Source organism: Weissella sagaensis (assembly GCF_005405285.1).
In the GTDB taxonomy this organism is placed as follows: domain Bacteria; phylum Bacillota; class Bacilli; order Lactobacillales; family Lactobacillaceae; genus Weissella; species Weissella sagaensis.
This window is the reverse complement of the sequence record NZ_BJDT01000009.1, coordinates 1-57,671: the sequence shown is the minus strand read 5'-3', so window position 1 is coordinate 57,671 and position 57,671 is coordinate 1. Positions and strand designations below refer to the sequence as shown.

The 57,671-nt window shown below is 35.6% G+C and carries 48 protein-coding genes (1 of these 48 running past the window's edge); 47 read left to right on the top strand and 1 reads right to left on the bottom strand.

The window, feature by feature from the left end; translation table 11 throughout:
- The 25 genes from FFM55_RS08325 to FFM55_RS08205 form a co-directional block, all read left to right on the top strand.
- Positions 1–1,243 carry the 3' portion of a transglycosylase domain-containing protein gene (locus FFM55_RS08325; protein WP_137600899.1) on the top strand. Its footprint begins 953 nt before the window's first position, so only the last 1,243 of its 2,196 coding nucleotides appear in the window; the start codon falls outside the window, past its left edge; the stop codon is at positions 1,241–1,243.
- A gap of 56 nt (positions 1,244–1,299) precedes the next feature.
- Positions 1,300–1,644 (top strand): YlbF family regulator, encoded by a 345-nt coding sequence (locus FFM55_RS08320; protein ID WP_042494292.1) that lies wholly within the window; start codon positions 1,300–1,302, stop codon positions 1,642–1,644.
- Positions 1,645–1,754: 110 nt separating this feature from the next.
- Complete coding sequence (locus FFM55_RS08315; RefSeq protein ID WP_137600898.1) at positions 1,755–2,948, top strand: metallophosphoesterase family protein; 1,194 nt, start codon at positions 1,755–1,757, stop codon at positions 2,946–2,948.
- Complete coding sequence (locus FFM55_RS08310) at positions 2,938–5,268, top strand: ATP-binding protein (RefSeq protein ID WP_170999684.1); 2,331 nt, start codon at positions 2,938–2,940, stop codon at positions 5,266–5,268. Before FFM55_RS08315 ends, FFM55_RS08310 begins: the two co-directional genes overlap by 11 nt.
- A gap of 13 nt (positions 5,269–5,281) precedes the next feature.
- Complete coding sequence (locus tag FFM55_RS08305) at positions 5,282–6,253, top strand: 3'-5' exoribonuclease YhaM family protein (protein ID WP_137600896.1); 972 nt, start codon at positions 5,282–5,284, stop codon at positions 6,251–6,253.
- Positions 6,254–6,350: 97 nt separating this feature from the next.
- The gene (gntK, locus tag FFM55_RS08300; protein WP_137600895.1) at positions 6,351–7,883 is read left to right on the top strand and encodes a gluconokinase; all 1,533 of its coding nucleotides are present in this window, start codon (positions 6,351–6,353) and stop codon (positions 7,881–7,883) included.
- A 163-nt stretch (positions 7,884–8,046) separates the two neighbouring features.
- On the top strand, positions 8,047–8,514 hold the full coding sequence (locus tag FFM55_RS08295; protein WP_042494301.1) for a PH domain-containing protein: 468 nt from the start codon (positions 8,047–8,049) through the stop codon (positions 8,512–8,514).
- Positions 8,504–9,940 (top strand): PH domain-containing protein, encoded by a 1,437-nt coding sequence (locus tag FFM55_RS08290; protein WP_170999683.1) that lies wholly within the window; start codon positions 8,504–8,506, stop codon positions 9,938–9,940. The genes FFM55_RS08295 and FFM55_RS08290 overlap by 11 nt, the downstream gene beginning before the upstream one ends.
- Before the next feature lie 123 nt (positions 9,941–10,063).
- Positions 10,064–10,618 carry a LemA family protein gene (locus FFM55_RS08285; protein ID WP_042494305.1) on the top strand — a complete coding sequence of 185 codons (555 nt, stop codon included), beginning with the start codon at positions 10,064–10,066 and terminating at the stop codon, positions 10,616–10,618.
- Positions 10,600–12,351: a DUF2207 family protein gene (locus tag FFM55_RS08280; RefSeq protein ID WP_137600893.1), complete on the top strand. Its 1,752-nt coding sequence runs from the start codon at positions 10,600–10,602 to the stop codon at positions 12,349–12,351. The genes FFM55_RS08285 and FFM55_RS08280 overlap by 19 nt, the downstream gene beginning before the upstream one ends.
- Positions 12,352–12,513: 162 nt before the next feature.
- Positions 12,514–14,016: a gluconate:H+ symporter gene (locus tag FFM55_RS08275; protein WP_042494311.1), complete on the top strand. Its 1,503-nt coding sequence runs from the start codon at positions 12,514–12,516 to the stop codon at positions 14,014–14,016.
- 224 nt (positions 14,017–14,240) lie between these two features.
- Positions 14,241–15,503, top strand: a complete 1,263-nt coding sequence (gene yfmF / locus FFM55_RS08270) for an EF-P 5-aminopentanol modification-associated protein YfmF (RefSeq protein ID WP_137600892.1) — start codon at positions 14,241–14,243, stop codon at positions 15,501–15,503.
- Positions 15,496–16,785, top strand: a complete 1,290-nt coding sequence (gene yfmH / locus FFM55_RS08265; RefSeq protein WP_228179758.1) for an EF-P 5-aminopentanol modification-associated protein YfmH — start codon at positions 15,496–15,498, stop codon at positions 16,783–16,785. The genes yfmF and yfmH overlap by 8 nt, the downstream gene beginning before the upstream one ends.
- A 61-nt stretch (positions 16,786–16,846) precedes the next feature.
- Entirely contained in the window at positions 16,847–17,782 is a 936-nt protein-coding gene (locus FFM55_RS08260) for a helix-turn-helix domain-containing protein (protein WP_137600890.1), read from the top strand.
- Positions 17,783–17,803: 21 nt separating this feature from the next.
- Positions 17,804–18,388, top strand: a complete 585-nt coding sequence (gene pgsA, locus FFM55_RS08255; RefSeq protein WP_042494317.1) for a CDP-diacylglycerol--glycerol-3-phosphate 3-phosphatidyltransferase — start codon at positions 17,804–17,806, stop codon at positions 18,386–18,388.
- A 122-nt stretch (positions 18,389–18,510) separates the two neighbouring features.
- A complete protein-coding gene (locus FFM55_RS08250; protein ID WP_052348456.1) occupies positions 18,511–18,996 on the top strand; it encodes a nicotinamide-nucleotide amidohydrolase family protein in 486 nt (161 codons plus the stop codon).
- Between the two features lie 75 nt (positions 18,997–19,071).
- Positions 19,072–20,214 carry a recombinase RecA gene (recA, locus tag FFM55_RS08245; RefSeq protein ID WP_042494319.1) on the top strand — a complete coding sequence of 381 codons (1,143 nt, stop codon included), beginning with the start codon at positions 19,072–19,074 and terminating at the stop codon, positions 20,212–20,214.
- Positions 20,215–20,423: 209 nt separating this feature from the next.
- Complete coding sequence (helD, locus tag FFM55_RS08240; RefSeq protein ID WP_137600889.1) at positions 20,424–22,706, top strand: RNA polymerase recycling motor HelD; 2,283 nt, start codon at positions 20,424–20,426, stop codon at positions 22,704–22,706.
- Between the two features lie 5 nt (positions 22,707–22,711).
- Complete coding sequence (coaA, locus tag FFM55_RS08235) at positions 22,712–23,656, top strand: type I pantothenate kinase (RefSeq protein WP_137600888.1); 945 nt, start codon at positions 22,712–22,714, stop codon at positions 23,654–23,656.
- A 385-nt stretch (positions 23,657–24,041) separates the two neighbouring features.
- Positions 24,042–24,797 carry a LysM peptidoglycan-binding domain-containing protein gene (locus tag FFM55_RS08230; protein ID WP_137600887.1) on the top strand — a complete coding sequence of 252 codons (756 nt, stop codon included), beginning with the start codon at positions 24,042–24,044 and terminating at the stop codon, positions 24,795–24,797.
- A 331-nt stretch (positions 24,798–25,128) separates the two neighbouring features.
- A complete protein-coding gene (locus FFM55_RS08225; protein WP_137600886.1) occupies positions 25,129–26,676 on the top strand; it encodes an MDR family MFS transporter in 1,548 nt (515 codons plus the stop codon).
- A gap of 6 nt (positions 26,677–26,682) precedes the next feature.
- Positions 26,683–27,435 (top strand): DUF4811 domain-containing protein, encoded by a 753-nt coding sequence (locus FFM55_RS08220; RefSeq protein WP_137600885.1) that lies wholly within the window; start codon positions 26,683–26,685, stop codon positions 27,433–27,435.
- A 262-nt stretch (positions 27,436–27,697) separates the two neighbouring features.
- Entirely contained in the window at positions 27,698–27,898 is a 201-nt protein-coding gene (locus FFM55_RS08215; protein WP_040760279.1) for a cold-shock protein, read from the top strand.
- A gap of 74 nt (positions 27,899–27,972) precedes the next feature.
- Positions 27,973–28,872, top strand: a complete 900-nt coding sequence (locus FFM55_RS08210; RefSeq protein WP_228179760.1) for an RluA family pseudouridine synthase — start codon at positions 27,973–27,975, stop codon at positions 28,870–28,872.
- A 146-nt stretch (positions 28,873–29,018) separates the two neighbouring features.
- Positions 29,019–30,122: a LysM peptidoglycan-binding domain-containing protein gene (locus tag FFM55_RS08205; protein WP_170999682.1), complete on the top strand. Its 1,104-nt coding sequence runs from the start codon at positions 29,019–29,021 to the stop codon at positions 30,120–30,122.
- Positions 30,123–30,238: 116 nt separating this feature from the next.
- Here FFM55_RS08205 and FFM55_RS08200 read toward each other — a convergent pair whose 3' ends face one another.
- Positions 30,239–31,477, bottom strand: a complete 1,239-nt coding sequence (locus FFM55_RS08200) for an aminopeptidase (RefSeq protein ID WP_137600883.1) — start codon at positions 31,475–31,477, stop codon at positions 30,239–30,241.
- Between the two features lie 163 nt (positions 31,478–31,640).
- Here FFM55_RS08200 and FFM55_RS08195 point away from each other — a divergent pair, with 163 nt between their 5' ends.
- The 22 genes from FFM55_RS08195 to FFM55_RS08090 form a co-directional block, all read left to right on the top strand.
- Positions 31,641–32,294 (top strand): hypothetical protein, encoded by a 654-nt coding sequence (locus tag FFM55_RS08195; RefSeq protein ID WP_137600882.1) that lies wholly within the window; start codon positions 31,641–31,643, stop codon positions 32,292–32,294.
- Positions 32,295–32,338: 44 nt separating this feature from the next.
- On the top strand, positions 32,339–32,869 hold the full coding sequence (msrA, locus tag FFM55_RS08190; protein ID WP_137600881.1) for a peptide-methionine (S)-S-oxide reductase MsrA: 531 nt from the start codon (positions 32,339–32,341) through the stop codon (positions 32,867–32,869).
- A 1-nt stretch (position 32,870) separates the two neighbouring features.
- Entirely contained in the window at positions 32,871–33,314 is a 444-nt protein-coding gene (gene msrB / locus FFM55_RS08185) for a peptide-methionine (R)-S-oxide reductase MsrB (protein WP_137600880.1), read from the top strand.
- 172 nt (positions 33,315–33,486) lie between these two features.
- Complete coding sequence (locus FFM55_RS08180; protein ID WP_137600879.1) at positions 33,487–34,980, top strand: helix-turn-helix domain-containing protein; 1,494 nt, start codon at positions 33,487–33,489, stop codon at positions 34,978–34,980.
- A gap of 77 nt (positions 34,981–35,057) precedes the next feature.
- Positions 35,058–35,393 (top strand): heavy metal-binding domain-containing protein, encoded by a 336-nt coding sequence (locus FFM55_RS08175; protein ID WP_137600878.1) that lies wholly within the window; start codon positions 35,058–35,060, stop codon positions 35,391–35,393.
- A gap of 245 nt (positions 35,394–35,638) precedes the next feature.
- Positions 35,639–36,472, top strand: coding sequence for a LicD family protein (locus FFM55_RS08170; protein ID WP_137600877.1), 834 nt, complete (start codon positions 35,639–35,641; stop codon positions 36,470–36,472).
- Positions 36,465–37,334, top strand: coding sequence for a hypothetical protein (locus FFM55_RS08165; protein WP_137600876.1), 870 nt, complete (start codon positions 36,465–36,467; stop codon positions 37,332–37,334). The genes FFM55_RS08170 and FFM55_RS08165 overlap by 8 nt, the downstream gene beginning before the upstream one ends.
- A 15-nt stretch (positions 37,335–37,349) precedes the next feature.
- The gene (locus tag FFM55_RS08160) at positions 37,350–38,627 is read left to right on the top strand and encodes an ATP-binding cassette domain-containing protein (protein ID WP_137600875.1); all 1,278 of its coding nucleotides are present in this window, start codon (positions 37,350–37,352) and stop codon (positions 38,625–38,627) included.
- A gap of 5 nt (positions 38,628–38,632) precedes the next feature.
- Entirely contained in the window at positions 38,633–39,457 is an 825-nt protein-coding gene (locus FFM55_RS08155) for an ABC transporter permease (RefSeq protein WP_170999681.1), read from the top strand.
- Positions 39,458–39,476: 19 nt separating this feature from the next.
- Positions 39,477–39,866, top strand: coding sequence for a hypothetical protein (locus FFM55_RS08150; protein WP_137600873.1), 390 nt, complete (start codon positions 39,477–39,479; stop codon positions 39,864–39,866).
- Between the two features lie 61 nt (positions 39,867–39,927).
- On the top strand, positions 39,928–40,665 hold the full coding sequence (locus FFM55_RS08145; RefSeq protein WP_137600872.1) for a hypothetical protein: 738 nt from the start codon (positions 39,928–39,930) through the stop codon (positions 40,663–40,665).
- A gap of 19 nt (positions 40,666–40,684) precedes the next feature.
- Positions 40,685–44,674, top strand: a complete 3,990-nt coding sequence (locus FFM55_RS08140; protein ID WP_137600871.1) for a glycosyltransferase — start codon at positions 40,685–40,687, stop codon at positions 44,672–44,674.
- A 25-nt stretch (positions 44,675–44,699) separates the two neighbouring features.
- Positions 44,700–45,146, top strand: a complete 447-nt coding sequence (tagD, locus tag FFM55_RS08135; protein WP_137600870.1) for a glycerol-3-phosphate cytidylyltransferase — start codon at positions 44,700–44,702, stop codon at positions 45,144–45,146.
- Between the two features lie 37 nt (positions 45,147–45,183).
- Positions 45,184–46,407, top strand: coding sequence for an SGNH/GDSL hydrolase family protein (locus FFM55_RS08130; protein ID WP_170999680.1), 1,224 nt, complete (start codon positions 45,184–45,186; stop codon positions 46,405–46,407).
- A 27-nt stretch (positions 46,408–46,434) separates the two neighbouring features.
- On the top strand, positions 46,435–46,872 hold the full coding sequence (locus FFM55_RS08125; protein ID WP_137600868.1) for a hypothetical protein: 438 nt from the start codon (positions 46,435–46,437) through the stop codon (positions 46,870–46,872).
- A gap of 24 nt (positions 46,873–46,896) precedes the next feature.
- The gene (locus FFM55_RS08120) at positions 46,897–48,393 is read left to right on the top strand and encodes a glycosyltransferase (protein ID WP_137600867.1); all 1,497 of its coding nucleotides are present in this window, start codon (positions 46,897–46,899) and stop codon (positions 48,391–48,393) included.
- Positions 48,386–48,868 carry a hypothetical protein gene (locus FFM55_RS08115; protein ID WP_137600866.1) on the top strand — a complete coding sequence of 161 codons (483 nt, stop codon included), beginning with the start codon at positions 48,386–48,388 and terminating at the stop codon, positions 48,866–48,868. Before FFM55_RS08120 ends, FFM55_RS08115 begins: the two co-directional genes overlap by 8 nt.
- Before the next feature lie 6 nt (positions 48,869–48,874).
- Positions 48,875–51,925 carry a CDP-glycerol glycerophosphotransferase family protein gene (locus tag FFM55_RS08110; RefSeq protein ID WP_137600865.1) on the top strand — a complete coding sequence of 1,017 codons (3,051 nt, stop codon included), beginning with the start codon at positions 48,875–48,877 and terminating at the stop codon, positions 51,923–51,925.
- Positions 51,926–51,939: 14 nt separating this feature from the next.
- On the top strand, positions 51,940–54,000 hold the full coding sequence (locus FFM55_RS08105) for a glycosyltransferase family 2 protein (RefSeq protein WP_137600864.1): 2,061 nt from the start codon (positions 51,940–51,942) through the stop codon (positions 53,998–54,000).
- 71 nt (positions 54,001–54,071) lie between these two features.
- The gene (locus tag FFM55_RS08100) at positions 54,072–55,634 is read left to right on the top strand and encodes a CDP-glycerol glycerophosphotransferase family protein (RefSeq protein WP_137600863.1); all 1,563 of its coding nucleotides are present in this window, start codon (positions 54,072–54,074) and stop codon (positions 55,632–55,634) included.
- Positions 55,635–55,637: 3 nt separating this feature from the next.
- Positions 55,638–57,461: an XcbB/CpsF family capsular polysaccharide biosynthesis protein gene (locus FFM55_RS08095; RefSeq protein WP_137600862.1), complete on the top strand. Its 1,824-nt coding sequence runs from the start codon at positions 55,638–55,640 to the stop codon at positions 57,459–57,461.
- Between the two features lie 103 nt (positions 57,462–57,564).
- A partial coding sequence (locus FFM55_RS08090) for a transposase (protein WP_168388718.1) occupies positions 57,565–57,671 on the top strand: 107 nt, incomplete at its 3' end.

The following is a 57,671-nucleotide window of genomic DNA, read 5'->3' as shown; positions in this document are numbered from 1 at the left end:
CTTTGATTCAGTTATTAATGAAGCAATCAATACTTATCATTTAAAAGAACAAGATATTTTAAATAATGGTTATAAGATTTATACGACACTAAATCAAGATGATCAAGCAAACCTACAAGCTGATTATGAAAATCCTAATTTAAATCCAATTGGGGATGGTTCCCAAGCAGCATCGATTGTAATGGATGCTAAAACAGGTGGTGTTCGCGCAATTATTGGTGGTCGGGGTGAACATGTCTTTAGAGGATTTAACCGTGCAACACAATCACGCCGTTCACCAGGATCAACAATTAAACCAATTGTTGACTATGGACCATCGTTATCACGTGGTTTTTCATATGATTCTGATTTAAAGAATAGTACGATGAGTTTTGGTACAAATGGTTATTCACCATCTAACTATGGTGATTATACTAGTGATAAAATTCCAATGTACCAAGCCTTAGAAAATTCATACAATATACCAGCAGTTTGGTTACTAGATCAAATGGGTGTATCAGTAGGTTATGATGCTGCTAAAAAAGCCGGATTGCCGTTGACAAAATCTGATAAAAACTTAGCTTTGGCAATTGGTGGTTTGAAGAAGGGTGTGACGCCACTTGAGATGACGCAGGCCTACACTAGTTTTGCAAACGATGGTCAAATGAGTAAGAGTCATTTTATTACTAAAATTGTTGATGCTTCCGGCAAAACGATTGTGCAAGCAAAGCAAAAGCATACGCGTCTATGGTCAAGAAAAGTTGCTAATGAAATGACGTCGATGATGTTAGGGGTTTATACCCATGGTACTGGTGCTAGTGCTGATCCAGCTGGTTATGATGTGGCTGGTAAGACAGGAACGACTGAAGTTTCAGGAACAGATTCAACCAGTGACAATGCGACTGATTCATGGGCAATTGCTTATACACCAGATGTCGTCGTAACAACTTGGTCAGGGTATGATGAGACAGATGCCAGTCATACGATTTCCGCATATTTGTCACAAACCTCAGGGCCGTTAATGAAAACAACACTTGAGCAAGTAATTCCTAATACAGAACAAACAAAGTTTAAAACAAAAAGTGTGCGCAGCAAAATGGCTGCAACTAAAGATAATGAGTCTACTTCTCAAAATGGTTTTAAAGATAACATTAATGGTATTGGTGATGAAATTAAACAAGGTGCCTCATCAACTTGGAATAACGTTAAAGATGGTGCTCAAAAGGCTTGGTCAGGTATTCAATCATTATTACCAGAGTTTTAAAAAAATAGTAATTATGAGATAATGAATATATTACAAAAGATGGGAAAAGGATACTTATGATAAATATTTACGATAATGTCAATGCCGTTGCTGATGATTTACGAGAAACAGCACAATACAAGACGCTTCGTGACGCAATTGCTGCAGTTGATGGCGAACCTGAAGCAAAAGAAGTCTTTTCACGTTTCCAACATGCACAAGGACAAATTAACCAAGCAGTTCAAGCTGGTACAGAACCTGATGAAAGTCAAGTTACAGAATGGCAAGAAATTGCAAATGAAATGGAAAAATTTGATTCATTAAAGCAGATGCTTGCGGCTGAAAAAGGATTGAACCAATTGTTGATGGAAATTAACAATATTATTACAAAGCCAATTGCAGAATTGTATGGTCAAAACTAAGTATAAAATTCTTAGTTTTACTAATGAGTGGGACAATGTTGTCTCACTCTTTTTTTTGTAGCGAATCTCAAATATAATAAGGATAAAAGCAAATAAAGGAGATCAATGACATGAAGTTTATTCATGCTGGTGACTTACACCTTGGTAATCCATTCGGTGGTTTATCAATTACGCCAAGCTGGTTAAAAGAAAAATTACAATCCGCCAAGCAAGTTGCAGTTCATCGTTTAGTGGATGACGCAATTGTAGCAGCTGTAGACTTTGTGGTCTTAGCAGGTGATTCCTTTAATACAACAACCCCAGATGCACGAGCACAACTAGATTTGGTAAATGAATTACAACGGCTAGCTGACGCAAAAATTCAGGTTTATATTATTTTTGGTAATCATGATTATGTTAATAATTGGCAGCAAATACCAACGTTTCCTGAAAATGTCACTTTATTTCCTGCTGAAGTGACAACACACCATTTACAAACCGCAAACCACGAAACAGTCGCTATCAGTGGCTTTTCATATACGCAACGGCATATAATGACTGACCAAGTTGAACAGTTTCCAATGAAAAATACAAGCGTTGATTGGCATATTGGTTTATATCATGGTGCATTAGGCGAAGCTGGTGTTGGTGATTATGCGCCGTTTAGTTTACAAGCCTTGCAACAAAAACATTATGATTATTGGGCGCTCGGCCATATTCATGTGCGTGAAACGCTACAAGAACAACCATTCATTGGTTATTCCGGTAGTATTCAAGGACTAGATAAAACGGAAACGGGTCCTAAAGGTTATTACATGGTAGAAAGTCATTCACAACAATTGGTGCCAACCTTTACACCAGTTGCACCAATTACGTGGGTTACAGAAAAAGTACAAACTGATCGTGATTTAAATATGGTTGTACAACAGGTACGTGAGCAGTTTATTCATAAAGAAGAATTTGAATTAATCTCGTTGCAGATTGAGACAGATCAAACGACTGTTTTATCAGCTATTACGAATCAACAATTATTAGCGCAATTTGTCGCAGCCGCACAACCAAGTGATATGTTCTTTATTTATGAAATAACAGGACAACCAAAACAAAAAATAGCGGGCTTACCAGCAGTTGCTGATCAATACTGGTCAGCAACAGTGGCAAGTGTTTTTAATTTAGAGCAATTGCAAAAATTAGGTTTAAAACAAGTAACAGATGGTGATGTGTTAGATTATTTTTTGGATCCAGCAACACTAACGGAACTTGAATCAGCTGTTCAAACCCAATTACAAGTATCGCAGATAGGGGATGAAGGTTATGTGGATTAAACAAGCACATATTGTTGGATTTGGGCAATTTAGCCAGCAAACCTTTAATTTTGTGCAAGGATTACAAATTGTGCAAGGATTAAATGAAGCTGGAAAAACCACATTACATCAATTCTTATTTGATATGATTTTTGGGTTTCCTCAGGCTAAAGGGCGTAAAATCAACACGTATGAACCATTAGATAAAGGTCCTTATGGTGGACGTATTCAATTTGAAGTAGATAATCAATTATATGAATTAGAACGATTAGGGCGCACGCAAACAACGACGACATTAACCGCAGTTGCTACGGGACAAGTTTTTGCAGATCCAGAGGCAATGTTGACTAAGTTATTGGGGCCTGTTGATCGTGAACTATATTTAGCAATTTTTAGTTTTGATCAGGAAGCGTTAATGGCTATCTTTTCGTTAAAACCAGATGATTTTGCTGCTTATTTACGTACCTTGGCTACCCCAGGTGCACAAGATTGGTTAGATGTCGCAAATCAATGGGAAAAGAATGCAACAACCAAATTTGGGACTACCAAAACAGCTCATCGTGAAATTAATCAATCTTTAGCACAATTAAAACAACTACGGCAACAACTACAAGTTACGATTAGCCAACAGCCTTCATTGGATAAGCTACAAACAAATGCACAATCATTAACCCAGCGTCTGCAAAGCTTGCAACAACGGCAAACGCAAATTCAAAGTCAGATGACGCATCAACAAGCTCAAATGCATCTATTACCAGTTTATCAACGATGGCATAAAATTAAGCAGCAAGTACAAGCAGCAGGCAAACCTTTAGACTTAACAGTTGCTGATGAAGCTGAACGTATACGGCAACAATTGACATCATTAGACGATATGATGGTGACGACAGCTATCACAAAGAAACAAGTTGAGAGTGCTAGTGATGCCATTGATAAATTAGAAGAACTTGACCAAAAGCAAGCCGATTTAACGAAGCAACAAGCGGCCGCAATGCAGGCACAACAAGATGTTTTAACAAAGTATCACTGGCAGCAACTACCACCATTATTAACAGATGAACAAAAAGCAAAACTGAATGGTCAATCAGTTAAGGCTGAATCTGCTGATAATAAAAGTTTATTAATTGCTGCTATAATTGGTGTTGTTTTATTAATGATGACATTACTAATCAATCATATTGTAATTGGTGTTTTCATGTTGATAATTTGCTTGATGATTGGTTGGTGGTTCGGACAAAATAAAAACAACCCAACAACTCATGCGCAATCAAATAATGTCTTACCAAGTGTCTATCAACAAATGACTGTTGCAGATATTATGACAGCACAAAATGATATTAAAAAAGTAAATGATTTATTACTAGCAACGAACCAAACTTTTCAAGACCAACAAGCAATGTTATCGGAGTTAGTTGATGTGAAGGTGTCATTAAATTGGTTAGGTGAAGGGTTATCAGCAAAAGAATATCGCAGTCGTTTAATGGCAGTACATGCGCAACAAGAGACGATGGGACAACAGCAATTACAGCGTAAAAATTTGCAGCAAACCTTGCAAACGTTATATCAAAAATTAGGTGTGAAGGATGAAAGTGCATTACGCCAACGACGTGATGCACAACGCCAAGTGAATGATTTGCATCGTGAAGCTGAAATGTTAGAAGAACAATTACAAGGGGCTGATATGCACGAATTAGCAGCACAGGATGCTGTTAAGAATCAGCCACAATCTACATCAGAAAATCAAGAAATATTACAACGTATTCAGCGTGAAAAAGCGCAAGTCAATCAACAATTAGCTGAGATTAATGTACAATTACAAAATTTACGGACGGATACGTCAATTGAAAATCAACAACAAATGGTGGCTAATCAAGTGACAATGGTAAATCAACAGTTAAAACAATATTTTGTTGATCGACTAGGAAGTGAATGGATTCGCCAAGCATTAAACGCAGCCATTATTGACCGACTCCCTAATTTGTTACAACAAGCCAGTGTTTTATTTGCACGTTTGACAAATAATCACTATCAGTCAGTTCAACAAACAAAAACTTTATTAAAGGTTGTTCGTAATGATCGTAAGGTGTTAGGGGTTAATCAATTATCAAAAGGGACAGCTTCGCAATTATACGTTGCCTTACGACTGGCATTTGTGTTAAATGTTGCTAGCATGCTTCAATTACCCTTATTAATTGACGATGCATTCGTAGACTTTGATGATCAGCGCCGTGATGCAATGATGACAGTGTTATCAGAGTTAGGAACAGATGACCAACAAATCTTTTATTTTACTGGCCGTCAGGTTCCAGGTGATAATATTATTACATTAGCGCGGTCATAATAGGAGGGATATTTTGACAAAAACATTAAAAGAATACCAATTAGATGAACGTGTCGATACATTTGCGTTATTAAAATCAGTTGAAGTAAGGATGACGCAACAAGGCAAGCGCTATATGGCTTTGCAGTTGGCGGATCGTTCAATGACAATTAAAGGCATGAAATGGGATGCAACGGAAGATGAAGTATCTAAATTAAAAGCAGGGCAAGTGGTTTATATTCAAGCAGTTCGACAAGCTTATCAAGAAAAACCGCAATTAAAAGTGTTGGCAATCCGATTGACACAAGTTGGTGAGCCACAAGATGCAGCCGACTTTATCGTGGCAGCACCAATGAAAAAGCAAGAAATGGCAGATGAAGTATCAGCCATTATTTTTCAAATTACAAACGCCAATTGGCAACGTATTGTCCGTCATATTTTAAGAAAGTATCAGGATGCTTTTTTAAAATTTCCGGCAGCAAAAGCTAATCATCATGCTTTTGCAGGCGGACTAGCATACCATACATTATCAATTGTGCATTTAGCGCAAGCAATTGTTAAGCAATACGAACAAGTGAATGCTAGTTTATTATATGCAGCCGCTTTGTTACATGACTTGGGGAAGGTAATTGAATTATCAGGACCTGTTGCTACGCAATATACGACAGCGGGGAGTTTAATTGGTCATATCGTGTTAGTTGATGAAGAAATTGTTTTAGCAGCAACTGAATTAAAGATTGATTTACACAATGAAGATATGTTAGTTTTACGACATACTGTATTAGCACATCATGGTTTGTTAGAATATGGTTCGCCAGTTCAACCAATGATTAAAGAAGCGAATATTTTACATCAATTAGATGAATTGGATGCTGGTATGCAGGCATTTGATAATGCACTTGAACAAACTAAGCCTGGTGAATTTTCACCCCGCCAATGGGCATTAGATAATCGTAGTGTATATAAACCAGAAAGTGCTAGTTTCAATAGCGAAACAGAAAAGTAAATCATTTTCGTGATAACGTTTGCAAAATGTAATTTTTTTACATAAAATTAGTAGTGAAGCAATTATAAAATATTTAAAGATGTGAGAGGATATATTAATGGATTACCTAATCGGAGTGGACTTAGGAACAACGTCTACTAAAGTAGTCTTATTTGATACTAAGGGGCATGTTGTCGCTAGTGCAAATAAAGGATACAAGTTATACCGTGATGCACCAGATATGGCTGAAGAAGATTTAGATGAAATTTGGGAAGCTTTTACTGATGCAATGGCACAAGTTACACGGGTTGCTAAGGATGGTAAGATTTTAGGTGTATCATTTAGTTCAGCAATGCACTCTTTGATTGCCTTTGATAAGGATTGGCAGCCATTAACACGTGTTATTACTTGGGCTGATGCACGTGCCGTTAAATATACAGAAGAATTAAAAGCAAATGGTGTTGGCCAAGAAATTTACAGTAAAACAGGAACACCTATTCATCCAATGGCACCTTTGTCAAAGTTACTTTGGTTGAAGTCTGAGCATGCTGATATTTACAATAAAGCAGCGCACTACCTAGGTATTAAGGAGTATTTGTTTAACCGTTTGTTTGGTGCAAACCGCATGGATTATTCAATTGCTTCAGGTACTGGTTTGTTTAATATTTTTGACCTAGAGTGGGACAAGCAAGCTTTGTCAGTTACCGGTGTTACCAAAGAACAGTTGCCAGAACCAGTAGATCCATACACGATTGAAACAGGTATGAATAAGGCATATGCAGCCGAGATGGGCTTGGATGTTGAGACACCATTTATTTATGGTGCTGGGGATGGTCCATTGTCAAACTTAGGGGTTGATGCTATCCAAAAGGGAGTTGCTGCTGTCACGATTGGTACATCAGGTGCTATTCGTGTTGTAACTGATGCCCCTAAGATTGATCCTAAAGGACGTACATTTACGTACGCACTTGATAAGGATCACTGGGTAGTTGGTGGTCCTGTTAACAACGGGGGGGATGTCTTCCGTTGGGCACGAGACAACATGTTTGACTCAGAAAAGTCAACAGCTGAACTACTAGGTATTGATTCATATGATCTATTAACAGAAATCGCATCTAAGATTCCCGCTGGTGCAGATGGCCTATTGTTCCATCCTTATCTAGGTGGGGAACGTGCACCAATTTGGGATGCTAATGCACGTGGCTCATTCTTTGGTTTGACGCATAATCATACTCGTGCACATATGGTTCGTGCTGTCCTTGAAGGTATCATCTTTAACATCTATATGGTATCACTTGCACTAGAAGAAGTTGTCGGTGATTTGACTGCTATTCAAGCAACAGGTGGCTTTGCTCGTTCACCACTATGGCGTCAAATGGCTGCGGATATCTTTGAGCAACCGGTTACTGTGCCAAAAGCATTTGAATCAGGAGCACTAGCTGCAACTGTTATGGCACAAAAGGCATTGGGACTTGTTGATAACTTAGAAGTTATTGGTGATATGGTTGGTGAAGCAAATACATACCAACCAAATCCAGACAACTATGAAGCATATCGTGAATTGAGCCCAATTTTTATTCGTTTATCACGACAATTGCAAACAGAGTATTCAGCAATTGCCGATTACCAACGTAAGCATATTAAGAAATAGCATCAATTTTTAAATTAAAAAGATAATAACAGCTCATGAGGCTGGTCGCTATAGATCAGTTTCATGAGCTTTTTAGTTGCAATATTATAGTAAAAATTATTTGTCATAAAAAAATGACCATGATATTGTATAACTAGTTAAATAAGGGAGTAGGTATTGATTAATGGGACAACAGTTACCTGAAAGTATTAAATCAGTATGGCGTTTGCAAGCGTCGTTGAATTTATTAATTGAAATAATTGTTATAGTGGGCATGGTATGTGGTTTTTATTTTTTAAAATGGCCAATGTGGATAATAGCAATTATTGCCATGATAGGGATTATTTTTTCAGTTGGTGAATTTATTTTGATTCCGTATCGTTATCAATTTTGGCGTTATCAAATTTCAGATCATGATGTTGAAATGACAACTGGTTTTTTCATCAAAAAGACGACAGCTGTACCAATTTTACGAATTCAAGATGTTACCTTATCTGCGGGACCATTATTGCAATTTAAAAAATTACAGTCTGTAAAGATTCATACAGCAGCGGCGGTTCATGAAATTGGTGGTGTTGATCGACAGACAGCAACCAAATTAAAAACAAAAATTATGGACCTTGCAAAAGAGGAGGATGTTTATGAAAGCTAAGCCGAAACATTTGCATCCAGCAGCAATTATTGTTTTTTTAACGCAAGTTGTCAAAGATTGGTGGATATTGTTGGTGTTGGCCATTGCGAATCGCTTATGGTGGTGGCTTTTGTTAGCTGTTTGTATAGTATTAGTCATTGAAATCCTACGCTATGTGACATTTACTTATGCCATTGATGAACATGAAATTGTGATTAAGCGTGGTTTAATTAATAAAAAGCAAACACATTTAACTTATCCTAAAATTCAGACGTTTCAAACGAAGCAGTGGTTTTTTATGAAACCATTAGGGTTAGTCAATTTAAAAGTGGCATCTTCGGCGCAAGCTGATAAACAAGCTGAGGTGAATTTACCAGTCATTAGCATGCGTGAGGTTAAACAACTAGAAAAGTTGAAACAAAATGCCACAAGTAATGAAAATAGTTCTGAAAAAATACTTGATATTGATAAAGTCGAGCAACACGAGCAAATTAGTCAGCGCTATCAAATTAAATGGCGTGATTTGAATTTATATGCCTTAACATCTTTTAGTATTGTGCCTATTTTATTAGGATTAGGATTTATTTATAATCGACTAGACGATATGCTACCAGATGGGGTTATGGATGGCATGATTAAAAATTTTAGTCAACAAACTGAGCAAGTCATCTTTTGGGATATTATCATCCTGATAGTATTAGCCGCGTTTGCTTCATATTGTTTTATCGTGCAACGATACTATCATTTTAAAACAACAACGTACGATGAACAATTAACGATGCAAAAAGGTTTTTTTCAAACAGATAAAGTGACGGTGCGTTTAAATCGGATTCAAAGTGTTGTTTTTGAACAATCTTGGTTACGCCATTTACTACATTTAACAACAATCCAGGCATTAGTTGCTGCTAATGCCTCTGATAATGAACAAAGTGGTAATGTGGTCGTTATCCCAGTTGTGCAAAATAAGGCATCTCATAAAATTGCACACCGCTTCGTTAAATGGTTATCTGTAGAAAATGTTAAGCCAACAGAATGGTTACAAGCAAGTCGGCGTGGTAAATGGGCAATCATCCGTAATACTGGGTTGCCAGCATTAGTGATTAGTATTGGTATCTGTATTTTTTGGTGGCCGTATGGTGTAGGTTCTTTCATCCTATTACCACTAGCTTGGTCTTTAGGGAGCTATGCTGGTCGCACAACTGGGGTAGGTATTTTGCATCAAGATATGTTACGAATTCAAATTGGTCATTTTTTTGGCAAAAAGACCTACTATCTGCCAAAGAAAAATATCCAATCATGCCAAATTAAGCAAAGTATTTTTATGCAACGGACTACTTTAGCTCATTTAATTATTAGTGTGCGTAATGGCAATGTTGAAACGTCACTTAAAATTCGCTATTTACCACGACAAGATGCTCACAAAATTTATAGCTGGTTTGCAGAATAAGCTGGTTAAAAGGGCTTGTAGTCAGAAAATGTTATAATAGCTTAATACAGATGATTTATAAGGAATAGATGGGGAACGATAACAAAATTATTGTGACGCTTGGGTAAAAAAGGGGGAAAATTGATGGTTTGGATTATTATTATCGTCATTATTGTCTTATTAATTGGTTGGTTGATTGCAATTTACAACAATTTAATTAAGTTACGAGAAAATGTACACAATGCAATGGGGCAGATTGCAGCACAGGTAGAAAGTCGTTGGGATGCTATTACCAATTTAATGCAGGCAACGCAAAAGTATCAATCATATGAACAAGAAACATTAGAAAAAATTGTAAATGCACGAACCAGTGTAACTGATCGAGCATCAGTTGCGGATATTGATGATGATCAACAACAGTTTGCTAGTGTATTAGGAGTTGTGAATGCATTGGCTGAACAATATCCGGACTTAAAAGCGAGTGGTGTGTATCAACAAACAATGACGGCGGTGGATGAATTTGAAAATAAGGTGCGCCTTTCACGGATGGTTTATAACGATACTGTGACCAAACTTAATCGCGCGGTTCAAATTTTTCCCAACTTTTTAATTGCTGGACCAATGGGATTCACGAAGGAAACTTACTTTAAGAACACTGATGGAAAGCAGGAAATGCCACAATGGGATCCAAAAAATTAAAAAAATATAGTTTGTTGACCGCTGTCTTGTCGTTGATTATATTTTGTTTAGCATTTATACCAAAAGTATCTGCCGATCAAACTGTTAATAACATGACTATTAACGTTGCTTTGGATGATCAAGGTGCGGCAACTTTTACTGAAAATTGGTCTGTGACAGCTGATGAAGGTAGCGAAATATATAAGACGATTAAATTAGTAGGCCCACAAAGGTTGTCTGATTATCAAGTTAGTATGGATGGCCGGGCGTTTAAGCGGGCAAATACATGGGATACAGATGCCACGAGAGAACAAAAAGCATACCGTTATGGTCAAAATGGTCATGAATTGAATTGGGGAATTACCAAATACGGGACCCATCATTATACGATTAAATATAAAATCACTAATTTTGTTGAACAAACTAAAACAGAACAGATGATTGCCTGGCAGTTTTTAAATGAGGATGTCGCCATTTCACCAGATCATATTGAAGTAACGCTTAGTGATCCTAAGCATCCATTATCGGTCGATAAAGGTTATGGTATTTGGGCATTTGGGTTTGCAGGCCAGACTGCCTTTCGTAATGGTCAGGCGACAATGAAAAGTACGGCGACAACGACTGAAGACGATTTTGTGAAAATGATTGTGCAAATCCCCAAAAATACGTATCAGACAGCCTACAAAACATCGCGTAGTTTTGATTCTTATATGAAAGAAGCTTTTAAAGGAAGTGATTATGATTACCATGATTACAAAAACGGCGAGACCATTAATAATGATAAGGGTACCAGAATTGCTTATATCGTAATAGCGGTTATCGGTATTGGTTTCTTTGGAATCGTATTTTGCGTGTTTAATAGGTATCGCTCATATCGTAAGTACTACCCAAAGATGACGACACTACAAACGCAGACCAAACAAGAATATTATCGTGAAATACCAACAAATAATATTTATAACACGTATATTTTCTTTAATTCGCTGTTACCATCGACAACAGTGCTTGATAATTTCCTAACGTTGGCATTGTTACAACTGCTTAAGGATGGTCAAATTGTCATGCAGGATGAACCAAATAAACGTGGTAAAGAACGTGTACAATTTGTATTAACGGAGCATCCCGTGGCAGATGATGCACCGACGCCAATTAAAAAGTTTTATCAAATGATGGTCGAAGCAGCTACTGATGGTGTGGTGACGCAGAAATCCTTAGCAAAGCATTTGAATTATAGTAGTAAACGTCATGTTCAACTAACGAAAGCGTACACGAATTATAGCCGTGAGTATGCTGAAAGTCATAATTTAATTTATGAAAAGGAAACAAAGCGTACGAAAACTGGTGATAAAAAACGAGATCGTGCTAATCAGATGGCTTCTTGGCTAGTTGGTTTTCAAAAGAAACCAGCTGGGGAAGAGGTTGAAAAAAATTTAGCACGACTAAAGAATTACCTACAGGAATTTACTTTGTTAGCTGAACGGACACCTCAAGAAGTTGGCTTGTGGGATGAATTGATGATTGCAGCTGCAGCCTTTGGCATTTTAGAGGAAGTAGCGGATCAATTGGCACAAGTTTACCCTAATTATCAACAAGATAGTGTTTATTATTATGGTTCAATGCATCCATTTATGATGATTAACCATTTTAGTCATACAGTCGCAACACAGACGCGTTCATCCGGTGGTGGTGGCTCAACCAGTGCCGGTGGTGGCGGTAGTTTTGGAGGCGGATCTGGTGGTGGTGGTTTCCGTTAGCCCTACTAAATGTGAAGAAAAAATGACCATTTTATGAAATAATTGGTCATTTTTATTTTGCTAGTTGTGTTTGGTTCGTGAAAAGGTGTACAATAATCTGGTTGAGTAATCGCTTACAAATGTCATGTTGGCGAAAATTTTTGATTGTAGAGGTTAGTATATATGTTTACCATGCTAACAGGATTGACGACTGACAAAGCGACTGGCCTATATCAATGGTTAATGAATGGTTTTAATATTTGGCCATTTTTGATTTTGGTATTAGGAATTGCCGTTTTGCTATTCTTCATCCTGAAATTGAACGTTAATACGTTCGTAGCATTAATTATTACGTCAATTTTAGTTGCACTTGGCTTGGGAATGAACCCAGCCGGTATTGCGGATGCCTTAAAAGACGGTATCGGCGGTACAATGGGTGAACTGATTATTGTCTTTGGTTTTGGATCAATGATTGGTCGTTTGGTGTCTGATTCTGGTGGATCATACCGAATTGCAACGACCTTAATTGAAAAATTTGGTAAGAAACGTTTGCAATGGGCTGTTGCTGGTGCATCGTTTATTATTGGAATTTCATTGTTGTTTGAAGTTGGTCTAGTTGTTTTGATTCCGATTGTGTTTACGATTGCTCTTGAGGCAGGCGTACCATTGCTTTATCTAGGTATTCCAATGGCTGCAGCTTTGTCAGCTGCCCAAGGATTTTTGCCACCACAGCCATCTCCAACAGCTGTTACCAACATTTTAGGTGCTAATATTGGTATCGTCTTGATGTATGGTATTGTTGTTGCGGTTGTCGCAATGCTAGTAGCAGGACCATTGTTTACACGCTTTATTCAAAAGGTTGAGCCAAAAGCATTTAAAATCACTAAGAAACTAGATGCAATTGGTGAAGTAAAAAGCTTTAAACTAGAAGAGACACCATCATTTGGGATGGCAATTTTAACATCATTGATGCCTGTATTTTTCATGCTTATTTCAACGATTTATACATTAACCATCAATGGTGGTAAGCAAGTATATTCTGGTAAAATTGGGGATGATGCATGGCAAGCTATGACACATGCTGCTCAAAGTGGTTATATAGCCGACCCATCAACGCTTGATAGAATTGTGGCAATGTTTGGTAATCCAGTTATTGCTATGGTTATTGCAATGGCCTTTGCAATTTGGTCAATGGGACCAAAGCAAGGTCGTACCATGGGTGAAGTTGGTGATTCAATGGGGAATGCCCTAAAGTCAATTGCTAACTTATTGATGGTTATTGCCGGTGGGGCTGCGTTTAAAGGAATCTTAACTGCAGGTGGTATTTCTGATGCTATCGCAGCTGCCTTTTCACACACATCACTTTCGCCAATTATCTTTGCTTGGTTGATTGCTTTGATTTTACGTGTTTCAGTTGGATCAGCAACGGTTGCTGGTTTGACAACAGCAGGAATTGTCGCACCATTAGTTGCTAGTCAAACAGCTGTTAATCCAGCCTTTGTTGTTTTGGCAATTGGTGCTGGTTCAGTTGGTATCTCACACGTTAACGATGCTGGTTTTTGGATGTTTAAGGAATTCTTTGACTTAGATGTACCACAAACTTTGAAAATTTGGACGGTATTAGAAACCTTAATTTCAGTTGTTGGGTTAATTGTTATTCTAATTTTGTCAGCTATTTTTTCATAGTCATGCGAAAATAAATTGTTAATAATAAAACGCCATCAGGTTTTTAACCTTAATGGCGTTTTTTAATATACTGTCATCAATAAAATTTTTTAAATACATCAGATAAAAGCTGGTAACTCATTGTACGTCAGTTTATACTTAAAACCGATTGCTTATATAGCAGTAGATAATTTAAATGAAAGCGAAAATACAAATAAGGTGTTTTCATTAGAGTAGGTACCTTTGTGTTTACAAAAGAAATTCAAAAAGGGGTGTTTATACATGTGTTACCCACACAACAATTTGCAACAACCCACATCGCAGTCAATTTTACGCAACAATTAAATAAAAAGACATTAAATGAACGAGTGCTTGCAGGCAACATGCTTGAAACGGCCTCTAAAAAATATGATTCACAAACCAAATTAACGCAGGTCTTAAATGAAATGATGGGGGCTGCATTTGGTGTTGAGGTATTTAAAATTGGCCAACTACATACAGTGAGATTACAGCTTAACTTAGTACATGATAGCTTTGTGACCACTGGCAAATCGTTATTAAGTGAAGGTTTTGATTTTTTGAATGAAGTAATTAACGCGCCAATGGGCAATTTTGATGAAGGCTTTACGCCAGTTATGTTTGATCGACAAAAAGAAGTTGCTTTAGATGAAATTGCAGGGTTAAAAGAAGATAAACCATTCTACGCTTTGCGCCAAGCTTTAAATGCTTATTATGGAACGAGCGTTCAAGCAACGCCAGCATTTGGTAGTGCACAAGGATTGGCAAATGTGACTTGCCAAACAGCTTGGCAAGTTTGGCAAGACAGTGTTGTCAAAGATCGTATTGATATCGTGGTGGTAGGAGATGTTGATCAAGCACAAGTCATGCAGTTAGCACAAAGACTGCATTTTACGGCACGTGATAAGATGTTATCAGCATATTATCATCAAGATTTGCTACCACAAGTGAAACAAATTAAACGGGTTGATGATGTGGTGCAGGCACGCCTTGTGTTAGGATATGCATTGCCTGCGGCAGATAGCGAATACTTTATCGCAACCGTCTTTAATGGTATTTTTGGTAGCTTAGCTAATTCACGTTTGTTATTAAATGTACGTGAAAAATCAGGTCTTGTTTATGGTATTTCGTCAGATTATAATCCTTATACTGATTTATTATTAGTAGAAGCTGGGGTGGACCAAGCTAATTTGAGTCTGACTGTTGAAAAAGTTAATGAAGAATTACAACGACTACAACAAGCTCTAGTACCCGATGAAGAATTAACGATTGCCAAACAGTTAATTAAAAATACTTATAAAATGACACTAGACCAACCATTATATTTAGCTGACCGAGTATATAATCAGCAGGTACTGCAACATATCGTAAGCGATGATGATTATTCGCGTTGTATTGATGCTGTAACTGCAACGCAAATTCGTGATTTTGCACAAAAAGCAACATGGCAGCTACACTATGAGATGGTTGGAGGGACACCAAATGAGTAATAAAACAGATAATTTTTTACCAACTGAACATCATATAACGTTAGATAATGGGTTGCGTGTGCATTTATTACCGCGGCCAGAATTCCATCAAATTGTTGGTGTAGTAGGGGTTGATTACGGGGCACGTGATAGTTCATTTGTACAAAATGGACAACTGGTGACGCAGCCGGCTGGTATTGCTCATTTTGTTGAACATCGGTTATTTGCACAACCAGATCATGATGCATTTACACGATTGAGTGAACTTGGGGCAATGGCCAATGCATTTACAACGCACTCGCGTACAAGTTACTATGTTTCAACCGGCGTTGATAATTGGGCACCGTTACAAGAATTATTAACGTTTACACAAGAACCTTATTTTGATTTACCGTCAGTCCAACGGGAACAAGAGATTATTACGCAAGAGGTTGATATGTATGAAGATGATATCAATTCACGCGTTTATCGCATGATTTTAAGTCGTCTCTACCCAAATGATCCGTTGGGAGTGGATATTGCAGGAACTGCTGCATCTGTTCACCAAATTACACCTGAACAACTAAATCTTGCGTTTGAGGCTTTTTATCAACCCCAAGATATGGATGTTGTGATAACAGGCGCTTTTGATGAACAAAAAATGTTAGCATTTATTAAACAAACACCAGCTGGGCAGCGTAAAAGTCAGCAAATGGTAACAAAAATAACGCCTGAATTACAACCTATCCCAACGAATACGTTAGAGGTATCATTACCAGTAGCACGTAATAAGGTTGTTTTGGGACAACGTTGGGAACTGGATTTTGACACACTAGCACGGCGTGATATATTAAAAATAGCAATGGTTGGTAGTTTAGCAATTGATTTGGTTTTTGGCGATTTTTCACCAACTTATACGACATGGTATAATGATGGCTTAATTGATGATAATTTCAGTGCTGAATTTGATGCAGAACGTCAATTTGCTTATGTGGCAATCGTTGCAGAAACGGGTGAACCACAAGAGGTAGTTGAAAAGGTTTCGGCTGTGTTAACGCATTTAGTTGCTGAGGTTGATAAGTTACAAAATAGTTTTGAATTAGTAAAAAATGGCATGTTAAGTCGGTTAATTAATAAATTAAATGAGCTTGAAGAGATTGCAATGCGCTTTGAAGGACGAACGTTTGACGAAGCAACGTTACAAGATGAAATTACGACATTGCAAGCTTTGAATTTTCCTGAAATGTTAGCGATTTTAAAAATGATACCAACTAGTTCTATCGCAAGTATAATCATTCGTTCGGACATGACAGAATTATGTTAAAATGAATAAGAATGCAATTATATTTATTATGCTAAATTTAAAAAGTTAGGGTGAAATATTTATGAATGAGGAACGCAACACCACCATTGGACAAGAGCTCCAACAGGCTCGTCTTGATAAAGGTTTATCACTAGATGATATTCAACAATCAACAAAAATTCAAAAACGTTATTTAGCAGCGATTGAGAGTGATCAATTTGATCAACTACCAGGTGCTTTTTACGAGCGTGCATTTGTACGACAATATGCAGCAGCTGTGGGATTAGATGCAGTTGCTTTTATGAAAAAATATGAAAATGAAGCAGAAACACCTGCAGAGCCTGATTTAAGTGCAGCGCGTGTTGATGCTGATAACGTGACACGTACGGGGATGCACCAACCTGAAGAAACGGTTGCCGATAAGACACGTAATATGATGCCTAAAATCATTATTGGTGTTGTGGTCGTTGCGATTATTGCAATTATTTGGGCAGTGGTATCTTCATTTGCTGGATCCGCTAAAGAAGAATCTAAAGAACAGTCGACGGTTTCCGTTACAACGTCAAAGGTCGTTGAAAAGTCATCATCAAAAACGTCAAAGACGACAGTAAGTTCTGTTAAATCTGATGCTAGTTCATCAAAAACGTCTGCCGCAAAGTCATCATCTGAAAAGAAGGCTGCTAAAGCAGATAAAGTTGACTTAGGTAATGGAGAAGTTAATGGTGCTGCTGTTAACTATGGTTCTGTTAAAGTACCGGATAAGGCCGTCAAAATGCAATTAAAGGCTGTTGATGGATCATCATGGATGCAAGTTAGCGATGCAACTGGTAAAGTTCTTTGGAACGGTACAGTTGAAAATAACGATACGCAAGAAGTTGAGATTCCACAAACTGCAACTGGTGTCGTTGTATCCATTGGTAACGCTTTGGCAACCGAAGTATCATTGAACAATCAAAAAGTTGATTTGCAATCACAAAACGCCAGTGTATGGCGTTTGGGCATGAGCTTTACACGCTAAAAACATAGGAGTAAATAAAAAATGAATTTACCTAATAAACTTACTGTATTTCGAATTATCTTGATTCCAGTGTTTATGTTGTTATTGTCTTTGCCTCTTGATTGGGGAACGTTAACATTTGCTGGTGCAACGTTGCCAGTGACACATTTAATTGGCGCTATTATCTTTATTGGTGCTTCATTAACTGACCTGGCTGATGGTAAGATTGCGCGTAAGTATCATTTAGTAACGAACTTTGGTAAATTTGCTGATCCTTTGGCTGACAAGTTGTTGGTTATGACAGCATTGATTTACTTTGTGGCATTAGGTTGGGTACCAGCTTGGATGGTTGCTATTATCGTCATTCGTGAATTAGCAATTACTGGCCTACGAACATTAATCGTTGAAAATAACGGTAAGGTGATGGCAGCTGCGATGCCTGGTAAGATTAAAACGATGTCTCAGATGATTTCAATTTCTTTCTTCTTGTTGCATGATATGATTTTTGCGGCATTTAATGTACCGTTTGCAATGATCATGATGTGGATTGCTTTGATTGCAACTATCTATTCAGGAATTGATTACTTCTACAAGAACCGTGAAGTTTTCTCAGATGGATTTAAGTAATAATTTTTAAAATAATATTGAGGTTAAGGCTTTTGTTCGTCTTAACCTCATTTTTGTTCTATACTAATAAAAGATATTTTTACCACGTGACGCTTCTTTATTTGGTAGAAAGGAGATTGAGTATGCAACAGCAATTAGTTGGTCAAACATTAATCGCAAAACGTCAAACAATTACGTCAGCAGAATCGCTTACGGCAGGGCTATTTGCAGCTACTTTAGCACAAGTAAGCGGGATTTCAGCTGTGTTACCAGGTGCTTTTGTAACTTATGCATCCGCTGCAAAAACACAGTTAGTTGATGTTCCCAAAACGATGATTGATACCTATGGCGTTGTTTCTAGTCAGGTCGCCAAAGCTATGGCAGCGGGTGCTAAAGCTAAATTGCATACAGATTGGGCCATCAGTTTTACAGGTGTGGCTGGACCTGATGCTTTAGAAAATCATCCGGCAGGAACCGTCTACATTGGCATTGCAACGCCAACGGGGGTAACATTGGCACAAAAATATACTTTCCAAGGTGATCGACAAACGGTACGCGAAGCAAGTGTTGCCGCAGGATTTGATTGGTTAGCAACATTATTAACACAAATAATGCCAATGAACGGTTAAATATTGAAAAAACGCGTCGATTAGTTTATACTATAAATGCGTTAAGTTAAAACTAACAAACGGAGGCCTAGATACATGGCGACAGGGAAAAATATTAATCCAAACAAAAAATTAGAGGGTAAAATTACTGATCCAAAGGAGCGTCAAAATGCATTAGATGATGCCCTAAAGAAAATTGAAAAATCTTTTGGTAAAGGCTCAGTTATGAAGCTTGGTGACAGCAAGTTTACTAAGGTTGAATCAACACCGACTGGTTCATTGAAGTTAGATGTTGCTTTAGGCATTGGTGGTTATCCTAAGGGACGTATTGTTGAAATATATGGACCTGAATCATCTGGTAAGACAACTTTGGCACTCCATGCAGTGGCGGAAGCGCAAAAGAACGGTGGTATTGTTGCCTATATTGATGCGGAAAACGCAATGGATGTCACTTATGCTAAGGCGCTAGGTGTGGATGTTGATGAGTTACTACTATCACAACCTGACACTGGTGAACAAGGATTGGCGATTGCAGATGCTTTGATTGCGTCAGGAGCCATTGATATGATTGTTGTCGATTCTGTTGCTGCTTTGACACCTAAGGCTGAAATTGATGGTGAAATAGGGGACTCATCAGTGGGACTACAGGCGCGTATGATGTCACAAGCATTGCGTAAGATGTCAGGTGCTATCCTAAAGACTGGCACAACAACAATCTTTATTAATCAATTGCGTGAAAAAATTGGGGTCATGTTTGGTAATCCTGAAACAACACCAGGTGGACGTGCCTTGAAATTCTATTCATCAGTTCGTTTAGATGTTCGTCGTAAGGGTGGTATTGATGCAACTAAAGCTGATGGTGATAATGTTAAGTCAGTTGGTAATCTAACACGTATTAAAGTTGTCAAGAACAAAGTAGCAGCCCCATTCCGTGAAGTTGAAGTTGAGATTCTCTTCGGTAAAGGAATTTCAAAGACGGGTGAAATGATTGACTTAGCTGCGGATAAAGATATCATTATTAAATCTGGTTCATGGTTCTCATACCAAGGTGAAAAGATTGGTCAAGGAAAAGTCAATGTTATTCGTTGGTTAGAAGAACCCGAGCATAAAGCTATTTATGATGAGGTTTACGACAAAGTACGTTTAGCATACATTGGTAGTCAAGATGGTTCAGCGGATGCACCTGATGCTGCACAAACTGAAGAAGATGACACACCCTTGGAAATTGAAGAAAACTAATTTGTATAAAAACACATCGAGATAGGCTAAGTGTTTAGCTTAATCTTAAATACCCGTAATTTATTGATATATATTCAGTAGATTGCGGTTTTTTATTGTTATAACCAACTTTAAGTCACTATGTATCACATGATGATTTGATAAATAACTGGCTAATCAGCCGAAAGTGGTGTAACATAGAATCACTAATTTTATTGGGGGAAGTTGCCATGACGCCGTATGAGGCAGAACAAAAACGCTTAGATCTTGTATTGGAAAAAATCCAGGATGCTAAAGCGGAGAATCAATTGCAACAGGCAAGCGCCGCTACTAAAAAAGCGGATGTTGACGCTGGCTGGAAAGATGTTCGTTTCAAATCATCAACGTATGGTAGTTTATTTGAAACAGCGATGTCGGTACGTCAACAACAGCAAATGCTACAAGAACGTGAACTAGCAATGAATTCAGCTGAGCACCAAGCAGTTGTTTTAGATCGGCTACAAGAACGTCCTTATTTTGCGCGGATTGATGTAAAAGAAAAAGGAACAGAGAAAGTGGATCAAATTTATATTGGTCTGGCATCATTTTCTGATGGACCTGATAACTTTTTGATTTACGACTGGCGTGCACCAATTTCTTCTATTTATTACGATGGCGGATTAGGTCATGTGACTTATGAAACACCAGATGGCAAACAGGATGCAGAGGTTTCATTAAAGCGGCAATTCCAAATTGAAGATGGTACGATTGTAACCATTTTTGATACGGATGAAGCAGTCGGTGATCAAATGTTATTAAATGCCGTTTCTGGCGAATCAACGACAAAAATGAAGTCAATCGTTACAACGATTCAAAAAGAACAAAACAAAATTATCCGTAACACGGCAGCAGATTTGTTATTTGTGCAGGGTGCAGCTGGTTCTGGAAAAACATCAGCTGTCTTGCAACGAGTGGCGTACTTATTGTACCGTTACCGTGGTCACCTAACATCAGGACAAGTTGTTTTATTTTCACCAAATCAATTATTTAATGATTATATTGATCAAGTGTTGCCTGAACTAGGGGAACAAAATATGGTGCAAATGACATTTTATCAATATGCATCACGGCGTTTACCAAAGTTGCAATTAGAAACACTACAAGAACGCTTCGAATCACAACCAGCTGGCGTTGAGAAGAATATTATTGATCTAAAGGGAACCAGCATTTACTTTGAGGCCATGCAGCGCTATGCAAAAAAGCTCAATAAGCAACATATTAAGCTACGGGCAATTAAATTTAGAGGTAAAGAGCTAATTAGTAAAAAGCGTATTGCTGAAATTTACTATTCATTTAATGAAAACTATAATTTAGGTAATCGACTACAAGCAACTAAAGAGCAGTTGATGAATATTTTACAAGGTAAAGCTGGTAATGAAGTACATGCTGATTGGGTCGAAGCCGAAGTACAAAATCTAAGTAAAGAGCAATACGATACGATGTTACGTGATAATCCACGTGAATTTGAATCAGATGAAGCGGAATATAAATTCATTGCTAAGCAAATCGTGATGAAGTCATTTACACCAATTATTCGTGGTGTTAACCGAAATCATTTCATTAATATTAATGAACAGTTTGTACACTTTTTGAAGTCAATGCCTAATTTCATTGATATGTCAGCCTATCAAATCACAAACGAAGATTGGCAAACAAGTATTAAGCAAACTGTTGATAAAATGCGGCAAGGTGCTTTGCCTATGGTAGATATGACACCGTATATGATGCTGTTTGATTTAATAAAGGGGAGCCGAGGTGAACGTGAAATTCGCTTTGTCTTTATTGACGAAATTCAAGATTATACGCCATTCCAATTAGCCTTTTTAAAATTTAGTTTTCCAAAGGCACGTTTTACAATGTTAGGCGATTTGAATCAAGCCATTTTTACCAAAGAAAATGCAGTTAGTTTGCAAGATGAATTAGGCCAATTATTTGATCCTAAAAAATCAGAGTATATCGAGCTAACCCAAACATACCGTTCAACGCAGCAAATAACGGACTTCTCTAAGGATATTTTGTTGCATGGTGCGCAAATTGATGCTTTTGAACGTGAAGGTGATTTACCGGTTGTATCAGTTGTTGACTCGGTTGATGATATGGTTGCAGGTACGGTACAACAATTAGCTGCTAATGTCGCTGCAAAAGAAACAACGGCAATCATTACAAAAACATTGGACGATGCAAAAATTGCTTATGAAGCTTTACGTAATCAAGTAGATGTTACTGTGATTAGAACCGAAAACCAGCGCTTAGTATCAGGAACAATTATCGTACCAGCATACTTAGCAAAGGGATTGGAATTTGATGCAGTCATTATGTGGGATGCATCGGCCAATGTTTACCATGGTGATGATGAACGTCAGTTGGTCTATACGATTGCATCACGTGCAATGCATCAGTTAACAGTCTTTGCAGTAGAAAAACTCACACCATTATTGGCTGGTGTGGCAGATGACTTATACGAGAAGAGGTAATCGCCATGGCAACAGCACCTTTAAACTTTGCTGTTTTTAATAAAAAAGACTGGCAACAATTGGCAAGTAAATATGTTGCGCCTGACAGTTTGCAAATGACCCCCCAAATATTACAAAACATCAAGGCTTATAATGATCAGATAGCAGTAGATGATGTTTTTGATATTTATGGACCATTAGTGAGTTATATTAAGTTGCGCTATGATCAATATCATCGTGATATTAATGAACGAGCTGGTTTTCTAGGGCGTCCAGCAGCACCAGGACCTTTTATTATTGGCATCGCTGGTTCTGTTGCTGTTGGAAAATCAACCACGGCACGCTTGTTACAATACTTATTACAAGTTGCTTTTCCAAAGAAACAAATTGCGTTAACAACGACGGATGGTTTTTTATTGGCAAACGAAACGTTGCAAGAAAAAGGTATTTTTGATCGTAAAGGATTTCCGGAATCTTATAATATGACGGCATTGTTATCATTTATGAATGATTTAAAAGAGGGTAAGTCAAAAGTAAAATCGCCAAAATATTCACACGATCAATCTGATGTTTTGATTGGTGAATATGATATTTTTGAAAATCCAGATATTTTTATTATTGAAGGGATTAATACTTTACAGGCATCATCTGAGACGCCTGTGTATATTTCAGATTTTTTTGATTTATCAATCTATGTGGATGCTGATACAGATTTGATTGAAGAATGGTATATTGATCGTTTTAAAGCATTGCTGGCATCTGCAGTAGCAGTAGGAGATGATAATAACTTTTTTGCAGCGTATACAAAGTTACCAACAACTGAAGCTGTTGCTGCTGCAACAAAAGTATGGCAAGAAGTTAATTTACCAAACTTAAATGAATATATTTTACCTACTCGTGAACGGGCCGACTTGGTATTGCATAAGCAAGCCAACCATCAAATTGATACGATTTGGCTACGAAAATTTTAAAATCATTACTTTTCAAAATGACACTAATGTAACAAAAAATAATAAAGGCCGAAAACTTAAAGGTTTTCGGCCTTTATTATGTTCTAAATTTATGAAAATCGGTTAATCGTTAACCAGTTAAATAAGTGCATGATAGTCGTTTAAACCCCTATTTGATAAGTTTTGTTGTGATATATTACGAGAATGTTACTTTTAAAAATCGTAATAAACGAACAATGCAATCTCATTTAATATAATCGTAATATTTAAAAGGCTGATATTGGTAAACTAATACATGTTGTTGGATGAATGACATCCAAAAGTGAAATAAGCCCGAGAGTCACGGGTTTATGGATAAGCATAAATAAAAAAATTTGTTTCCAATATAGGAGTTAATATTAAGTTTATGAGTAAAGTTAAACAAACAGCCTTAGCAGTTGCCGGAGTTGCGTCAGTTTTCGTTGCTGGATCATCAATTGTAGATGCCGCTTCAACATATACAGTTAAGCAAGGTGATACATTATCACAACTTGCTGATAACTTTAACATGACAGTTGATGACTTGATTAAGTCAAACAACTTAAAAGATGCAGATATGATCTTTGTTGATCAAAAAATTGAAGTACCTGATGGACAAGATTTAGATGCAGCTGACGTTGCATCATCAGCCGATGATACTGCCAGTGAAGCTGCTTCATTAGCAATGTCACAAGCTGCATCATCAGCTGCTGCCAGTGAAGCTGCTGCCGCATCATCAGCTGCAGCAGCAAGTTCTGCTGCTGCATCACAAGCCGCTGCACAAAAGGCTGCTGCTAGTGAAGCAACACAACAGGCAACACCAGCTGCTGTTCAAACTGCATCACCAGCACAACAAGCTGCTCCAACGCAACAAGCAGCACCAGCTGCTGGCGGTTCAACGAAGGCACAATTCTTAGCTGCCGGTGGAACTGAAGCTTTGTGGAATGCTGTTGTAGTCCCTGAATCAGGTGGAAATCCTAATGCGGTTTCACCAAATGGTTATCGTGGACTTGGCCAAACTAAAGAAGGTTGGGGTTCTGGTTCTGTTTCTTCACAAACTGCAGGTATGGTAAATTATGCAAACTCACGTTATGGTTCAATCCAAAACGCAACTGCATTCCGTGCTGCTAACGGTTGGTGGTAAACTTTATTATTTATAATGAACAAAAAAGATTGAGATATTTGAATCTCAATCTTTTTTTATGCGGTTTAATAAAAAATTAAATAATAATTTGATTAAATTGTGAAATGGAACACAAAAATGTAGGTTAAGGGCACTATTTTTTGTAAGTGGTTTCATTACTTGTATTATTGTTTGTTTCTTAGCTGGTAAAATAATAAAAAATTAATAGCAAATTATTTTGTGTTTAAAATCACAAACTTTGTTAAATGACTTAACAAACCCCCTTGATAAAAAGATAAATGAGTTTTAGAATTATATCTTGTGATTATAGATAAAAAAATGGAGGAAAAAAATGGCGCAAAATAAACAAACAACGCTTGATATGAATGGTAAGCCATTCAATCGTACAGCTATGGTTGCTGTATTGTTGATTGGTACATTCGCAGGTGTGCTAATGCAAACGTCATTGGGGACGGCTATTCCAACCTTAATGCATGATTTTGATATTTCATTTTCAACGGCCCAACAAGCAACAACTTGGTTCTTGCTAGCGAACGGGGTGATGATGCCGGTATCAGCCTTCTTATCAACGCGTATTAATACAAGAACGCTTTATATTATTTCATATGCTTTGTTAACACTAGGAATGGCGTTAACAGCATTTTCACCAGCTGAATCAAATTCGTGGTGGGTCTTCTTATTAGGACGTATCATTACAGCGATTGCAGTTGGTATTACAATGCCTTTGATGCAGGTCGTTATGATTAACATTTATCCAATTGAAGAACGTGGTGCTGCCATGGGACTTAATGGTATTGTTATTGGATTAGCGCCAGCTATTGGGCCTAGTTTATCTGGTTGGATTCTAGAAAAGGATCATGTTTTATTAGGATTGACAATTTCTGATTCATGGCGAACTATCTTTATTTTGCCATTGATTGTTGTGGTAATTGCATTTATTTTGTCATTCTTCTTCGTTAAGAATGTTTTGTCAACTAAGAAAATGAAGTTAGATGTCCTATCATTTATCCTTTCTGTTGTTGGATTTGGTGTCTTCATTTGGGGATTTACCAACGTATCAACAGATGGTTGGGGCGATATCAAGACAGTTGTTTCACCAATTCTTGCAGGTTTGATTATCATTCTACTATTCATTTGGCGTCAACTTAAGATGCCAGTACCTTTCATGGACGTTCGGGTCTTCAAGAACAAGCAGTTCTCATTAACGACGCTTGCAGTTATGATGACAATGATGGCGATGATGGGTGTCCAAATGATGCTACCAACTTATCTACAAAATGTTCATGGTATGTCAACACTAAACTCAGGATTAGTATTGTTGCCAGGAGCTTTGTTGATGGGAATTATGGCGCCAATTGCTGGTCGTGCATATGATCGTATCGGTGCTAAGCGTCTATCAATTATTGGTTTTGCAATCCTAGCTTTGGGAACATTACCATTTATGTTTATTACAACAAGTACACCAGGTGCCTTTATTACAACATTGTATGCACTTCGTATGTTTGGTGTTGCTATGGCCATGATGCCATTAACAACAATGTCAATGTCAGTTTTGCCACCTAATGAAGCAGCTCATGCAACTGCTTCAAACAACACGGCCCGTCAAGTTGCTTCGTCAGTTGTTGTGGCATTGCTAACATCAGTGACACAAAATATTATGACAAATAGTCAACCAAGTAAGGCATTACAAACAACTAATCCATTACAATATGGGGCAGATATGTTGGATGCTTCAATGAAGGGCTTCCGCGTTTCATTTGCAATTGGATTTGCGTTTGCTATTGTTGGACTTATCTTGGTATTCTTTATCCGCAAGGGTAAGGTGGTACCATATGGTATGACTAATGGTGTTGCAATTAAAGATGAAAAGGAGGACTAGGCTACAATGATAATTATTGTTTTGATCATACTTTCAATATTGACTTATGTGTCATGGATGAATATTGATAATCGCACAACACGTCTTGTAGCTGGTTTGATTTCATTTGGACTACTAGTGGTCACGATACTATTTTTAACAGCCAACATGAATTCTCATTACGGTATGAAGCAAGTCACAACATCGTCTGAGAGAACGATTTATTCAGCGGGTGGTTCAAAGTCACCAGCTGGTATGTTGATTACGCAACAACTTGGTACAAAGGCAGATAATTATGTCATGGTCTATGCTGATCGTGAAGATAAAAAAGCTAAGCCACACTTTGTACCAGATAAGAAAAATATGACTGAGGCAGTGCTTAAACGTGCAAGCTATAAAACAGCTGATGTTGATAAAGCTACTGTTAAAACAGTGACAACGCGCTGGGAATGGCGCAATGATTTCTTTAAGCTAATGCTAGGCTTTGGTGGTGAAGGTCATTCACTTGTTAAGCAAAATGCAACTGTGACAGTACCAGAAAAGACATGGGTTGTTTTGTCTGCTAAACAAGCAAAGCAATTAACTGCTAAGCAACAAGCAGCAGCGCAAGATAAAACAGCTATGGCAGCACAACAAACGCAAATGCGTGAAGGTGTACAGGCAAAGGTTGCTACCTATTTAAAAGCTAACCCTAAAGCTAATGCCAATGACGTTGCTGATTATACACAACAAGTAACGGCTGAAATGACAGCTAATGCTATGAAGCAAATGTTAAAGTAAATGTGTATGTACACGTGTACAATGAAATATTTATCAATTGATTAACAGGGAACTGTTAGACGTTGATGAATGTTTTTTTGTGAGTATAGCCATATTTTGCTGATATATATATATATATTATAAAAACCAGTATCATTAGTTTCGAACACGTGTTATACTAAGAATATAGTTTGAAAGATTTTGTTTTATGTTTCTATGAAATAAGGGCATCTTCGTTTTGGATTATTAAATTTTTATGGCAAGATGCCAGGAGGTTTCAGACATGGAACAAGGAACAGTAAAGTGGTTTAACGCAGACAAAGGTTACGGTTTTATCTCACGCGAATCAGGTGATGATGTATTCGTACACTTCTCAGCAATCCAAACTGATGGCTTCAAGTCATTAGAAGAAGGTCAAGCTGTATCATTTGAAGTACAACAAGGTGACCGTGGTTTGCAAGCAGCTAACGTTTCAAAGTTGTAATATTAGCGAGCTTTAACCAAAAAAGTCTGGGAGTTTTCTCTCAGGCTTTTTTATTTGTTTTTTTGGAGGTAATCATGATGACATCATGGACAAAAACAATTGTGTTGCCAGCTAACCAACCACCAATTTCACTTAAAGACCAATTAATACGTTGGCAAGTACCACGACGGGTACGTGGCAATTTTCGTATGGAAAAACGACTTCGTTTAAACGGATATTACCAGCCAACTTCAACGATTTTAAATCCTGGTGATAACCTGCAAATGACTTGGTTGGCGCATGATTTTATAACGCCAGATTCGCACTATCTACCAGATGACAGTCAAACATTGGCAGTGTTATTTGAAAATGATGACTTCATGGTTGTTAATAAACAAAAGGGTGTTAAATCCCATCCTAATTCTCCTGGTGAAGATGGGACAATGATGAATTTTGCACAAGCTTATTTAAGCCGTCAAAATAAAAAGGCTTACATGGTTCATCGTCTAGACAGTCAAACAACTGGTGCGCTAATTATTGCTAAAGTACCGTACATTGTACCGATGTTGAATCAAAAGTTACATGATAAAACTATTAAGCGCACTTATCTTGCTTGGGTAAATGGTGTTTTGGATGAGCATCAAGGTACGATTACTTTGCCAATTGGTGATCATCCAACCAATAAGCGATTGCGTCAAGTTAATGGGGAACATGCAAAACAAGCCATAACCCATTGGACAAAAATAAAAACTGTTTATCAACAAACACTAGTGCGATTGGTATTGGAAACCGGACGGACACATCAAATTCGCTTACATATGGCAGCGATTGGCCATCCGTTGGTGGGGGATGATTTATATAATATGCAAACCGACTATCCAGGTGGCTTATTATTACATTCGGCAGTAGTGCAAATACCAATACCATTCACCACACAGGTAAAATCAATTGGCGCTCCGTTACCAGCTAGTTTTCCAGTAAATGTTAAGTACTGATACTTAATTATTAAGAAATGTAAAATTTTTCCTTTGAATTGTAATGATTTTGTTAAGAATATTTGTTATTATTAAAGAACGTTATAAAAACTAATGAAATTAAAGGCACGTGAAAGTGTTAAATGATTAAAGGGGAAACTTCATCAATGGAAACTAAGTCACACAAAAAAATGTATAAAGCAGGAAAGCAATGGGCCGCAGTTGCTGTCGCAACAACTGCAGCAGGAGTTGCTTTTATAAGTAGTAATGAGTCTGCTTCTGCAGATGTATGGCAAGCTAACACTGTTGATCAAGTTGCATCACAAGTGACAAACAATGGTGGTGTCAACAATTATCAAGTGCAATTAGGTGATACTGTTTGGGCCCTAGCAATGGCTACCAACAACACTGTTGATAACTTTGCTGCTGTTAATGGTATTGTTAATCCTGACTTGATTGTTGCTGGTCAACACTTTAACGGCTCAAATACCGTGGCCCCTGTTGCATCATCATCTGTTAATCAACAAACAACTCAAACGGCCTATGAAGTAACGCCTTCTGCTGATGAAATTGCAGCCTCACAAGCAGCAGCCGATGAAGCTGTTGCAGCTTCGCAAGCTGCTCAAAGTCAAGCGGCCGCATCACAAGCAGCAGCCTCACAAGCTTACGCTGCTAGTGTTGCAGCTTCACAAGCACAAGCAGCCTCAATGGCAGCAGCTGAATCAAATGCTACGGCTGCCAGTGAAGCTGCTGCCAAAGCAGCTGAGTCACAAGCAATTGCCGAAACTGCCAAGGCTAATGCAGCAGCACAATCAGCACAATCAGCTTCAGTTGCTAATGATGCTGCCGCAGCCAATGCCAGCGCAGCTGCTAGTCAATCAGCTGCAACTGCACAACAAGCGCAATCTTCACAAACTTCAGCCTCAGCTACAACTGCAGGTAATGTTGATAACGCAACATTTAACGCTTTGAAGTCTATGCGTAGTGGTATGACGACAGAATGGTCATCAGATTTGGCAGCACAAGCGCAAGCACGGGCACAACAAATTGCCAATGCTGGCCGTGCTATTCCAAATGAGCACTGGAGCAATCCTAATGAAGTTATTTCAATTGGATTTGGTTCAGGATCATCTGTTGTAGATGCTTGGTACAATGAAACGAACATGACAACTGCTAGTGGTACTGGTCATCGTGACTGGGAAATGCGTGCTGGTTCAACGCACTTTGGTTTTGCCCAAGTTGGTGATGTCATTGTTGGTGTTTCAAGATAAACAGCTATAATAAATATAAATAAACAAGGTGGACAATCAGTGTGCCACCTAGAAAAAGCAGCAAGTTACACCGTGTAAAAAATGGGTAATTTGCTGCTTTTTATATGATTATTAGGTTATGCCCAGTTACCATTACGGAAAACAGGGACAAGATGACCATCCTGACTAATGCCATCAATAGCCATGTCTGATGATCCAATCATGAAGTCAACGTGAACCAATGAATCGTTTTGTCCTTTTGCTTGTCGTTCAGCAACGGACATTTGCGTACCGTTTTTAATATTTGAAGGGTATGCTGCACCTAGGGCCAAGTGATCAGAGGCGTTTTCATCAATTAGTGTTGTGTAAAAAACAATATTTGAATTTGAAATAGGCGAGTCATGTGGCACAAGTGATACTTCTCCAAGTGAAGCAGCACCAGCATCAGTTTTAATTAACTGTTGTAGCGTTTCTAGTCCGTTAGTAGCATCTGCTGCGATAACATGACCATCTTCAAACGTGAGTTTAATATCAGTAATTAAGACACCAGCGTATGAAAGAGGCTTAGTTGATTGCACTGTACCTGTGATGTGACGATAGTCGGGTGAAGTGAATACTTCCTCAGTAGGCATGTTTGGGACAAAACGATTACCAGCTTTATTAAATGATTCAGCAGCTTCCCAAACATGGTCTTCTGCTAAGCCAATTGTTAAATCAGTTTTAGCAGAGTGATAGTGTAACGCTTTAAAGTTTTGTTTATTTAGCCAATCAGCTTTTTTATTGAGGGTATTAATGTGTGCTTGCCAATCGGCAACGACATCATTTTCTAAACTAATGCGGTTAATGTTAAAAATCTCTTGCCATAACTTGGCGGTTGCATCGTCAGCAGATAAGTCAGCAAAAACTTTTTGCGCCCATTCTTTGCCAGCAGCAGCGACAACTAACCATGAGACATCATTATTCATGGCTGCTTGACGAACAGCACTGTTGGCACGTTGATAGGCTTGCTCGTAAAGTGACACACGGTCACTAGGGACGTCGCTAAAACCATCAGGATCGCTAGAAACGATTGAAATACGAGAAGTATGGTTGGCCATTAATGATTCTGCACGTACTGAGAACCAAGCTGGCATATTTGAAAGCGTTGCTTGATCAGCATGCTTTAAGAATTCGCGTTGTAAAATGGTATCTTTCCATTCTACGATAACTTGATTAGCACCAAGTTTATAGGCGGCTGACATAATACGGTGAACCAAATCAGCTTGATCGATTTCAGCGTAGATAATAATATCTTGACCCGGTTTAACGTTGATACCAACTTGAGCGATTAGGTCAGCATATTTATTTAATAATTGATTGAAATGTTTGATTGCCATGATATTTTCTCCGTTTTTTAAGATAAATTTCATTTTACATTAAATTTTCATATGAATAAACTGTTACATGAGTTTTGTGCTTGTCAATCCTGTTATGTAATTGAATTGTTGGTTAAATGTAAACATGATATAATGCTAAAATTACCTATCAAAGGAGGGTATTATGAGTCGAAAAAAAATAATCATCTCGGTGATTGGGCTGATAATTATTATTATTGCAGGTTATGCTGCTATGATGTGGTTTAGCGATGACCGTACCTACAATAGAGAATTAAACAAGGCGCGCAATGCAGTAGCCGTCCAAGATTGGCAAACTGCAAAACAACATTATCAAGCTTCACGCAAGGTGCGCGTATCAATTGAGAACCGGACAGCTAGCGAACAGTTAGATTATCTCGCACGGGCTGATAAAGCAATCAAACAACAAAATTGGGAATCAGCAAAAAGTTTGTATCAACGGGCTATTGATACAAACGGTGGCATTCCTTTGTTGAAAAAAGCAGCGAAAACTAATCAGCGAATTGTGAATGCAGAACAGGATTCTGGTAAATATAAAGCATCAGTTTCATCGTTAGAAAAGTCACTAGATAAAAAAGATAAAGACTTAAATGATTTGAAAAAACAGATGAGTGATACGAATGCTTCTGTGCAAGCTGTGCAAGATTCTGCTAACAAAGCAGTCGCAGATGCTAACGCAGCAGCAGATAAGGCGAATGCGACGGCTGATTCGGCTAATAAGCAAGCACAAGATGCTCAAAAAAATAATAAGCAAGACGAGCATAAAGATGACCAAAAAGATGATAATAAAGATAAGTAATTTAAGCTGACAGTGGTATCCTATACGTATAGGAGGTATGTGACATGACAATGCAAACAGCAATTTTTGCTGGTGGATGTTTTTGGTGTATGGTTGAACCATTCGAAACATTGCCAGGAATTGATAAAGTTCGTTCTGGTTATACCGGAGGAACAGTTGAAAATCCAAGTTATGAACAAATGGCTGCCCATATAACAGGGCATACTGAAGCAGTGAAAATTTGGTTTGATGATGACATTATTTCATATGATGAGCTGGTGACATTATATTGGCAATTAGCAGACCCAACTGATGCGATGGGCCAATTTGCAGATCGTGGTGAGACGTATCGACCAGTGATTTTTGTTAAAGATGAGGCACAACGCCAAGTAGCCGAATCGTCTAAACAAGCACTAGCTGCTTCTGGACGCTTTGATAAACCGATTGTTACAACGATTGAAGATGCAAAACCTTTTTATGATGCAGAAGAAGAACATCAACAATTTTATAAAAAGAATCCATTACGTGAAATGATGATGATGATGCCACGTAAAAAATATCAAAAACAATATTGGTCAGATAAGGAGCGTAATTAATATGGCAAAACCAACTGATGCAGAATTACGTGAACGATTAACACCTGAACAGTATGCTGTGACCCAAAAAGCAGCTACGGAAACACCGTTTAATAATGAATACGATGCATGGTTTGATGACGGTATCTATGTTGATATTGTTAGTGGGGAACCCTTATTTAGTTCGTTGGATAAGTATGATGCTGGCTGTGGCTGGCCATCTTTTACAAAGCCGATTGAAAAGAAAGCCGTTAAACGTCATTTAGATACATCACATGGCATGTATCGAACGGAAGTAACATCACAAGATGCTGAGTCTCATCTTGGTCACGTCTTTACAGATGGACCGATTGCAGAAGGCGGTCTCCGCTATTGCATTAATTCAGCATCTTTACGATTCGTTCCCGTTGCAGAATTAACAGCACAGGGATATGGTGAATACGCTGAATTATTCAATAAAGAATAATTATTTAGTTAAAAATTGTAATAAACTGTGGCTGCCCACTTTCATGGTCAAACATGATGGTGGGCTTTATGTATATAACTTTGTTTTTTTAAAATAATAAAAATTAAGTTAAAATATTACTGATAATCTGTTTATCATAGGGCTATGACTAAAAATAAAGAGAGCGGACACAATGAATTGGTTACTTTCAAAAAAAGATGAAGAACGTTTAATGTTACACCGATATTTAATGACCCATCATAGTAGGACCTTTTTAATTAAAGATCTAATGACTGCTGTTAATTGGTCTCGATATCGTATCTTACAAGCGATTCAACAACTCAATATTGATTATCAAAGCATGACCAAATCCAAGCAAACTTTTATTAAAGTAACAGATGCAAATCGGACCGTTACTTTAACGAATTTACAACTAATTAGTGCAGCTTCATTAAAGGGCTTTTATTTGCGGCAATCATTGCGGTTTGAGATGTTGTTAGATATCTTTTTAGAGGATATTCATTCTAATGAAGCTATTGCTTTTAGACATTCATCAAGCACGACGGTTGTTCGGATGACCAAAGAAGCGATGCGTACTGAGCTACGTGAACAAGGCATTGATATTTCTGATAATTATCAATTGATTGGTGATGAGCAACAAATTAGAACGGCGATGATTGAATTAATTTATCTGGCTTATGCTGATCAATCATTGCCTTTTTCCAGTGCAACGAACCGGGCGATTACGCAAGTACAACAAAATTTGGTGCCATTATTGACTAAACGATTGACGATGCAACGTATTTTAGCGATTGTATTCGGTGTTTGGTATACGCGTGTACAAAATGGGCATCATATTGAACCGATGGATGATGATTTATTACGACCAACCAAGGACCTACAAGACAATGTCCGTAATCTTTTGAATCAAATGGCGCCATATTTACAGAAGTATTTTCAGAATGATCAACTTGGGTTAGATATTGAATTACGTTATGGCGTGTTGGTCTGTTATGCATTAGGAATTGGGGATGCTAGTGATTATCTTGTGAATTTAACAGCTAAAAATCAACATAAAGTGACAACTTTGTTTGATCAAATTGCCTATTCATATCAGGATTTCTTCAAACATAGTATGCCAACAAGTCAACGACAAGCGATGGTTGAGCTGTTAACGCCGTTACTTATTCGGTTAACTTATTTTCCGCCACAAGATAATCAGTTGCCAACTGATATGGCGTTTCAAACAACTAGTTATCCCATTCATACAGCATTTACTAAAATTGTCATTCAAAAGCTAGCGCAAGTTTTCCAATATGACACTTCACAGTTACTAGGGACGATGTTTAATCCTTTATTGAATGCTTTCATTAAAACGATTTCGGTAAAAGATGTCTTACCAGCTATTACGATTACGATTGATTTGATTGATATGCCAGCACTAGAAGATTATTTAACGCAGATGGTTCAACAATGGCAATCATTAAATATAAGCGTGACTAATGAATTCACTGATAAAACTGACATTTACTTATCAAATGTTATTTTGAGTCAAGAGGTGCCGGGGTTTGCTTGGTATACGATTCCTGAATGGTCAGAACGATTAGCATTACGGCAATTGATCATTGATATCACCTTAAATCGTTTTCAAAATAAAAAATCATTAAGAATTAACCAGGATGTTTAATGGCGGTTTTCATTAGCGGTGCTTTGTGACATAGTAAGTATGTCGCACATCATGAGATAATTAGGAGGATAAAACTTATGTCAGAAAAAGTATTAATTACAACAACAGAGTCTATTGCTGGATATCAGACAGTCGAAACTTTTGGTGAAGTTTTTGGATTAACAACTCGTTCTAGAAATGTTATTTCATCATTTGGACAATCGGTTACAACGCTGGTTGGTGGCGAAATCAAAGGGTATACCAAATTACAGGATACTGCGCGTGACGAAGCGATTGACCGTTTGAAAACAGCGGCTGCTAAATTAGGGGCAAATGCGGTTGTTATGATGCGTTTTGATTCATCATCAGGTACTATTGGTGATTCAGTAACTGCCTATGGAACTGCTGTCAAAATTGAAAAAGTTAACGATTAATTGAATAAATGATAAGACCATTAATCTGTCAGCTTAAAATGATCAGGTTGATGTTTTTTTCTGGTTAACAAGCTTTATTTTTTACCTAGTTGTAATGAGGAGGTTAGTTGCACTAGTGTACAATTTGATATAAAATTAGAACGTTAGTAGTGTATTTTATGAGATTTTTAAGGTAATTATAAGTAAAAATTGAAATTACATATCAATCAATTGATATGGCATTTATTTAAGGATTGGGGAATTAAATGGCGCAACAACAAAATTATTTGACTGTACCTGCTGTACAGAAGATTATGTTAGCCATTTTGAAAGATGTTGTTACATATTTTGACACACATGACTATCATTACGTTTTAACAGGTGGTAGTGCACTCGGCGCTGTTCGTCATCAAGGGTTTATTCCTTGGGATGATGATGCTGATGTGGCCTTACCACGGCATGAATATGAGCGGTTTATTCGTGAATATAAGCCTAATCATTCACAATATAAATTGTTAACACCATTAAATACAACGAATTGGTTGTATGGTTATGCCAGAGTAAGCGATACATATACACAAGCTGACGGCAAGTGGGCAACCGTCAACAATGGCGTTTATGTCGATGTTTTTCCAATCGATGCTGTACCGCCAACAAAATTTGGGCAAAAAAAAGCTTATTATCATATGAAGTATTTAGATGTTATGCGTAATTCAACGCGAAGATTAGCTATTTCGCATCGGGAACCGGCCTGGTGGTTAAAACCGGTATTAATTAAGTATGCTAAACGACATACAACCGCTTGGTGGGCGAATAAAATGGATCGATTGGCACAAAAGACTAATCAACGGTATCAAAATAAATCTGATATTTATAGTCTGTATATTGTGCAGGGATTAAATAAAACCAAAGAGAATTTTCATTTGGCAGTTTACCAGCAACGGCAACAAGCTAAATTTGAAAATTTAAATATATACATACCAGCCGCCAGTCAACATTATTTAACGCAAATGTATGGTGATTGGCACGCTTTACCATCTAAGAGCAAGCGTAAAACGCATGCCCGCTTTTATTATAAAGGAGTAGAAGTACATGATTAGTTTATACATACTACTCATTGCAGTTGTTGTGGCTATTTTTGGCCTATTTGTGACTATTTTTTCTTGGGTAAAAAAAGTTGATCGTTCAAAAAGAATGGGACATTTTTTTCTTGTCTTTGGTATTATCGTCGCGTTAGTCGCCGGCTTTTCAATGAATAAAGAACATGCTGCTCGGCAAGCAGCAATTGATCATCAAAAACAAATTCGTGCTGATCAAATGTATGATGCAAAACTTGTCCATTTAAGTGCAAAAAAAGTTCGGATTGATGATGGACAAGCAAAAATTAAAATTCATGTATCAAAGAATACAGCGATTAAAATTACTAGCAGTCATAAGCAATTACGTGATTTGGATTATAAACCTAACAAAGTGGCAAAAGATATTTTGGTGACTTTTGTTATGCCAGGCAAGTACACAGTGACTGCAACACGTGGTGAAAATAAGGTTGTTAAACATATGACAATCCTAAAAGATCATGATAAACATGTTGCCGTTTCAAGCAGTGAAGAATCTTCAAGTGAAGAGGTTGTTGAATCGTCAGTTGCTGAACCTGTTATTCCTGATACAGAGGAAGTTAGTGAAGAATCAAGTAGCGAGGAAGAAATTGTCCCTAGTGAAGAAGAAGTACCAGACAACACAACACCTGACACAGGAGTTGAACAAGCACCAGTACCAGCAGCACCATCATATCAACCAGTTTGGACGCCATCATATGAGGAGACACCAAATACTGGGGGGAATGTCGGTGGCAACACTGATGGTTCAGACAACACAGCGGGCGCTTCAGATGGCACTGTTGACAGTGGTCCTGCATCATCAACGGATACAGAATCTGCTGAAGCGCAAGACACAGCACAATAAAGATAGGTTAGAAAAATGGCTGATAAAAAAGTAACCGTTGCAGCAAATCATGTCACCAAACGATTTGATTTAGCTGAACGACAATCTGATAAAGTAAAAGCTGTCTTTAAATTCTGGGGCAAAGGTATTCCCAATTTTTGGGCGGTCAAAGGGGTTTCTTTTGAAGCACACGCTGGAGAGACAATTGGGATTATTGGAACTAATGGTTCTGGTAAATCAACCTTACTGGAAATGGTAGCCGGTTTAACCCAACCAACCAGTGGTCAAATGACGATTAATGGGTCAACTTCAATTATTGCGATTGGGGCGGGGATGCGACCACAGTTAACAGGTCGTGCAAATATTCGTCTAAAAGCTTTGATGCAAGGTATGACGGAAAAAGAAATTGAAGCTAAGATGGATGACATCATTGAATTTTCTGAATTGGGTGATTTTATTGATCAACCTGTGAAGTCATACTCTTCTGGTATGAAATCGAAGTTGGGTTTTGCTATTTCAGTTTATTCCGATGCAGATATTGTCATTATTGATGAGGCTTTGTCAGTTGGTGATCCAACTTTTACACAAAAGTCAATGGAACGGACGAAGCGGTTTAAAGAAGAAGGTAAGACGATTTTCTTCGTATCTCACTCAGCAGCGCAGATGCGCCAAATGGCAGATCGCGTCATTTGGATGCACTATGGTGACATTCGAATGGATGGCCCAATTGATGAAGTGATGCCAGAATATGAACGCTTTTTGAAGCATTTTAATCGTTTGTCTGAAAATGAACGATTGACGTATCAAAAGCGTTATAAAGAAGCACAAAAAACGTTTACGTTAGAACATTTAAAGCAAATTGAGCGTAATCGACAAATGTTAGCGGATCCAGCTACGGATTTGCAGCGACAAAAAGAAAATCAGCATGCTTTTGTGGAAGATAATGAAAAAATGGGCTGGTTTACACGTATTGTTTTAACCATTTTTATTATCGCAACGGTTGGCTTGATGAATAAGCAATTATTAAATATGTCATGGGCAAATGTTATGGCACATCCGACTCATTTAATTACTAACTTTGCACCGTCAAAGTTAGCGGCATTGGATAAACGTCATGGCCGTAATGGTGATGATAACCAACGAACAGACATGCTCACTGCTACCCAGAATAGTTATACTGTTAAAGAGGGTGAAACATTGGCAAGTATTGCAGCAAATGCAAATATTTCTGTTGCAGCAATTATGCAAGCCAATCAGTTGACAGATGAAACCGTTACGCCAGGTCAAGTATTGACCTTGCCGGTTGAGAGGTAGTTATTGTGAAAGATATTTGGAAAATTATAAAAGAGTTGGTCAAAAGTTGGCCGGTTGTTCGTCGCATTGCGCACTATAATAACGATCAAGCCTATCGACAAAATTATTTAGGTGATTTTTGGCATTTTGCGGATCCGGCATTACAGATTGGTATTATGATTTTGATGTTTGCGGTTCGTAATGGTGAAGATAAAGGAAACCCTCATGCGACTGGGTTAGCCGGTTATATTGCTTGGATTGCTTTGGGAATGGTGACTTACTTTTTCATGCAATCAGCTATGCAAAAGTCGGCTAAAAGTATCCAGTCCCAAGTAAACATGTTATCACGCATGAAGTTTTCATTAGCAGCAATTCCATTAACTGAAATTGTGACTGAATTACGTCGTTATTTTGTGATGTTGGGGATGGCCTTTTTTGCTATTCTGTTTATGGATGTTAAGCCGTCAATTTATTGGCTACAATTCTTTTACTATTTTATTGCGATGTTTGTTTTCTTATATGCCTTGTCGTTGGTAACGTCAACAATCACGGTATTGGTACCTGATTTTTATAACGCCTATGCTGCAGTATTACGTGTTGGTATGTGGATATCAGGGGTAATTATTCCCGTTGATAGTCCCAGTTTCCCATTATTGTTATCAAACATTTTGAAACTAAACCCACTGTATTATATTATTGAAGGTTTCCGTGAAACGTTATTAGAAAATCCAATTTGGTTTTGGCAAAACGTTACCGCGAATTTGATTTTCTGGGGTATTGTGATTATTTTGTTGATTTTGGGGGCACATATTCACATGCGTTTCCGTAGTCGCTTCATGGACTTTGTGTAAAGGTGTAAAGGATATAAAAATGAAAAAGAAATTAGGCATTATTCAAGTCTTAGCAGTTCTAATTATTGGTATTATGATTGGGGCATTTGCAGAACGTGGTCACATATTTGGTTATGCTGATAATACACCAATTATTCCTAATGGTACGTATCAGACAACTAGAGTAAATAAGTGGAAGCAAATGGAAATTTCTAAATCTGAAGTGAAAGATACACGAGGTAATCATTTGATTGTTGTAGATAATCGTTTTACTAATCGTACTCGTGGTAGATTAGTATTGGCTAGTCCCAATCAAGGTAACCGTTCGTGGTCATATTATGTTGCCAAGGTAAAAGAAGGATGGCGATTGAGTCCAATTATTAATGGCGTGCCAGACCATGATTCAAATTTTATTGTTTACTTCAATTAAAAAGAAATATTTGTTCCAGGATTCTTCCTGGATACATATAAAAATTAAGAGGGATGTTCATATGGGAAATCATGTAAAAATCATAATTGATAAATTAGATGCTTCTGAAATTCAGAATATTAGGCATTATATCACCAATTTGCATCAGCTCATTGGTTCTGATTCTATACTGACGATTTTGGATCCAAGATATAAAAATGATTATAATCAACTAATTAATGAATACGAACGACTTTCAGGTGAACTCCCTAGTGTACAAATTGATAGCTTTTATGTTTCACAATATTTAAAAAGTGAGCTACGTGACAATGTCAATCAGTTTACAACAGACTATATTGGTGACGAGAAATTTACGGTTGAGAAAAAAAATGGTCAGCGTATCTTTATGCAAAATGGTGAGGTCAGAATTGCCATTATCACAAACCGAGCTGGAAAAGTGACAGCGGTTGACTTTGCGAAACCAGGTCAAAAAAGACCTCATCAACGAGTATCTGTGAATTCCTCTGGTAATATTCAAGTACTTCGTCATTTTGATGAGAAAACACATTTGCCAGCGTTAGATGAATATCTAGATACTGACTTAAACACACAAATGTTAGTTCACTTTGATGAACGGGGACTGCGTACGGATTACCAGCTAGTTGGCTGGGATGAACCGGTCGTATATAGCGAAGTTGATCTGTATGAACAATGGTTTAATCGGGTGATTAAGCCAGATGACTATGTGATTAACCTTAACCGACATTACGATGTCTTGTTTGAACATAAGCACGACGTAACAAAAGTCTTTCTGATGTAGTAATTAGGTGGTAAATGATATGGATTTAAAGAAAAAAGTAAAACGTCTGGCACATATTTCTGAAGTCGCGATGACCTATAAGTATTCTGCTTTGAAGAAGACACGGGAATACTATATTCGCCATTATGATCAGTCAATTGTTGATGAAAAGACCATTTTGTATGAAGTGCGTGATGGTCAGTCAATGACGGATTCGCCATTAGCAATTTTTCGATATTTAAGCAACCATAAAAAATACCAACATTTGCGACACGTGTGGGTTGTGACTGACGATAGTTCGGAAAATCTTGCTCGGATGGTTGCGAATATACCAACTCAAATGCAGAAAAATATTATTTGGGTCAAACGTAATACAATTGCGTATGCAAAGTGGTTATTAAAGGCCAAGTTTCTCATCACGAATTCAACCTTTCAGTCGTTCTGGCATAAGAAACCTGACCAAATTTATGTAAACACTTGGCATGGGACACCTTTGAAATACATGGGCTATGATATTCCAGGTTCGAAAACCTCTTTAAAAAATGTGCAGCGTAATTTGTTGATGGCGGATTATATAATTTCACCAAATAAGCACACATCTCATGTGTTTTTAGATCGCTATAAATTAAATGGGCTGTATCAAGGAGAAATTCTTGAAAGTGGGTACCCACGAATTGATTTAACGTATGGTCATGATCAAGCACAAACTATCTCTTACTTATTACAAAGTGGTGTACGAATAGATAGAGACAAATCAATCGTCATGTACACACCTACCTGGAAAGGAACTTCAATCACCAATCCGTCCGGTGGTATCAATCAAATATTTGAGGAAGTTAATTGTCTGAAGCAATTAAATCCAGATAAAAATATCCTTGTAAAAGTACATCCATATGCTTATCAATTAGCCAAGCGTCATGATAAATTGCATCAATATCTAGTTCCTGATGAAATGGATGCTAATTTAATTTTAGGTATCACAGATATTTTAATTACTGATTACTCAAGTATCTTCTTTGATTATTTAGTAACTGATAAGCCAATTATTTTCTATGCATGGGATCATGAATTATATAGTAGTTATCGGGGAATGTATTTTGACGATGACGAGCTACCTGGTCCAATTTTAGATGATATTGCGGCAGTTGGTCATACTTTACAAGATATTGATCAAGTTTACACACAATATCAGCAAAAATATCAGCAGTTAAAAGAGAAAATTGTCACCTATGACGATGGTCAAGTTACTGAACGTATTGTGCAAACGATTTTTGATCAACAATCAGTACCTGGCATCAAACATGTGCATGCAAGTGGTTTAGAAAAAACAAAGTTGCTGATATATCCAGGTGGCATGGGTAATAATGGTATTACCACTAGTGCGATTAATCTCAGTTGGAATCTTGATTATGATAAGTACGATGTGACTTATTTATTATGGGATAACGATAACGAAGAAATTGTTCATAATGTTGATCAACTAGATGACCGTGTACGTGTGATGTACCGCTTTGGTGTTACGGCACTGACAAGACCAGAAAATAAACTAGATCGTTATATTAGTGAACATGGTATTAAATCATGGTCTGATACCAATATTCCAAAAACTGGCTATCAACGTGAGGCAGATCGATTATTCAATAGTGCGCAATTTGACAACCTGATTGATTTTTCCGGTTATTCATTTAATGGGTCAAAATTATTTGCAGTCATGCCGAGAAAGCAATTAATTGTATATCAACATAATGATTTATACGCAGATTCACAGAAAATTATTAATGGAGAAAAAGTGCACGCGAAAAAACTTGGTGCATTATTCACGCTCTATTCGATTTTCGATAAAATCGTTTCCGTTTCGGAAATCCTGAAGCAGATTAATGGGACAAAGCTAGCAAAATATATTAGACCAGAGCAGATGGTTGCTGTACCAAATTCATTGACCATGCCTACTATCATAGATAAAAATTTGTCTGACTCACCTGTAATTGAAAATTATCAAGCGGCAGCAAGTATGCGTCAACAAGCGGTGGCAATGTTTATGTCTTTGACGGACATTATACAAGGCATCGCTGTTACCAAAGAGATATGTGCCAATGAACATGTTAGTATCCTTGGACGTGCCCGAATTAATCAGACAATATTTTACAAGCTTGCGATTAATGATTTACCAAGTGGGTGGATCGCAGCGAAGTCAATTGATATTCATGAAGTGAATGAATTATTGTACCAAGAACCAGTACATATAATTGGTTGGGTTTATAACAATAAACGTCGTTTATTCCAAACGCCATACTTGAAAGGTAATGATACAAGTGATGTGATTGGGCAGGCAAAATGGCTCAATCATACATTTATAAAAATTGTTGCGCAAGCTGAAACTGGGGATGGTCGTTATTATCAGGTGAGATTGCCAAAAAGTCGGCAAACTGCTTGGATAAAAGCATCAAGTATTTTACCGATGCAAGTTTCACCACACTTTGCCATATATCAATGGTTATGGAATTGCTTGTCAAACAAGGTTACTGAACGAGCTTATCATGTTGGAATCAAGCAATTATTTACGATTACGCATGAAGTTGTTTTGACAAATCAGCCATTAGGGTTAAGCAAACGTGGCCTAAAACAACGGCAGCTAAAATCGTTCAATAAGCTTTATGTAGCAACCGCATTTGCGCAAACGATTACGGGAAATTATTTTAGAGTAAAAATTGGCCGTAAACAGTGGTGGGTTGATGAACATGATATTAATAAGCAGATAATTAATGTACCACTATCCAATAATTATCAAGTTGATTTGAGTGACTATTTTGAGATGCCTTTGAATCAGTCATTAATATTCAATCAACAAAGTGAGCAAATTATCCGTGCACAATTTGGCATATTACCAGATGATTTGGCAATAATTGCAGGATATAGTATTGCTAAATTTATCGATAATCAACCTGTTTACCAGTTATATTCGGTAAAATTTGACGAATCAATGATGGTTTCGGTAAATGATGTCATCGTACTAGATATATCACATTTTAATGAAGTTTATGCTATCAGTCGTGAAAAAACGATAACTTATCAAAATATGCTGTTAAGTCAACAATCACAACAAATTAACATTAAAAGATCATTAGTTGAATTAGCTCGTGTCTGGAATTGGCAAGCACAATCGTTCATGATTTATGGTTACTTTGCTAATCAATATGGTTGGTTTGATGAATCAGTATTAACTAGTGATCATGTGAAGCAATTAGTGGTACAAGAAAATATGTTGCCAGATGAACATTCAGGTGTGCAATTAGAAGCAGATACTTTGCCTGTGGATGATATCCAACCGGTTGAAAAAATTAATCAGCCATGGATTACACGAAAAGTTTCAGTCCATTCAGCAGGTAAACATTATACACAACTTCAGCGCCAAAATGGACAAACAACCTTACTAACTAATACGGGTGAATTAATATTAGCCACTGACGTGCAACAAGCAACTTCAGAAACAATGTTGTATCGTAATGGTCGTCAATGGGCAACTTATAGCCATTTTGTTTTCGTGGCTGTTGGTCGCTTATCACCGGAAAAAAATCAAACTATGTTATTGGATGCTTTTGCCAAGATTTATGCAATACATCCGGAAGCTGAATTGATCATTGTTGGTGATGGAGTTAGCCGTGATGAATTAGAAAACCAAGCTGTTGCTTTAGGCATTGCCAATGTGGTGTTGTTTACTGGGCAAGTTGATAATCCGGCCGATTATGTTGCGCTAGCAGACGTATTTGTACATCCGTCACTATATGAAGGTCAACCAATGGTTTTGTTAGAGGCATTGATGCAACAGCGTTTGATTATTGCAACTAACATTGCTGCTAACATTGGTGTGTTAGGAAATCAAGAATATGGTTTGGTAACTAAAGACGTGACATCACGAGCATTTGAACAATTAATGTTGTTTGCTATGGAAAAACAAACCAATCTAGCAAAACTTAACATTGAGGTGTATCAAAATCAGGCACGCCGGGCGTTCCATGCTATACTTAAATAATAAATATCAAGAGGAGTCAGAAATTATGAAGAGAGTTATTACTTACGGAACATTTGATATGTTGCACTATGGTCACATAAATTTATTGCGTAGGGCAAAACAATTAGGTGACTATTTAATCGTTGTCTTGTCTTCGGATGAATTTAATTGGGAATCAAAGCAGAAGAAAACCTATTTCTCTTATGAGAAGCGTAAGCAATTGCTCGAAGCTATTCGTTATGTTGATTTAGTTATTCCAGAGAAGAGTTGGGATCAAAAAGTTTCCGATATGAAAGAGTATCACGTGGATACTTTAGTTATGGGGGATGATTGGTCTGGCAAGTTTGATTTTGTTGAAGAACAAACAGAAACAGAGGTGGTCTATTTACCTCGTACACCAGAAATATCAACTTCACAGATTAAAAACGATTTAAATAAGAAAAAGTTATCTACAGATGTTGATACGTCTAAAATTGATGTATCCGGAAACTAATTATTAAGACTAACCAGAGATGGGGATTATTATCTGTATGGAAGTTAAAAGCAAAGTAAAAAAAATCTTAGGACAATGTCGTCATAAAAAAACACAGAATGACTGGACCAATAAAAATGTCGTTGTTTTTGGTGACAGCATTGTTGCTGGTCAAGAATTAGTGAAGGAGGCAACTCCTTATCGTGATGTAGTATATGCCAAATTAGCTTCATACTATTTAAATGCTCATAAGCTTGAAAATTTTGCTGAAACTGGTACGGGGCAATTTAAAGGCCAACATCATCTTGATCGTCTAACTGGTTGGAAACATACTTTTGAAGGAAGCATTAAACATTATCGACAAGAAATTCAGCAAGCTGATGTAGTACTTATTGCTTATGGTAATAATGATTGGAAACAACCAAACCCGGATGGTTCATTACACACATTAGATGAGGTTAAAGTAAAACTACGTAAGAATATACAACGTATTAGATTGATTAACCGTCATATTCAATTAGTTGGTATTTTAGAAACGTTGGCCTTTCGGAAACACAAACCGGCTTGGCATCTAGAAGGACCCAATGGATTTACTTATCAGGAAATGTTATCAGCCTTTATTGAAGTTTACCAAGAGTGTGATGTGCCAATATTTGATATCCGGGATTATCATTTAGGTAATCATATGGACGAATATGTTGATGATCGTGACCACTTCACTTTGCACGTGCACAAGCAAATTGCTAAATCTTTGGCGGATTTTGTACATCATCAGTATGAATCACCAACAGATCGATTTGGACAAACTGTAAAGATAATTTTTGATGGAGAATTATTTGAAGATTCAAAAAAAAGACGCATATTGATAAAAAAAATTAGAGAGTTAGATAAATTAGGTAAACAATCTGAAATTTTATGTTTTATGATGGATGTTAATTTTTATCAAAATATAAAAAAATTTATTGAGATAAATTTATTACCGAAAAATTTAAAAATAACAAATATTTATCAATACTATGCATCTCCACTCAGATATGAAGATAATACAGAAATACTGTCACTCAGAAGTTCCACACTCTATAATGACAAGAATATAGCTTTTATTCAATTGATCAGTGACCAAGTGAAATTAAGACGCTATTCTGATTGTGAATGGTCTAATCAAATGACAAAAAAACAGTTTAATCAAAATTGGTTAAAACACTATCTTTCAATGAAGGATGTCATATTTATTTTAAAGGAAGATAAATATGAGAGAATTCAAAATTTAGATTTATATTAATTAAAGTATTTGAAATGGAGAATAATTATGAAATTTGTAGACAATAATAATGCTGAAGTAAAATTGAAACCAGCAGGTAATTTACCAGGTTATGAAATTTCAATCTCTGAAGATGTGATTATTGAGTCACCACTAAGTAACCCTTTTTTTCAAGGTCTTAAGGGAATTAATATACTTCAAATCCCTAAAAAAATAAAAGGATTTCGCAATAATTCTGATTTGCAACAGCTACTTGATCCTATAAAAATTAATACTGGTATAAAATCCATATTACAAGAGGGAGAATTTGTTCTATTCCAACCTAATAATGAAGCTTTAACGATATGTAAACTACAGGGATCTACACAGCTTTTTAAAACTGGCGAAGACATAAGCCCGCTATTGGTTAATTATGGGTTGCATGATGCTAAATTAAAGAAAGATATGGTAATAGGGACTGTTATTGTTTTGCATGCAATAATTTAATATATTTGTGGGAGAGATAGAAAGATGCATTCTGACAAAAAAAATGTTTTTTTTATAACAAGCACACTGCCAATGATACATGGTGGTAGAACTAAATCCTTATTACAAAGAGCTCGGTTATTAAATGAAAACGGAGTTGATATTACAATCATTTCTACTAATTATAACCCTGAGTATGATGAGGTGTACACATCTTTTAGAACACAGAAAAGGGTAATGGAAAATACCCGCTTTGGCAATATTTACGACTATTATAAAGAAAGATACAATACAGAAAAAAGTAAATTAAATTGGAAGGAGTTGCTTTTTAGGCAAGTTGGGGATTTATCAAAATATGTAAAAGTTAAGAGATCATCTAGAAATGACCGGACTTATTTCTATGAAAATGGTATTCCGAAGTTTGTTATTAAAGGGTTAAATTCTGGAAAAGTTGAATTTTTTGCATTATTTCAGGACTGGAATTTTGAGCCATTTAAATTTTTTAATATTAATAAAAAGGGATTTGTTCATAGGATAGACACATATGATGTAAAAGGTTTTAAGTGCCTACAAGAATTTGTTATGGATGATGGTAATATATACTTAACAAAAAATATTAATAAAAAGGGGAATATTATAAAAATCAGCTTAGGATTTGCTGAAAACATTATTGAATTTTCGGATGAAAAGGAACTTTTTACACACTTCTTTAATGATATTTTTTCTGAGAATGATGTCATTATTAATGATGCAAGATTGCTAGATAAATCATTACTTGATAGTCGAGTTGGTAAAAGAATTTTTCAATTGCATAATTCTCACCTAGTCAATCCTTTAGACACAACATCCGGTGTAAAGAATTCGTTCAAAACTATTTTAAGTTCAAATTTTCCAGAGAGCGATATTATTGTTACCCTTACTGATAAACAAAAATTAGATATTGTTACAAAAATCCCAAATCTTAAAAACAACATTACTGTTATCCCACATTCTACAAAAGTAAGCACAATTCAGTATAAAAAAGAAAAAAATCATTTTGGAGTTATTTGTCGATTACATCCGCAAAAAAATTTGAAGGATGCAATAAAAGCATTCTATCTATTTGATCAGGAAATCTCTGGTTATTACCTAGATGTATTCGGTGAAGGGGAAAGTCGTGAGGAATTACAATCTTTAGTTACGCACCTTAGACTAGAAGACAAAGTGATTTTTCATGGTAATGTGCAAAATGTAAATCAAGCTTATCAAAGAATATTTGCACTTTTGATAACTTCTAACTTTGAAGGATTCGGGTTAAATGCATTAGAATCCATTGCAAATGGTACACCTGTAATCACATATGATGTGAATTATGGTCCAACAGATATTATAGATGAGAATAGTGGTTGGGTGGCAGATTACAGAAGTCCAGAGTCATTAAAAGAAAAAATGTTAATTGCAATAAATAATCCTAAAGATACTAAAGAAGTTCAGAAACGTGCTGAATATTTTTCAGAAGACAATTTTGTTTCAAAATGGTTAGGGGTTATAGGATATGATTAATGGTAAATTTAAAAATTTAGATGATCTTAATTCTAACATTTGGGAAAATTTGACAGAAAGCAAAAATAATTATGAGAATTTCTTAGACTCATTATTTCCTAATTGGCGACGATTTGAAAAAAAAGAGATAGAGGACAATATAAAATACTTTGAAGACGGTAAATTAAAATTTAGTTTTAGAATTGATTTAAAATCTCAAAATTATAAGCATATTGATATCTTTCTAAAAAGTGATGTTAGACCTTATCAACGAATATTTTTGAAGAAAGATATGATAACTAAATATAGATATTATGAGTTTAATACTTGGATTAGAAATTATGATGTAATTATTGGTAATGAGGTAACACCTGTTTACACAATTGAGTACTTTAACGATAGAGAAAGATTTATAGATTTATATTATCAACCAGGATCTTTGTTTTACGAAAAATCCGAATTTTTAAGTTATATGTTTCAAAAAATGGAGAGCTAAGCAATAATGAAAATAAATCAATTTAATTATACCCCAAATGGTAATTTTGATTTTGTTGATAGTGATGGAAAAGATGTTACAGGTGAAGTTACATTACATTTTATCACAGGAGAAAAATTAAATAACTTTCATCATAAATTCATTAAAATTCCAAAGGAACTGTGGGGATTCAGAGAAGTATATCTAACAGATAGCAATGGAGAGAGGGTACTATTTGATGAGCAGCTAATGCAGATATATTTTACTAATAATACTAAAGAAAAGATTGAATATGTATTATTTAAAAAAAATATAATGTGTTTTGGCATTTTTGAAAATAATAGGGTAAAGGAAAAGTTACAAACATTAGATAAAAAATTGTCATTTGAGAAAGAATTTTTGTGTGTAAAGCTGTCAAATGAATTAGAAATGCCATATTTTTTTGAAATTCGTACAAAAACGAAAAAAAATGTAGTTGATTTTCAAAAAAAAGATAATTATACATACTTACTTGATTTAACTTCAATTGATGTAGATGAAATTGAAAGTATTTTTCTAAATGACTATAAGTTTCAAAAACAGAATTATTATTGTATATATTCAAATGAAGAAATAAATGACTATATTGAATATGAAAGTCCTTGTTTAAATACGAATGGACAAATAGAAACTTTTCTGAATGAGCCAATTATAGGACAGATAGGTAATAATCATTTCTCGATAGATCAAGATTTTTTGTTAAATGATTCATTTATAGAAAAATATAGGAGTCAAAAAGATCAGTCATTTGACATTTTTTCATTCATAAATAATAAAATAGTTCAATTAAATTATAACTTAACTTTAAGTATAGAAAAATATCCAAGTTGTTATATATTTAAGGATACTTTAATAATACGAGGATTCAGAAGATTTACTGGTGATGTCACAAAGATTGTTAGTACAGCAAAAGGTCTACCAGTAAATTTAAAAGATGTATCTGATAAATGTTTAAAGTTTATCTTTCCACGTAATATTTCAACAGTACAGATTATTAAATCTACAAATAAGTTGAGAGGTCCATTTTCTGAAATTGAGAGTAATGTAAGTGACAATATTGTTAATATAAGTTTTGATGATATTTTTGATGATCTCGGCAGAGTAAATGGGACAAAATATATGCATTTATTTGCCAATATAAGTTTTGAGGGTGAAAAAATATCCAAATTTTATAGGTTAACTCTTTCAAATGATAGTGAGATTAATAATCAGGTACTGTTTGATAGTAAGATGTCACTAGAAGGGGGAATCGGAAAGTATCATCAGTACATACAAGTTTTTAAGAATGAACACTCAGAGCTCCTTTTTTTGAAAGGCCCTCTACATAATTTGGTTAAAGCAACGTTTGGTTTTTCTGCGCAAGCATTAGACATTGTACGACAGAAAGATACGTATAAAATTACTTTTCAAATAAAAACTTCAATATCTAATGATTATGAAGTTCAATTTGTTAGACTAATTAATCGAAATGTTCTTTCACCTAAAGAGAATGATTTTATTATTAAAACAGTTTCAAAAGAAAATGGTTTATTAATTTTTGAGTCAGTAATAGATCTAAAACATGAATACGTGCCGTTTTATTGGGATGTTTTTATAGTTGTGGGAAATGATAAACTTTCACTTCCTGTTCAGTTAGATAAATTATCTAAAAATATTAAAAATCTAATAGATGTAGATGTTTTTGAAAAAGAGATAAGAACTCTACAAAATACAATTCTATATCCATATGTAACTGCAGGAGGTTCCTTAGCTTTTACGTTTAGAAATGTAGAGTCATATGAAAATACTGCTAATTTTCAAAAAGAAATAAAGGCTAATAAAATCTACAATATGTTTAAAAAACATTTTGATAGAAAAAATATTTGGATAGTTTTTGAAAAAAATAGTTTTGGTGCACATGATAATGCATTTCACTTTTTTAAGTATATGTATGAGAATGAGAAACATACCAATACGTATTATGTTATAAGAAAAGATTCACCAGAATACAAAAATTTATCTAATATGCAAGATAAAGTACTTGATTATATGAGTCTTAAATATTTTATATATATGTTTGCTGCTCGTGTATTCATCTCGTCCGATACAAAATTTCATGCATATAATTTGCAACGTAGAGATTCGTTACTAGCTAAATCTATGATGACCAAAAAAAATGTATTTTTACAACACGGCATGAATGGTATTAAAAAGGTACCAGTATTTCATAAAAAACGAGGTCTATTAGATTTGATAATAGCCCCAAGCGATTTTGAACGAGAGAATATTAATATTAAAAAATGGGGTTATGATGATAGTGAAGTTGTTTCTACAGGCTACGCGAGGTGGGATTCATATACCGATAAAACTTCAGAATTACCATATCATCAAATATTTATGATGCCAACATGGCGAAAGTCAATGGAAGGAATGACTAAAGAGCAGTTTATTAACACAGAATTTTATCGAGAATATCAATCTTTCTTAAAATCTCCTGAGTTAAAGAAAGTATTGACAGAAAACAATACCAGACTAGCATTCTTTTTGCATCCTTATTTTAAAAATTATGTGGAACTATTTGATATTGATGAAAGTTTTACTGATAAATACGGATATTTAGACGTTGATATGGGTGAAGAAATTATGAAAAGTTCTATGATGGTTTCTGATTATTCGAGTGTTGTTTGGGACATGCTCTACTTAGAGAAACCAGTAATCTTCTATCAATTTGATCAAGAAGATTATCTGAAGAGTGAGGGGGCTTATTTGAATTATGAAAAAGACCTTTTTGGGGATGTAGTTTTTAATTCAAAACAAGTTGTAGATACTATTATCAAATATGTAGAATCTGGATTTGTTGAAGAGACACAGTACGCACAACTACGGACAAAATATATGAATTTTCACGATCATCATAACTCAGAACGAATTTATAGGGCAATTTTGAGTAAGAAAAAATTATTAGGAATAGAAAATAGATGGACTTTGAGTCGAAGAATTGCTCGAAAATTATGGAAGATAAAGAAAAAATTATTTCATTATGGAAGTGCATCAAAGTAGGGAGAAAATGAAACATGAAAGTGAATAATATAGAATTTATAAATAACTTAATTCGGCTTGATATTCCTAGGGATGACAATGAACAATTTGCGTTAGTTAATAAATCAAATGATATATTTTTATTAAATCAAGTAAAAGGAAACAAGTTTGGTACATTTTTAAAGTTGGAATTGGTACCGGATTATGGAATGTATGCATTAGCAAAAATTAATAATAATAAAGAAATTGACTACATTGAAAAAGTAGATGAACCACATCTTATTTTTGATGATGAAAGTTCCAAAAAGTGGCAGAAATCTACAGACAAAAAATATTTTATCCAAAATAGACGCCCATCACAAAGTAACAAAAATTTAGAGATTGTAGTTCTGGATCAAAATATATTAGAAGACAAAGTAATATTAGATGTAAAAATTCCTAAAAAAGTAAAATTAGTTAATCCTGAAGTTATCGTTGAGTTGCAAGATGATATGAGTATCAAAAAAGATATTTCATTTAGTGTAAGTGGACAACATATTTTAATTGATTTTAGTCACTTTAATTTGCAATTAGGAGAAAAATGGTTTGTTTTCTTAGTGTCAAATGGTCAAAAATTTAGACTATACTCTCCTAAAGCAAGTATCAGTAAGAAATTGTTTGATAAAAGTTTCTTGATTAAAAAAGATGATAATAGACATCTTTGGGCATATTTTAGTGTAAATAACCGATTAGCAATTAAAACAATTAATGATTCGGAAAGTGAATTCATTATTAACTCTCAATATTATGATGCAAAATTTCAAGAAAAAAATGTTTATTTTAATCTACCTCATGATGTAACTAAATGTAATTTGATTCTTAGAAGTAGGTTACATACTGTTACTTCTGAACCAATTAGAGTAGTAGACGGAGTAGCGGCTGTTCCTTGTGATTTATTCCATGATATATTAGCAAATCATTATTTTAGTGAGCATGAGTTTGAAGTATTCGTCAAACATGATAAATCAAGTCATGCTTTTCCAATTATATCAAGTAAGACAGTTGATAATAAGTTATTTAAAGTTAATGATGGAAAGGTTGTATACAATTTTACTCCCAAAATTACGGTTATTATTCCAGTATATAATGTTGGGCACTATTTACCACAAGCGGTAAATAGTGTGATACACCAGACATTTGGGTTTGAAAATATTGAACTTATCATTGTCAATGATGCGTCTAATGATGATACTTCTAATATTATGAATAAACTTCAAGAGATGTATCCATCTATTATTTTGATAGATAATAAAGTTAATAGAGGAGTCTCAGCTGTACGAAATGATGCATTAAAGATTTGTACGGGTGAGTATGTAACTTTCTTAGATGGTGATGACTATTACACAAAAGATTATTTAGAAAACTTGTTGAACGGTTTGCAAGAAAAGAACGTAAATTTTGCAAGAGCCCAGCACTTGTTTTTTGGCAAGCGCGAAGGAAATCATATTACAAATAAATATTTTGATCAAAAAACAACCAAAGTCATTAATTTAGATTCTTTCCATATGGAAAATGCCTTCATTAATACCGTCATGTTTAAAAAATCATTAATTGGTGATACATTGTTCTCTATAGATCAAAAGACAAGTGAGGATGTTAAGTTTTTATGGGAAATCTTAAATAATAATCATGATTATCGTATGGCACTGGTACACAATGCCTATTATATGTATCGAAAACGCGAAGAAGGTGGATCCGCTATTGATACACGAGATGAGGATATTTCATCTTTCGGTGATAGATTTATTAATGTTTATGAATATTTATTCAGGGATGCTGAAGAAAAAAATAATGGGAAAATTCCTGCTGGATTACAGACAACGGCATTATATGACATTGGCTGGACTCTTAGGGTACAAAACTTCCCTGGCGATAATAATGAGCTTGTTAAATTTAGAATGTCAATTAAAAGGCTAATTAATAAGATTGATTTAGAAACATTTATAAAAATGGAAACATTTGATAAATGGCGTCTAGATACCATGTTAAATTTTAGAGACAATATAAAAAATGAACTAGTAAGTTATAAAGAAAAAATAAATTTTATTATGAATTGAATAATAAATTTATTACTGGGTCAAATAAACAGACTTTTAAGTTAAATCAATTTAGCTACAAAAATGGAATATTGACCATTAATGCTCTTTTGGATGGACTGAAAACTTTTAGTTATGAAAGAATTCAATTAAAAATTGGGCAACATTATTTTGATGCAACAGAATTTAAAGATTTTTATGAGTATAAACAGAGAAAGTATTGGAATAACACAATTGCTTTAAATAAACCAATGTTTGTGAAGTTTGAAATACCGATGAACAATGAGCTTATTGATCAACCAATTAAAGTTCTTCTTAATGACGCAAATGTATGGATTAATACAACAAATAATTCTAAATTAAGTCGAAAATTGAGTTTTAATTTTGTTTCTTTTGGAGAATTTAGTATTGTTTTTGATAATGGGAACTATTATTTTTCAGACAAGTCTTATGAAGAATTGAACTATCTTGAGAGCAAGTCTCTGGACAGTAAAATGAAAATTCAGCGAGAAGAGGCCATAGCTCTACGTAAGTTTATGGATAAACCGATTTGGTTGGTTTCAGATAGATTTGATAAAGCTAATGATAACGGGGAAGCAATGTTTCGCTACCTTATTAACAACGGTCCAAAAAACAAAAATTATTACTTTGTAATAAGTAAAGAATCAAGTGATTTTTCAAGATTACAGCAGGAATTTGGTGATGTAATAATTGATGTATATAGTGATCAGTATGAAATATATAAGGCTGTCGCTGAAGTGGAGCTACTGGCATACTTATTTAACCCGACGCTAAGGTTACCAGCCGTACATTTAAGAAACATTACTAATACGAAGTATGTATTTTTACAACATGGAGTACTTGAAAAAATCACACCAAAGTTTTTTACCCGCTTTGATTATGACTTAGATTTATTTGTTACCTCTTTAAAGCAGGAACAAGAAACAGTCATTGATTCAAATAATGGGTATATGTTGTCTCCAGAACAAGTTGTTGACACGATGTTACCTCGATTCGATGAGAGATATTCAAATGACAAAAAGAATATTCTTATATTTTTAACATGGAGAAAGTATCTAGTCCCAAATGCAAATAAAAATGGGACACGTGATTATAATGAGTTTTTTAAAGATAGTGATTACTATAAGGCAATTATAAATCTATTAAATAGTAAAAAGGTAGCTGATTTAACAAAGAGATATGGCTATAAAGTTAAAGTATATCTCCATCCGGAATTAAGATGGCAATTACCAGACTTTATAAATCAAAAGTTTGAAAATGCAGTTGAAATTCTTCCGGCTGATTCTAATTTTAATAAAATGATTGCTGAATCAAGTATGGTTATTACTGATTTTTCTTCAATACATTTTGATTTTGCGTATTTAAAGAAACCAGTAGTATATTATCAATTTGACAAAGAAGAATTTTTAAATAAACACACTGCGGATGCAATTTGGTTTAATTATGAAGAAATGGGATTTGGCCCAGTGGTGCATGATCAACAAAGTCTTGAAAAAGAAATTGCTACATACATTCAGATAGGTATGAGTAATCCTAAAAAATATGTAGATAGAATTGAAAATACATTTCCACATTTTGATAAACAAAACTCTAAAAGAGTTTATGAGGCAGTAATTAATATGTTGGGAGATTGATAAATGAAATATTATGATTATCACATTAAATATCATAAAAATAATAATTTAATCATTTCAGAAGATCCTATAGAGTATAATCCTATTGATGGCATAAAATTTAACGGGTCTAATAATGTATTATTTTTGAAATCGGGTGTTATTTTACATTCTGACACACAAATAATATTTGAAGGAAATAGGTCTTTGGTTTTTTTAGGTGATAGCGTAATTAAGGTACACTCATATTATTTCAACCTTAGTGTATTTAATGATTCAGTAGTTTTTTTTGGTGGAAATACCTACTTTAACCCTAATGGGGAAGCTACTCATTTTAAAGTAGCGGAAATGGCTAACTTATTTGTAGGTAGGGATTCATTGTTTTCAACAGAAATTAATGTTGAAACAACCGACAGTCATCTACTTTTTGATATGATTGACGGGAACCTTTTACGAAATAATTATGCTAAAGATATTGTACTAGAAAATCACGTTTGGATTGGTCGCAGGGTAAGTTTAAATAAAGGTTCTTATATTAAGTCAGGCACTGTTGTTGGGAATAATGCCGTTGTAACGAAAAAATTTACAGAAAAGAATATTGTAGTCGTTGGAGTACCAGCTAAAGAGATAAAACAAAATGTTTTTTGGAGAGGAAATTCAACTCAAAAGTATGATATTAACTCTCTAAATGAATGGTCTAGTTATGAATTGAAAAGTAGTGAAAATTATCATTGCGATTTTAATATGTATATAGATAAATTAACTAATGAAAATGATTTACAAAAAAGATTTTCAAAAAATTTGTTTATATTAGAAAGCCTATTAATAAATGGGACATTAGATGTTGAAGAAAAAGACATCGATAATTTTACGAAATTATTTGACTTTTTTTCAGATAAGTATAGTGCAGAAGAGCTTTCTTATGCTACGGATTCTGAAAGTAACATTCATGAACTGGCTATTAGAAAAAATGATAAGGCCGCAAAATTTATGTATAAAAATTTTTTGGCTAGAGATTTTATTTTTTATCAACATAAGAATGGTATTTCGAATTTTATTAAGAGAAGTTTGTACACACCCATAGAACTACAACAAGATAGTAGTAATGGATTACGGAAATATGGTGATACCTTTTTTTATTTTGAATATTTAGGTAATCGAAAAACCGATAAAGATGAAAAAAGATTGCTAGTTATTTTTAGTGGAATGCCCGCTGATGATTTTGCTAATGATGAATCATTGATTACAAGAGGTGGGTTTCCATTGTTTAAAAATATAAAAAGATCATTGGTTAAAGATACGTATATACTAAGATTTGTAGACGCAAATCTTGCTAGTGGTAGCTTTTATTTAAATACACCAAACTATCCTGATTTTGAAGAAAACATACAGAAAATAATTAAAATTTTTGCGAATTCATATAACATTCCATCAAAAAATATTGTTATGTTTGGAGCATCTAAGGGAGGATTTGCATCTCTCTATCATGGTTTATTAGGAGGATATGCTAGTGTTAATAGCGATCCAATTATAAATGACAATATCTATAATAATAATGGCCGAGATATGCATTTTCAAGAATCATTTAGACAAATGGATTTAATCCCAAGAATCAACGATTTATTAGCACAGTCAGATCCAAGTCTAAAAAAATTCATTATAGGAAATAGTTATGTTAAGTATACTTTTAAACAGTATTCTATGTTGAATATGGTTAATAATGGAGTTGTATTTTATAATACAAATGATTCGGTCGACAATGAGAATCCTGTAGTTTTACGGTCAGCTATTCCACAGGTTTTGGCGATGATTAACTTTTTATTAGATGATAAGTTATCTTTTAATTAGAATTTAGAAACAGATTGCCGAAATATGCTCCTATCCTAGTATTTGGTACATAAATTTCTGAACAGTTGTGCCATAATTAATAAAACAAGATAGGAGCATTCCAATGAAACGATATCAAGATGATTTTAAAGCCAGCATTGTGAAGATGCATCGTGAAGAGAAAAGATCTATTCGCTCGCTTTCCGAGGAATACGGTGTTTCTCCAGCCGC

Bases quoted from the DNA above. Each gene is read 5' to 3' on its own strand.
- recA (WP_042494319.1), top strand. From the start codon at position 19,072: ATGGCGACAGGGAAAAATATTAATCCAAACAAAAAATTAGAGGGTAAA.
- helD (WP_137600889.1), top strand. From the start codon at position 20,424: ATGACGCCGTATGAGGCAGAACAAAAACGCTTAGATCTTGTATTGGAA.
- tagD (WP_137600870.1), top strand. From the start codon at position 44,700: ATGAAGAGAGTTATTACTTACGGAACATTTGATATGTTGCACTATGGT.
- coaA (WP_137600888.1), top strand. From the start codon at position 22,712: ATGGCAACAGCACCTTTAAACTTTGCTGTTTTTAATAAAAAAGACTGG.
- FFM55_RS08310 (WP_170999684.1), top strand. From the start codon at position 2,938: ATGTGGATTAAACAAGCACATATTGTTGGATTTGGGCAATTTAGCCAG.
- FFM55_RS08180 (WP_137600879.1), top strand. From the start codon at position 33,487: ATGAATTGGTTACTTTCAAAAAAAGATGAAGAACGTTTAATGTTACAC.
- FFM55_RS08210 (WP_228179760.1), top strand. From the start codon at position 27,973: ATGATGACATCATGGACAAAAACAATTGTGTTGCCAGCTAACCAACCA.
- FFM55_RS08145 (WP_137600872.1), top strand. From the start codon at position 39,928: ATGGGAAATCATGTAAAAATCATAATTGATAAATTAGATGCTTCTGAA.
- FFM55_RS08220 (WP_137600885.1), top strand. From the start codon at position 26,683: ATGATAATTATTGTTTTGATCATACTTTCAATATTGACTTATGTGTCA.
- FFM55_RS08215 (WP_040760279.1), top strand. From the start codon at position 27,698: ATGGAACAAGGAACAGTAAAGTGGTTTAACGCAGACAAAGGTTACGGT.
- FFM55_RS08160 (WP_137600875.1), top strand. From the start codon at position 37,350: ATGGCTGATAAAAAAGTAACCGTTGCAGCAAATCATGTCACCAAACGA.
- FFM55_RS08120 (WP_137600867.1), top strand. From the start codon at position 46,897: ATGCATTCTGACAAAAAAAATGTTTTTTTTATAACAAGCACACTGCCA.
- FFM55_RS08195 (WP_137600882.1), top strand. From the start codon at position 31,641: ATGAGTCGAAAAAAAATAATCATCTCGGTGATTGGGCTGATAATTATT.
- FFM55_RS08290 (WP_170999683.1), top strand. From the start codon at position 8,504: ATGAAAGCTAAGCCGAAACATTTGCATCCAGCAGCAATTATTGTTTTT.
- FFM55_RS08165 (WP_137600876.1), top strand. From the start codon at position 36,465: ATGATTAGTTTATACATACTACTCATTGCAGTTGTTGTGGCTATTTTT.
- FFM55_RS08115 (WP_137600866.1), top strand. From the start codon at position 48,386: ATGATTAATGGTAAATTTAAAAATTTAGATGATCTTAATTCTAACATT.
- FFM55_RS08320 (WP_042494292.1), top strand. From the start codon at position 1,300: ATGATAAATATTTACGATAATGTCAATGCCGTTGCTGATGATTTACGA.
- FFM55_RS08110 (WP_137600865.1), top strand. From the start codon at position 48,875: ATGAAAATAAATCAATTTAATTATACCCCAAATGGTAATTTTGATTTT.
- FFM55_RS08280 (WP_137600893.1), top strand. From the start codon at position 10,600: ATGGGATCCAAAAAATTAAAAAAATATAGTTTGTTGACCGCTGTCTTG.
- FFM55_RS08260 (WP_137600890.1), top strand. From the start codon at position 16,847: ATGAATGAGGAACGCAACACCACCATTGGACAAGAGCTCCAACAGGCT.
- FFM55_RS08150 (WP_137600873.1), top strand. From the start codon at position 39,477: ATGAAAAAGAAATTAGGCATTATTCAAGTCTTAGCAGTTCTAATTATT.
- FFM55_RS08285 (WP_042494305.1), top strand. From the start codon at position 10,064: ATGGTTTGGATTATTATTATCGTCATTATTGTCTTATTAATTGGTTGG.
- FFM55_RS08140 (WP_137600871.1), top strand. From the start codon at position 40,685: ATGGATTTAAAGAAAAAAGTAAAACGTCTGGCACATATTTCTGAAGTC.
- FFM55_RS08315 (WP_137600898.1), top strand. From the start codon at position 1,755: ATGAAGTTTATTCATGCTGGTGACTTACACCTTGGTAATCCATTCGGT.
- msrB (WP_137600880.1), top strand. From the start codon at position 32,871: ATGGCAAAACCAACTGATGCAGAATTACGTGAACGATTAACACCTGAA.
- yfmH (WP_228179758.1), top strand. From the start codon at position 15,496: ATGAGTAATAAAACAGATAATTTTTTACCAACTGAACATCATATAACG.
- pgsA (WP_042494317.1), top strand. From the start codon at position 17,804: ATGAATTTACCTAATAAACTTACTGTATTTCGAATTATCTTGATTCCA.
- FFM55_RS08295 (WP_042494301.1), top strand. From the start codon at position 8,047: ATGGGACAACAGTTACCTGAAAGTATTAAATCAGTATGGCGTTTGCAA.
- FFM55_RS08225 (WP_137600886.1), top strand. From the start codon at position 25,129: ATGGCGCAAAATAAACAAACAACGCTTGATATGAATGGTAAGCCATTC.
- FFM55_RS08125 (WP_137600868.1), top strand. From the start codon at position 46,435: ATGAAATTTGTAGACAATAATAATGCTGAAGTAAAATTGAAACCAGCA.
- msrA (WP_137600881.1), top strand. From the start codon at position 32,339: ATGACAATGCAAACAGCAATTTTTGCTGGTGGATGTTTTTGGTGTATG.
- FFM55_RS08200 (WP_137600883.1), bottom strand. From the start codon at position 31,477: ATGGCAATCAAACATTTCAATCAATTATTAAATAAATATGCTGACCTA.
- FFM55_RS08175 (WP_137600878.1), top strand. From the start codon at position 35,058: ATGTCAGAAAAAGTATTAATTACAACAACAGAGTCTATTGCTGGATAT.
- FFM55_RS08250 (WP_052348456.1), top strand. From the start codon at position 18,511: ATGCAACAGCAATTAGTTGGTCAAACATTAATCGCAAAACGTCAAACA.
- FFM55_RS08205 (WP_170999682.1), top strand. From the start codon at position 29,019: ATGGAAACTAAGTCACACAAAAAAATGTATAAAGCAGGAAAGCAATGG.
- FFM55_RS08105 (WP_137600864.1), top strand. From the start codon at position 51,940: ATGAAAGTGAATAATATAGAATTTATAAATAACTTAATTCGGCTTGAT.
- gntK (WP_137600895.1), top strand. From the start codon at position 6,351: ATGGATTACCTAATCGGAGTGGACTTAGGAACAACGTCTACTAAAGTA.
- FFM55_RS08230 (WP_137600887.1), top strand. From the start codon at position 24,042: ATGAGTAAAGTTAAACAAACAGCCTTAGCAGTTGCCGGAGTTGCGTCA.
- FFM55_RS08130 (WP_170999680.1), top strand. From the start codon at position 45,184: ATGGAAGTTAAAAGCAAAGTAAAAAAAATCTTAGGACAATGTCGTCAT.
- FFM55_RS08095 (WP_137600862.1), top strand. From the start codon at position 55,638: ATGAAATATTATGATTATCACATTAAATATCATAAAAATAATAATTTA.
- FFM55_RS08170 (WP_137600877.1), top strand. From the start codon at position 35,639: ATGGCGCAACAACAAAATTATTTGACTGTACCTGCTGTACAGAAGATT.
- FFM55_RS08275 (WP_042494311.1), top strand. From the start codon at position 12,514: ATGTTTACCATGCTAACAGGATTGACGACTGACAAAGCGACTGGCCTA.